General features: G+C 70.2%; 54 protein-coding genes, 1 tRNA gene and 1 other RNA gene (2 of these 56 running past the window's edge). 25 read left to right on the top strand and 31 right to left on the bottom strand.

What is annotated here, in order from left to right; all coding sequences use genetic code 11:
- The 3 genes from pta to ffs form a co-directional block, all read right to left on the bottom strand.
- A protein-coding gene (gene pta / locus AC3WLB_RS18985; RefSeq protein WP_492508683.1) for a phosphate acetyltransferase crosses the window boundary here: on the bottom strand, positions 1-1595 show its 5' portion. 628 nt of this gene lie to the left of the window's left edge; the window shows 1595 of its 2223 coding nt (coding positions 1-1595); it begins with the start codon at positions 1593-1595; its stop codon lies beyond the left edge, outside the window.
- A gap of 91 nt (positions 1596-1686) precedes the next feature.
- Complete coding sequence (locus tag AC3WLB_RS18990; protein ID WP_492508685.1) at positions 1687-2340, bottom strand: hypothetical protein; 654 nt, start codon at positions 2338-2340, stop codon at positions 1687-1689.
- A 127-nt stretch (positions 2341-2467) separates the two neighbouring features.
- Positions 2468-2564, bottom strand: an RNA gene (ffs, locus tag AC3WLB_RS18995) — signal recognition particle sRNA small type.
- Positions 2565-2623: 59 nt separating this feature from the next.
- Between ffs and AC3WLB_RS19000 the strand changes: the two genes are divergently transcribed.
- Together AC3WLB_RS19000 and AC3WLB_RS19005 are read left to right on the top strand one after the other, a co-directional pair.
- On the top strand, positions 2624-3295 hold the full coding sequence (locus tag AC3WLB_RS19000; protein ID WP_492508687.1) for an SDR family oxidoreductase: 672 nt from the start codon (positions 2624-2626) through the stop codon (positions 3293-3295).
- Between the two features lie 34 nt (positions 3296-3329).
- A tRNA-Ser gene (locus AC3WLB_RS19005) sits at positions 3330-3417 on the top strand.
- A 1-nt stretch (position 3418) separates the two neighbouring features.
- Here AC3WLB_RS19005 and AC3WLB_RS19010 read toward each other — a convergent pair.
- Both AC3WLB_RS19010 and AC3WLB_RS19015 read right to left on the bottom strand, forming a co-directional pair.
- Positions 3419-4687 carry a tyrosine-type recombinase/integrase gene (locus tag AC3WLB_RS19010; RefSeq protein WP_492508689.1) on the bottom strand — a complete coding sequence of 423 codons (1269 nt, stop codon included), beginning with the start codon at positions 4685-4687 and terminating at the stop codon, positions 3419-3421.
- Complete coding sequence (locus AC3WLB_RS19015) at positions 4671-5135, bottom strand: helix-turn-helix domain-containing protein (RefSeq protein WP_492508690.1); 465 nt, start codon at positions 5133-5135, stop codon at positions 4671-4673. Before AC3WLB_RS19015 ends, AC3WLB_RS19010 begins: the two co-directional genes overlap by 17 nt.
- A gap of 110 nt (positions 5136-5245) precedes the next feature.
- Between AC3WLB_RS19015 and AC3WLB_RS19020 the strand changes: the two genes are divergently transcribed.
- The 15 genes from AC3WLB_RS19020 (at position 5246) to AC3WLB_RS19090 (ending at position 12084) form a co-directional block, all read left to right on the top strand.
- Entirely contained in the window at positions 5246-5449 is a 204-nt protein-coding gene (locus AC3WLB_RS19020) for a helix-turn-helix domain-containing protein (protein ID WP_492508692.1), read from the top strand.
- Positions 5450-5535: 86 nt separating this feature from the next.
- Complete coding sequence (locus AC3WLB_RS19025) at positions 5536-6240, top strand: hypothetical protein (RefSeq protein WP_492508694.1); 705 nt, start codon at positions 5536-5538, stop codon at positions 6238-6240.
- Positions 6240-6440, top strand: a complete 201-nt coding sequence (locus AC3WLB_RS19030; RefSeq protein WP_492508696.1) for a hypothetical protein — start codon at positions 6240-6242, stop codon at positions 6438-6440. The genes AC3WLB_RS19025 and AC3WLB_RS19030 overlap by 1 nt, the downstream gene beginning before the upstream one ends.
- Positions 6431-7072, top strand: coding sequence for a hypothetical protein (locus AC3WLB_RS19035; protein WP_492508698.1), 642 nt, complete (start codon positions 6431-6433; stop codon positions 7070-7072). The genes AC3WLB_RS19030 and AC3WLB_RS19035 overlap by 10 nt, the downstream gene beginning before the upstream one ends.
- A complete protein-coding gene (locus AC3WLB_RS19040) occupies positions 7069-7272 on the top strand; it encodes a hypothetical protein (RefSeq protein WP_492508700.1) in 204 nt (67 codons plus the stop codon). The genes AC3WLB_RS19035 and AC3WLB_RS19040 overlap by 4 nt, the downstream gene beginning before the upstream one ends.
- A complete protein-coding gene (locus AC3WLB_RS19045; protein WP_492508702.1) occupies positions 7272-7754 on the top strand; it encodes a hypothetical protein in 483 nt (160 codons plus the stop codon). Before AC3WLB_RS19040 ends, AC3WLB_RS19045 begins: the two co-directional genes overlap by 1 nt.
- A 217-nt stretch (positions 7755-7971) precedes the next feature.
- The gene (locus tag AC3WLB_RS19050; RefSeq protein ID WP_492508704.1) at positions 7972-8244 is read left to right on the top strand and encodes a hypothetical protein; all 273 of its coding nucleotides are present in this window, start codon (positions 7972-7974) and stop codon (positions 8242-8244) included.
- Positions 8237-8482, top strand: coding sequence for a hypothetical protein (locus AC3WLB_RS19055; protein WP_492508706.1), 246 nt, complete (start codon positions 8237-8239; stop codon positions 8480-8482). The genes AC3WLB_RS19050 and AC3WLB_RS19055 overlap by 8 nt, the downstream gene beginning before the upstream one ends.
- Entirely contained in the window at positions 8479-8670 is a 192-nt protein-coding gene (locus AC3WLB_RS19060; protein ID WP_492508708.1) for a hypothetical protein, read from the top strand. The genes AC3WLB_RS19055 and AC3WLB_RS19060 overlap by 4 nt, the downstream gene beginning before the upstream one ends.
- A 296-nt stretch (positions 8671-8966) precedes the next feature.
- Positions 8967-10115 carry a phage major capsid protein gene (locus AC3WLB_RS19065; RefSeq protein WP_492508710.1) on the top strand — a complete coding sequence of 383 codons (1149 nt, stop codon included), beginning with the start codon at positions 8967-8969 and terminating at the stop codon, positions 10113-10115.
- A gap of 182 nt (positions 10116-10297) precedes the next feature.
- Entirely contained in the window at positions 10298-10573 is a 276-nt protein-coding gene (locus AC3WLB_RS19070; protein ID WP_492508712.1) for a hypothetical protein, read from the top strand.
- A complete protein-coding gene (locus AC3WLB_RS19075) occupies positions 10573-10716 on the top strand; it encodes a hypothetical protein (RefSeq protein WP_492508714.1) in 144 nt (47 codons plus the stop codon). Before AC3WLB_RS19070 ends, AC3WLB_RS19075 begins: the two co-directional genes overlap by 1 nt.
- 53 nt (positions 10717-10769) lie before the next feature.
- Entirely contained in the window at positions 10770-11414 is a 645-nt protein-coding gene (locus AC3WLB_RS19080; protein WP_492508716.1) for a hypothetical protein, read from the top strand.
- Positions 11415-11442: 28 nt separating this feature from the next.
- Positions 11443-11769, top strand: coding sequence for a hypothetical protein (locus tag AC3WLB_RS19085; protein WP_492508718.1), 327 nt, complete (start codon positions 11443-11445; stop codon positions 11767-11769).
- A gap of 108 nt (positions 11770-11877) precedes the next feature.
- On the top strand, positions 11878-12084 hold the full coding sequence (locus tag AC3WLB_RS19090; RefSeq protein ID WP_492508720.1) for a hypothetical protein: 207 nt from the start codon (positions 11878-11880) through the stop codon (positions 12082-12084).
- Positions 12085-12362: 278 nt separating this feature from the next.
- Here AC3WLB_RS19090 and AC3WLB_RS19095 read toward each other — a convergent pair whose 3' ends face one another.
- The 3 genes from AC3WLB_RS19095 to AC3WLB_RS19105 all read right to left on the bottom strand — a co-directional run bounded on the left by AC3WLB_RS19095 (position 12363) and on the right by AC3WLB_RS19105 (position 15547).
- Positions 12363-12800: a DUF3151 domain-containing protein gene (locus AC3WLB_RS19095; protein WP_492508722.1), complete on the bottom strand. Its 438-nt coding sequence runs from the start codon at positions 12798-12800 to the stop codon at positions 12363-12365.
- 111 nt (positions 12801-12911) lie between these two features.
- Entirely contained in the window at positions 12912-13034 is a 123-nt protein-coding gene (locus AC3WLB_RS19100) for a ribosomal protein bL36 (protein WP_022898558.1), read from the bottom strand.
- A 62-nt stretch (positions 13035-13096) separates the two neighbouring features.
- A complete protein-coding gene (locus AC3WLB_RS19105) occupies positions 13097-15547 on the bottom strand; it encodes a phosphoketolase family protein (RefSeq protein WP_492508724.1) in 2451 nt (816 codons plus the stop codon).
- Between the two features lie 193 nt (positions 15548-15740).
- Here AC3WLB_RS19105 and AC3WLB_RS19110 point away from each other — a divergent pair, with 193 nt between their 5' ends.
- Entirely contained in the window at positions 15741-18290 is a 2550-nt protein-coding gene (locus AC3WLB_RS19110) for a cell wall-binding repeat-containing protein (protein WP_492508726.1), read from the top strand.
- Between the two features lie 231 nt (positions 18291-18521).
- A complete protein-coding gene (locus tag AC3WLB_RS19115; RefSeq protein WP_492508728.1) occupies positions 18522-19148 on the top strand; it encodes a hypothetical protein in 627 nt (208 codons plus the stop codon).
- On the opposite strand, the gene AC3WLB_RS19120 is transcribed toward AC3WLB_RS19115, so the two are convergent.
- From AC3WLB_RS19120 to AC3WLB_RS19145, 6 genes are all read right to left on the bottom strand, one after another.
- Entirely contained in the window at positions 19108-19830 is a 723-nt protein-coding gene (locus tag AC3WLB_RS19120) for a GNAT family N-acetyltransferase (protein ID WP_492508730.1), read from the bottom strand. The two genes, AC3WLB_RS19115 and AC3WLB_RS19120, sit on opposite strands and share 41 nt — an antisense overlap.
- Positions 19823-20980, bottom strand: coding sequence for an o-succinylbenzoate synthase (menC, locus tag AC3WLB_RS19125; RefSeq protein ID WP_492508732.1), 1158 nt, complete (start codon positions 20978-20980; stop codon positions 19823-19825). The genes AC3WLB_RS19120 and menC overlap by 8 nt, the downstream gene beginning before the upstream one ends.
- A 1-nt stretch (position 20981) precedes the next feature.
- Positions 20982-22271 carry a saccharopine dehydrogenase family protein gene (locus tag AC3WLB_RS19130; RefSeq protein ID WP_492508734.1) on the bottom strand — a complete coding sequence of 430 codons (1290 nt, stop codon included), beginning with the start codon at positions 22269-22271 and terminating at the stop codon, positions 20982-20984.
- Positions 22272-22280: 9 nt separating this feature from the next.
- A complete protein-coding gene (locus AC3WLB_RS19135) occupies positions 22281-22961 on the bottom strand; it encodes a phosphatase PAP2 family protein (protein ID WP_022896941.1) in 681 nt (226 codons plus the stop codon).
- Positions 22962-23025: 64 nt separating this feature from the next.
- Positions 23026-24276 carry a multidrug effflux MFS transporter gene (locus AC3WLB_RS19140; protein WP_492508736.1) on the bottom strand — a complete coding sequence of 417 codons (1251 nt, stop codon included), beginning with the start codon at positions 24274-24276 and terminating at the stop codon, positions 23026-23028.
- Between the two features lie 22 nt (positions 24277-24298).
- Positions 24299-25093 (bottom strand): DeoR/GlpR family DNA-binding transcription regulator, encoded by a 795-nt coding sequence (locus tag AC3WLB_RS19145; protein ID WP_492508738.1) that lies wholly within the window; start codon positions 25091-25093, stop codon positions 24299-24301.
- Between the two features lie 90 nt (positions 25094-25183).
- Between AC3WLB_RS19145 and galT the strand changes: the two genes are divergently transcribed.
- Entirely contained in the window at positions 25184-26317 is a 1134-nt protein-coding gene (gene galT, locus AC3WLB_RS19150; RefSeq protein WP_492508740.1) for a galactose-1-phosphate uridylyltransferase, read from the top strand.
- A 2-nt stretch (positions 26318-26319) separates the two neighbouring features.
- Positions 26320-27516 (top strand): galactokinase, encoded by a 1197-nt coding sequence (galK, locus tag AC3WLB_RS19155; protein WP_492508790.1) that lies wholly within the window; start codon positions 26320-26322, stop codon positions 27514-27516.
- 40 nt (positions 27517-27556) lie between these two features.
- On the opposite strand, the gene AC3WLB_RS19160 is transcribed toward galK, so the two are convergent.
- From AC3WLB_RS19160 to AC3WLB_RS19210, 11 genes are all read right to left on the bottom strand, one after another.
- Entirely contained in the window at positions 27557-29071 is a 1515-nt protein-coding gene (locus AC3WLB_RS19160; RefSeq protein WP_492508742.1) for a sugar ABC transporter ATP-binding protein, read from the bottom strand.
- Between the two features lie 94 nt (positions 29072-29165).
- Positions 29166-30407, bottom strand: coding sequence for a multiple monosaccharide ABC transporter permease (gene mmsB, locus AC3WLB_RS19165; protein WP_492508744.1), 1242 nt, complete (start codon positions 30405-30407; stop codon positions 29166-29168).
- A gap of 30 nt (positions 30408-30437) precedes the next feature.
- Positions 30438-31985 (bottom strand): multiple monosaccharide ABC transporter ATP-binding protein, encoded by a 1548-nt coding sequence (gene mmsA, locus AC3WLB_RS19170; protein ID WP_492508746.1) that lies wholly within the window; start codon positions 31983-31985, stop codon positions 30438-30440.
- A gap of 117 nt (positions 31986-32102) precedes the next feature.
- Positions 32103-33239 (bottom strand): multiple monosaccharide ABC transporter substrate-binding protein, encoded by a 1137-nt coding sequence (chvE, locus tag AC3WLB_RS19175; protein ID WP_022896030.1) that lies wholly within the window; start codon positions 33237-33239, stop codon positions 32103-32105.
- 42 nt (positions 33240-33281) lie between these two features.
- Positions 33282-33968: an L-ribulose-5-phosphate 4-epimerase gene (locus tag AC3WLB_RS19180; protein ID WP_031281952.1), complete on the bottom strand. Its 687-nt coding sequence runs from the start codon at positions 33966-33968 to the stop codon at positions 33282-33284.
- Between the two features lie 208 nt (positions 33969-34176).
- A complete protein-coding gene (locus AC3WLB_RS19185) occupies positions 34177-35217 on the bottom strand; it encodes a LacI family DNA-binding transcriptional regulator (protein WP_492508792.1) in 1041 nt (346 codons plus the stop codon).
- Positions 35218-35364: 147 nt separating this feature from the next.
- Positions 35365-35883, bottom strand: coding sequence for a hypothetical protein (locus AC3WLB_RS19190; RefSeq protein ID WP_492508749.1), 519 nt, complete (start codon positions 35881-35883; stop codon positions 35365-35367).
- A 284-nt stretch (positions 35884-36167) separates the two neighbouring features.
- Positions 36168-37691, bottom strand: a complete 1524-nt coding sequence (locus AC3WLB_RS19195; RefSeq protein WP_492508751.1) for an MFS transporter — start codon at positions 37689-37691, stop codon at positions 36168-36170.
- A complete protein-coding gene (locus tag AC3WLB_RS19200) occupies positions 37684-38256 on the bottom strand; it encodes a PadR family transcriptional regulator (protein ID WP_492508753.1) in 573 nt (190 codons plus the stop codon). The genes AC3WLB_RS19195 and AC3WLB_RS19200 overlap by 8 nt, the downstream gene beginning before the upstream one ends.
- 58 nt (positions 38257-38314) lie before the next feature.
- Positions 38315-39760: a xylulokinase gene (xylB, locus tag AC3WLB_RS19205; protein WP_492508755.1), complete on the bottom strand. Its 1446-nt coding sequence runs from the start codon at positions 39758-39760 to the stop codon at positions 38315-38317.
- A 90-nt stretch (positions 39761-39850) separates the two neighbouring features.
- The gene (locus tag AC3WLB_RS19210) at positions 39851-40714 is read right to left on the bottom strand and encodes a helix-turn-helix domain-containing protein (protein WP_492508757.1); all 864 of its coding nucleotides are present in this window, start codon (positions 40712-40714) and stop codon (positions 39851-39853) included.
- 89 nt (positions 40715-40803) lie between these two features.
- Between AC3WLB_RS19210 and AC3WLB_RS19215 the strand changes: the two genes are divergently transcribed.
- A complete protein-coding gene (locus AC3WLB_RS19215) occupies positions 40804-44427 on the top strand; it encodes a DUF5107 domain-containing protein (RefSeq protein WP_492508759.1) in 3624 nt (1207 codons plus the stop codon).
- Positions 44424-45827: a cellulase-like family protein gene (locus tag AC3WLB_RS19220; protein ID WP_492508761.1), complete on the top strand. Its 1404-nt coding sequence runs from the start codon at positions 44424-44426 to the stop codon at positions 45825-45827. The genes AC3WLB_RS19215 and AC3WLB_RS19220 overlap by 4 nt, the downstream gene beginning before the upstream one ends.
- Before the next feature lie 303 nt (positions 45828-46130).
- Here the strand turns inward: AC3WLB_RS19220 and AC3WLB_RS19225 are convergent, their stop codons facing one another.
- The gene (locus AC3WLB_RS19225; RefSeq protein ID WP_492508763.1) at positions 46131-47243 is read right to left on the bottom strand and encodes a glycerate kinase; all 1113 of its coding nucleotides are present in this window, start codon (positions 47241-47243) and stop codon (positions 46131-46133) included.
- Positions 47244-47349: 106 nt separating this feature from the next.
- On the opposite strand from AC3WLB_RS19225, the gene AC3WLB_RS19230 reads away from it, so the two are divergent.
- A complete protein-coding gene (locus AC3WLB_RS19230) occupies positions 47350-48339 on the top strand; it encodes a 2-hydroxyacid dehydrogenase (RefSeq protein WP_492508765.1) in 990 nt (329 codons plus the stop codon).
- Positions 48336-48986 carry a DUF1349 domain-containing protein gene (locus tag AC3WLB_RS19235; RefSeq protein ID WP_492508767.1) on the top strand — a complete coding sequence of 217 codons (651 nt, stop codon included), beginning with the start codon at positions 48336-48338 and terminating at the stop codon, positions 48984-48986. Before AC3WLB_RS19230 ends, AC3WLB_RS19235 begins: the two co-directional genes overlap by 4 nt.
- A gap of 372 nt (positions 48987-49358) precedes the next feature.
- On the opposite strand, the gene AC3WLB_RS19240 is transcribed toward AC3WLB_RS19235, so the two are convergent.
- The 5 genes from AC3WLB_RS19240 to AC3WLB_RS19260 form a co-directional block, all read right to left on the bottom strand.
- The gene (locus AC3WLB_RS19240) at positions 49359-51596 is read right to left on the bottom strand and encodes a S8 family serine peptidase (RefSeq protein WP_492508769.1); all 2238 of its coding nucleotides are present in this window, start codon (positions 51594-51596) and stop codon (positions 49359-49361) included.
- A gap of 104 nt (positions 51597-51700) precedes the next feature.
- A complete protein-coding gene (locus tag AC3WLB_RS19245) occupies positions 51701-52948 on the bottom strand; it encodes an ABC transporter permease (RefSeq protein WP_492508771.1) in 1248 nt (415 codons plus the stop codon).
- The gene (locus AC3WLB_RS19250; protein ID WP_022895894.1) at positions 52948-53658 is read right to left on the bottom strand and encodes an ABC transporter ATP-binding protein; all 711 of its coding nucleotides are present in this window, start codon (positions 53656-53658) and stop codon (positions 52948-52950) included. The genes AC3WLB_RS19245 and AC3WLB_RS19250 overlap by 1 nt, the downstream gene beginning before the upstream one ends.
- Complete coding sequence (locus tag AC3WLB_RS19255) at positions 53655-54722, bottom strand: permuted SH3 domain-containing protein (protein ID WP_492508773.1); 1068 nt, start codon at positions 54720-54722, stop codon at positions 53655-53657. The genes AC3WLB_RS19250 and AC3WLB_RS19255 overlap by 4 nt, the downstream gene beginning before the upstream one ends.
- 139 nt (positions 54723-54861) lie before the next feature.
- Positions 54862-56604, bottom strand: the 3' portion of a protein-coding gene (locus tag AC3WLB_RS19260) for a hypothetical protein (RefSeq protein WP_492508775.1). It continues 402 nt past the right edge of the window; 1743 of the gene's 2145 nt are visible here — the last part of the coding sequence; its start codon lies off the right edge, out of view; its stop codon occupies positions 54862-54864.

Raw genomic sequence — 56604 nt, forward strand, 5'->3', positions numbered from 1 at the left:
ATGCCGTCGGCGAGCCCGAGCTGCACCATCATGGTGCCGAAGTACGACACATCCGCCACGGTGTCGTAGGCCATGTCGTAGGTGATGCCCTTGTGGGCGCGGAGCCGCTGGTACTCGGCCGCGAACCGGTCGCGCAGCGTGGCGTCGAACGGGCTCACCACGGCGGCACCGTCGAGGTCGAGCCCGAGGTCGGTGGCCCGGCCGCGCACCTCCGCCTCCTCTCCGAGGATGGTCAGCCGCGCTACGCCGCGCTTCAGCACGGTGCTCGCTGCGCGCAGGATGCGGTCGTCGCCGCCCTCGGGCAGCACGATGTGACGGTCGGCCTGACGGGCGCGCTCGAGCAGCCCGTACTCGAACATAAGAGGGGTGACGACATCCGCCTTGCTGACGTCGAGCAGGTCGAGCAGCTGTTTGCCGTCGACGTACTGCTCGAACAGGGCGAGCGCGTTGTCGTACTTCACCTGCGAATCGGCGGCGAGGCGCCCGCGGGTCGAGGTGATGCGCACGGCCGTCTCGTAGGTGCCGAGCGGGGTGGTGATGATGGGGATCTTCGGGTCGAGCCCTTCGATCAGGCGCAGCACCGGCTCGGGCAGCTCGAAACCGCCGTTCAGCACGATGCCGGCGAGGGAGGGGAAGGTGCCGGATGCGTTGGCCATCAGCACCGCGAGCAGCAGCTCGGCCCGGTCGGCGGGCACCACCACCACGGCGCCCTCGGTGAGGCGGGGCAGCACGTTCTTCATCGACATCGCGGCGACCACGACGCCGAGCGCCTCGCGGGCCAGCAGGCGGCGGTCGCCGAGGATCATGGTGCCGTCGATGGACTCCAGGATGCCCGCCATGCTCGGTGCCACGAGCACCCGGTCTTCGGGAATGGCCCAGACGGGCACGCGCCTGGACTGCGCCGGGGCGGGGCCGGCCTGCGCCGACACCGCCAGCCCCTCGACCGCCTCGCGGGCGGCGCTGCCGATGGCGTCGCGGATCTTCTCGAGGTGCCCGGGGTCGGAGCGGTTCGACACGATGCCGATCAGCGTCGCGTGCGCGTTGCGGAGTTCGAGCAGGGCGAGCTCGGTGATCTGGCGCATCTCGTCGGCCGAGCGGGCCTCGGAGTGGCCGAGCAGCTCATCCGACCCCTGGCCCTTGCGGCCGCCGAGCACGAGCAGCACAGGGGCACCGAGGTTGGCGGCGATGCGGGCGTTGAAGCCGAGCTCGGTGGGGCTGCCGACGTCGGTGTAGTCGGAGCCGAGGATGACCACGGCGTCGCACTCGCGTTCGACCGCCTTGTAGCGCTCCACGATGCGGGAGAGCGCGGCATCCGGGTCGTCGTGCACATCGTCGTAGGTGACGCCGATGGCCTGGTCGTAGTCGAGCGGGCCACCGTTCTCGCCGTTGTGGGCGAGGAGCATCTCGAGCACGTAGTCACGGGCGCTCACCGAACGGGCGACCGGGCGGAACACCCCCACCCGGCGCACCGAGCGCCGCAGCGTGTCGAGCACGCCGAGCGCGATCGTCGATTTGCCCGAGTGGCCCTCGGCGGAGGTGATGTAGACGCTCTTCACGCGGTCGGCCGGGCTGGTGGTCTGTTCGAGTCGGGGCACGGATTCCTCTCGGGTTGTCCGTCTCCGATTCTACGGCGCGGCGGTTCGGCGCGCCTGGGTGCCGTCCCGGCTGCGAACCGGGCGCCCCGGCTCAGGCTCCGCAGTACTCGCTGGCTACGCCGGTGCCCTCGACGACCGAGATGATCTGGAGCTCGCCCGTGCCGAAGTCCTCGAAGTTGATGGTGCGCCCGTCGGCGGCGATGCGGTACAAGGTGCTCCCCTGCATGCCCTGGTAGCTCTCGAGCTCGGGGTAGGCGGCCTGCAGCTCGGCGACGGTCGAGCCGAGGCCGATGCCCGTGGCGGTGCGCGGCTGCGGCGTGGCCGGGTCGATCGTGTCGAGGGCGAGCATCCGCACCACCACGATCGGGGCCGATGGGTCGCTCTGGTCGATGCCGCTCACCGCCGTCAGGCCGAGACCGTTGAGGGCGTAGGTGTCGACGCCGGGCCGGCAGGTGTCGACGGATGCCGGAACCGCCGCTTGCACGTCGGCGAGGGTCTCGCCGAGTACGAAGGGGCCGATGCCGGCGTAGTCGATGACCCAGGTGCCAGGGTCGGCGGGGTCGAACGCGGCCGGGTCGGGTGCGTCGGTGGGGGTCGGGGACGCGGTCGGGCTCGGCGCGGCCGTCGGGGTGACCGTCACGGTGACCGTGGGGGCGGGGGTCGGGGCTGGTGCTGAACAGCCGGACACGATGGCGAGCACGGCGAACGCCGCTCCACTGAGGGCGATCACGCGGGGGAATCCCATGGCTGCTCCTGATCGATGGCCGCCGCGGTGGTGCGCCGTGCGGGTCGATTCACCCTAGGCGCGGCGGTGCGAGCGCCGCGCGCCCCCGTTCGGGCCGCCACGCGCTCCGCCGAGCCGGCCCTTAACGAGAAAGGACCCCCCGCGCACCCGCCAGAGCCCGGTTACCCTTGCTACGTTTCCGTCCTGGGGGAGTTGGCCTGGATGGCGCCACACGGGGAGCCGAGAACCAGTGTAGCAAGTCGCGGGGTTGAGTCCTGCGCCCGGGCGGCGTTAGCTGGGAAGCATGAAGATCGCGATCGCAGGCGGACACGGGCAGATCGCTCTGCTCACCACGAAGTTGCTCAGCGCATCCGGCCACGAGGTCTGGGGAATCGTGCGCAACCCGGCGCACACCGCCGACATCGAGGCGGCCGGCGGGCAGGCGCTGGTGCTCGACCTCGAGCAGGCCGACTCGGAGCAGCTGGCCGCCGAGCTCTCGAAGCGGTCGGTGGAGGCGGTGGTGTTCGCCGCCGGCGCCGGCCCGGGGTCGAGTGCCGAGCGCAAGCTGAGCGTCGACCGCGACGGGGCGGTGCTGCTCGCCGACGCGGCGTGGCGGGCCGGCGCGCGCCGGTACGTGATGGTGTCGGGCATGGCGGCGGATTCGTTCGACCCGTCGAGCGAGGACATCTTTCAGATCTACCTACGGGCGAAGAGCGAAGCGGATGCGGCGGTGCGCGCCTCGGAGCTCGACTGGACGATCGTGCGACCCGGTGGTCTCACCGACGAGCCCGCCACGGGTCTGGTGACGCTCGCGGAGTCGACCGGGCGCGGCACCATCCCGCGCGCCGACGTGGCGTGGATCGTGAGCCGGCTGCTCGAATCCGGCGCCGCGGTGCACCAGCAGTTCGAGGCGATCTCGGGTTCGACGCCCATTGCGGAGGCGCTGCGGGCGGTGGAGGGTCCGCGCGTCGGGTAGCATGTTCTCTGGTCATCGGCTCGCCGGTGCCCAAGGAGAATTCGCCTAGTGGCCTATGGCGCACGCTTGGAAAGCGTGTTGGGTGCAAGCCCTCGGGGGTTCGAATCCCCCATTCTCCGCCATCTACCCCCCCGAATTGCCGCCGATCGCGAGCAGTTCGCCTTCACGGGGCACACCAGCGGGCACAGTTCCACCGCCGAGCATGCCTCCCATGAGGCTCGCCGCGTCTCGCTGCAGGCTCTGGATGGCGTGCGAATACACCTCCATCGTGATCGTCACCGATGCGTGCCCGAGGCGCTCCGAGACGATCTTCGGGTGCACGCCGGCGCGCAGCAGCAGTGTCGCGTGGGTGTGACGCAGCTCGTGCACAGATAGGGTCGGCAGGGCCGGCATGTCCACCTGCGCCTCCGCCAGGCGTCGACGCCACTGCGCGCTGAACTGGACCGGGTTGTGTGCGCGGGCATAGCGGTTGCAGAACACGAGCGAGTCAGCGGTGGCAAGCTCGGGCGCCTTCGCGGTGAGCTCGTCGCGGCGATCACGGAGCCCTTGCAGCCCGGTGGCGTCGAGGTCGACGTTCCGGCCGCGGCCGCTCTTCGGCTTCGTGAATGTCATCACCGGCTTCACGCCCGCCTCCTTGACGTAGGAGAGCGCACGGCCGAGGTAGAGCACGCCGTTGTCGAAGTCGATGTCGCGCCAGCGGAGCGCGAGCAGCTCTCCGCGGCGCATGCCCGTCGACAGGAGCAGGTACCAGGCCAACCAGAGGTAGTCCTCTCGCGCCTTCGACCAGTCGAGGAACGCGCTCGCCTCGCCCGCCGACCACGTCTGCATCTCGGGGGCGGCAGCCTCGAGCTTCGTGGGCGGGGTCGCCTTCTTCGCCGGGTTCGCACGGATCAGACCATCCTCGAGCGCGGCCGCGAGGATCTGCGAGAGCAGCACGTGGATGTGCCGCACGGTGGCCGCCGAGAGTGGTTCACCCTCGTGGCCGCGGTCTTTCCGTCCCGAGCGCTCCAGGCTCCTGTAGAAGGCGTTGAGTTCGTTCTTGGTGATGTCGGCCAGCTTCATGCTGCTGAGCCGCGACGGCGCCACGTGGACGCGGAAGTGCTTCCGGTAGCCGGCCATCGTCGAGGCCCGAACGCGGATGGTGTCGAAGTACACGGCCGCGTAGCCGGCGAGGGTGTCGCGGGTGGGCTCGTGGTGCTCGCCGCGCTCCAGGTCGACGAGCACGGCACGCAGGGCCTTGCTGGCGGTCTCTTCGTCGGGGAAGCCCTTGCGGAAGACGCGCCGCTCAGGCTCACCGCCCTTGGCGGGCAGCCAATAGGCGATGCGCCACCGTTCCCCCGCCGCGGTCGCGTACGACGAGAGGGTTCCCTCGCGGTTACTTCGCCTCGGCATCAGGATCGATCCGTTCGCGCTCGGCGGGCAGCTTCATCTCCACGGTCAGCCAACCGGGAAGAGAACGCCTGATGAATCTGGCCGTATCAGTCATGCCACTAAGAGGTCGTTGAGCAAGCGCCCACGCCCAAACGCCTTCTGCCTCCGTCCAGGGTTCATTCGTAATCGTGGCGTAGTCGGACGGTCGAAGATCCACTGGCAGCAGCAGACCCAGGGGGGACGTATCGAGCGCTACCGACAGCGCCATTAGGTCATCGACCTCGACCTTGCGAAGACCCGACTCGATCTTGCCGATGCTCGCCTTCGGAATTGGCCTCTTGATGAGCGCCAGGCGCTTCGATAGCTCTTCCTGGGTTAGGCCGGCCGCCTGCCGCACACGCTTGACGTTCGCCGCCACCGTCTCGCCGGTAGGCCCTAGATCATTCCCACGTTGTCGATCGCGCTCCATAGAAGGACACTCTATGCGAACCAAGGGCGTTTGTTGACAAGTAACGTCGCAGGGTGTTTAGTTTCCTTGCAAGGACGATATCCACCTAATAAGAGATCGGATGAGAAACAGTGACCATCAGTCATTCGCAGGCCCGGGGTCTCACGTTCAAGGAGGCCGCGGCGCTCGTGCCCTGCGACCCTCGCACGATCAGCGCGGCAGTGCGCGCCGGTCGCATCCCGACCATTCAACTCGGTGAGCGGAAACTCATCCCACGCGCGGCCTTCGAGCGCTACCTCGAGCAGGGAGCGGTCGAGAAGGCGGCGTCAGCGTGACGGCCAACAAGAAGGCCCCCGGCGCTGTTGGAGCAGCTGCCGAGGGCGAGACCGGAACCATCAACGAGGAAGGAACCAGATCAGTCATGAACAACGTAGCACCCACCACCGCCACCAGGTACCTCGAACTGTTCGCGGGCGAGCCCACGATCGACGAGGTCGCGTGGGCGGAGACGAACCTCGCCGACATGCCCACGGTGGTGTTGTTCGACGAGACCCGGAAGGTGAAGACCTGGCAGGGGGACGACGGCCGCTGGTACCGCACGGGCGGCCTCATCGTCGCGTCGCCGCACTCCCGCGGCCGCTTCCGCATCACCCTCTACAAGGGCGCCGACGTCGGCGACCTCGCCCGCCTGCAGCGCACCATCCAGCAGGCGAAGGAGGGGCGGTTCACACGGTTCGGGTGGCGCCCGTACGTCGGGAAGGACGGTGACACGCTCTACAGCTTCCGGTGGTCGTTCCTCACCGACCCGGCAAAGGGCCGCGTCAACCGGTTCGGCGACCCGCTGATGCGGCTCCGCCCGTGCCGGGTCGACGCGTGCATCGAGCCTTACCACGAGGGCAAGCGCGACGAGTGGGTGCACACCCTCGAGCCGATCCGCACCGACCAGTACACGATCACCGTCGAGCGGGCCGAGACCGAAGGCGAGTGGCGGGTCGAGGTGTACGCGGACGACTGCCGCCTGTTGCCGAGCCAGGTCGGCGGGATGATCTCGGACATGGAGTGGGCGACGGCCGAGTGCCGGAAGCTCAACACCGTCGTCCCCACGATCGAGATGGTGGCCGCCTGATGCGCGTCACAATCTATTCTCGCTTCGCCGGCAATATCACGATCGAACCCGCCACCCTCGACGAAACCACACCTGCCGTAACCCTCAAGGCTCTCGGAAGTCAGCTCGACCTCTACCCCGACGAGGCCCGCCTACTCTCCTTGAAATTGATCGAGGCCGCCGCGAAGGCGGAGCGGGCGGAGCAACCGGAATGGCCGTAGACATCATCCAGCCAGTTGATCTCACGATCGGAGAAGCCAAGAGCATCACGATGAAGATCGCGCTCGTCATGACGAGCATCCAGGATCAGCGCGAGAAGTGGCAGCGGCTGGTGATCGAGGCCTACACGGGCCGCGTGTGGGTCGCGCTCGGGTATGAATCGTGGGATCGCTACGCGGCCGCGGAGTTCAAGGCTGAGCTATCCCGCGAGGAGTCGAGGCAGGCGAACATCGATCTCGGCCGAGAGGGCATGTCCACTCGGGCTATTGCGGCCGTAACCGGCACGAGCAACAAGACAGTCAACACCGACATGAAAGCAGCAGGTGTTACCGGAAGTAACACCTCGCTGGGGCCAGATGGAAAGACCTACCACCGTCCCGAAGTAACGGCACCTCGTACGCGGCGCCGGAAGCCTCTGCCCGACGCGTTTCGTGACGCAATGTGGGACCTGCAGCGGGCGGTCGAGCGGTTGGATCGACTCACTAAGGACGACCGGTTCGCGGCGCATCAGGACGCGCTATGGAAGGCGCATTTTCACCAGATGAATGCGATTACCGAGGCGCTGGACGATGTCGATCTGTACGGCCTCAACGGAGTACGGCGACCCGATGCCGTCGAAGAGGAGGACGCATGACGTGGTTGCGGCGTATGGGGCCGGCGCGGCTTGCGTCGGTGGAGGACCGGCTCGGGTCGTTCACGATCACCGAGGACGGCACCGGAACGTCGATCACGATCGATCTCACGCCCGAGGCAGCCGTGCAGTGGGTCACCGCGCTCACTGACGCGCTCGCCCGCACCGGCGTGACCGTGCTAACTCGACGAAAAGAGAGCTGATGACGGACTCGAGACTGCCGGCCCGCTGGCTCACCGACCCGATCATGGACGGGCTCTCCGATCGCGCCTGGCGCACCTTCACCGGTTCGCTGATGTGGTGCAACGAGGCGGGCACGGACGGGAAGATCCCGCAGCGCGCCATGCGGTTCCTCCACCCCCTCGGCGTCGACTCCGCCACCCTCACCGAGCTCATCACGGCGGGACTCTGGGCGGTCGAGGGTGGCGACCCGTTCGTTCCTAACTGGGAGGGCATGGGGCAGGAGCTCGCCGCCGTGGTGACCGCGCGCCGGGTCGGAAACCGGAACCGGAAACGGATGGAGCGGGAGCGCCGCAAGGGCAAGGTCACTTCGGATGTCACGCGTGACGTCACGGGGTCGCAGGAGGACAGGACAGGACAGGCAAGGACAGGACAGGCAACTACTGGCGAGCGTCAGAACTCGTGGGATGTTGCGCCGATTGGTGAAGGGCGGATTGCGTCGTGATTGATTTCGGTATGCGCTGTGAGAAGCACGTGGGTGAGGTGTTCCCGCCTCGCTGTGACGACTGTGCAGCGGCGGCCGCGGAGACTGCCCCGCCGGCGCCCCGCTACAAGGTGTACGTGCCGGGTTCGGAGTGTCCTCTGCACCGCGGCTACCCGATGCCCTGCGACAGATGCGAGCGCGACCGCGCCGCACAGATCAACAACGAAAGGAAGAGCTAATGGCTATGGAGGTAATGGTTGTGGACACGGATGAGGGTGGCCGGGTTTACCGGGTGGATCTCGGGACGTTGAAGTCGTGGCTGGACGCGTACGAGGGTGCGGTGATGCTGAAGGATCTGCCGGCGGACACACCGGGGCTCGACGCGATGATCGCGGAGCGAGGAGAGGCCGCCTGGGTGCAGGTTCTGACCGAGGAGAAGCGGGCTCAGTTCACGGCGATGGGCAAATCGTTCGCCCCGCTCGTCGCGGACGAGGGTGCAGCCGATGCCTGACGAGGCGATCGAGTGGGACGGCGCCCGTGTGGCGTTGGCGTACGCGCGAGCGTTCTCGTCGAAGGACCGGGAAGGGGCGCTGGCGATGCTGGTGTCTCTCCCGGTGGATCAGATCGCGGACTTCGCGTCGATGATGGTGCTGATGATCCGCAACGCGATCGCTGTCGGCGGGATCGATGAGCGGGCGTTCTACGACACGATGGGCGAGCTGCTCGAGCGGAAGGCTGCGGAGGGATGAGGCCGTGGTGGTGGCGCCCGGCCCGTGACGAGGACGACGGCGAGCGGACCCTCGGGGCGCCGGGCCCGGGGAAGGTGCTGATGGTCACGGCGCGCGACCCTGCCGGCGACCCGATCGAACGCACATGGGTGGAGGCTGACGCGGTCGACGGATACGACGAAACACGGTGGAGCAACACGCCCCCCTGAGCCCGGATTCCTGTTAAAATCTCAGTAGGAGCACGATTCGCCCCGATCAACGACGAGGAGCCTTAGCGGGCCAAGTCGGAGGAATCTCACCGGATCGGTTCTCAGCAGAAGGCCAGCGGTCAAGCCGCGGGCCAACGCCACCTCAACAGCCGAGGAGCCTTAGCGGGCCAACGCTGCAGGATGGCCGAGGAGCCCGCCGCGTCAACCCGTCCGCCTGTAGCGACTCTCCCACCCCTCTGCCCGTGGTTCCCCGGGTCTCTGAGAGGGGTCCAACTCGCCACGAAAGGGCAACCCTGATGAACCTCCTGGAAAAGATCGAGTACTACAAGACCCGCACCGAACAGCTGCTCAAGACCTGCATGGACGAGGGCCGCGACCTCACCGAAGCCGAGCTCGCCGAGGTCGAGAAGATGAAGACCGAGGGCGTGGCGGCCGCCGCGTCCATGAAGCGCGCCGCCGAGAGCAAGAAGCTCTTCGATAGCATCGCCGGCACTGTCGACTCTGAGAGCACCGACCAGAGCCGTGGCGGGTTCCTCGCCCTGACCGGTGCCGGCGCGAAGGCCGCGTCGAAGCGGATGGTGTCGCAGCTGGTCCAGTCGCACGGGCAGAAGGCGTTCCTCACCCCCGGTGTCGCCGACTTCCAGGTGCCCCTGGAGTCGCAGAGCCCGCTCGAGATCCAGCGCATCCCTCAGAGCATCCTCGAGGTGCTGAAGACCACCGAGCGCGCCGTCCCGAAGTGGGAGTACCTGCGGCAGACGGTATTCACCAACAACGCCGCGATCGTCGCCCCTGGCGCCACGAAGCCCACCTCCGTGGTGACCGTCGACAAGGCCGACGGCGAACTCTTCGTATTCGCACACCTGTCCGAAGCGATCGACAAGTACCTCCTCGAGGACAACGACTCGATGGCAGCGTTCCTGCAGTCCCAGCTGCTCTACGGCCTGGCCCGCAAGCTCGAAGCCGAAGTGCTCTCCGGAGACGGCACCACCGGTCACCTCACGGGCCTCCTGAACACCTCCGGCATCCAGACCCAGGCCTTCGGCGACGACCGCATCACGACCCTCCGGGCGGCCGCCACGAAGCTCGAGGTACTCGGCCACGAGACCGACGTCTACATCCTCAACCCGAACGACTGGGCAGCCATCGAGACGACCCGTGCAGGCACCTCCGGCACCTTCGACCTCGGCGGACCCATCGACCGCGCCCAGCGCCGCGTGTGGGGCTCCCAGGTTGTCACCTCGCCCGGGCTCCCCGCCGGCACCGCCCTCGCCCTCGACCTCGACGCCGCCACTGTCGACCGAGACACCCGCGGAGTGCAGGTGGACTGGGACCGCTCCGGCACCCTGTTCGAGAAGAACCAGATCAAGGCCCGCGTCGAAGGACGCTTCGGCCTGTCCGTCTACCGCCCCGAAGCGATCGTGAAGATCGACCTCACGGACGAGTAGCAAGCCGCTGCACCGGGTGTCTCTGGATGACTGACGGTGCAGCCGAGGGCGGCAGGGCCTGCAACCTGCCGCCCTCACCCCCAAGGGGGTTCGGATCGCTACAACCGAACCCACCGGACAGAGTTCCGGCAGTGTCTTATCCCCCCCTGACGAAAATCTTTTCACCCATGAGAGGACCGAGCATGCAGCATACGGATGCGTTGGAGGCGACGATCGCGGCGTCTCCGGTGCTGTCGCTGGCCGTGAACACAGCTGTGGTGACTCTGGCGCGCACGTTGGCCGAGCAGATGGACGAGGCGGGCGCTGAGGCGTCTACGCGGCTGTCGGCGGCGTACCTGTCGGTGCTGAAAGACCTCCACCGGGTGATCGCCACGTCGAAGGCGACCCCCACCTCCTCGAAGACGGCGACTCTCCGCAAGATGCGCGAGGGTGCCCCCACCCTGAAAGCGGTGAAGTGATGAAAGACCCCCAGTATCTCGCTGACGCGGCGATGGAAGCGTTCGAGCTCGCGCAGGAGCAGACCGGCGAGCAGAAGACCCACACGTTGCTCGAAGGCGTGCTGCTCGCCACCCTCGCCCTCCATCCGGCGCCCGCAGACTAGACGGCGGCGATGGCCGCCCTCAACTTCGACGGCAACGTGAGAGGAGTGCTCTGATGCCGCAGATACCGGGCCAGGAAGATCCGCTCCGGCGGCTCGAGCGGATCGTCGATGATCTCGTGAAGGGTTCGCCCCTCGACTCGTCGGCGATCTCGCAGGGCCTTCTGCAGTTCATCGGCGGGAAGCTGCAGGGCTTGGCCGGCGCGGCGTTCGAGTGGATCGGATCTATCACGACGAAAGGGCCGTGGACGAACGAGGGGACGCTGACGAACACTGGCAAGCTTATGCAGAACGGCGACTCGGACCTCAACGGTGACGTGAAGATCACGAAGACCCTCGACGTGACCGCGGAGACCACCCTGCGTGCGCTCGTGAAGCTACTGGGCGACCTCGTTCTTGAGGGCGACGGGAAGATCGTGGCGGGCAACATAGAGATTCGCCCGGCGTCATCCGGTGGCGGCGGTGTGATCATGCCGACCTCGGGTGAGCTCGCGCTCGGCGGGCCCGGCGGTGTCGCCCTCGCCGACAATGTCCGGGTGATCCTGTCCCTGAACGTCGGCGAGAACCTGGTCGTCGAGGAAGAGACCTGGTTGAAGGCCGGCGTGCGCGCCACGGGCCTCGCGGACGCTCCCACCGGGACCACGCTCTACAGTGTGGTCATGAACTCGGCCGGCCGCCTCTACCGCGGCGACCCCATCTGACATGCGATTCAGGAAGAGAGAGCGTCACATGCCCAACCGGACCATCGTCGGCGGCGCCTACCCCGTTGGCGGCCTGCTCACCAACGTCATCGGCCTGCAAGGCATCCACGCCACCGGCGTGACCTTCATCGGCCCGGCGATCTTCGCCGCCGGCAGCTTCAAGTTCGAGGGCACCCAGACCCTCGACGGCCGCCCTGATGACCTGATCTGGGACATCGACGAGCAGCGGGCCCATGCCGTCGGCGCCGTGATCGTCGAGGATTGCGTGTTCGTGGACTGCACGTTCAGGTTCATCGGGTTCGCGGTCACCCCCAGCAACCAGGCCGCGTTCCTCGCCGGCATGCGCGTGTCCTGACCCACTGCGACTCTCACGAGTGGAGCGTATCGGCACTCTCGTGGCCGTCCTGGCGTCCCTAGGGCAGTCAAAAGGGCGCACAGGGCCCGCCGGCGGTATCGTCTGAGCATGAGTGATGAGACCTGGCTGCGCGGAGCGGTGCTGAAGCGAATCGACGATCCATCTGAGGTCGTGTTTCTGGCCGCGGATCGGGACGGAGCCACCATCCGGGTAACCGACGGCAGACGTCGATCGGACCCGTGGCCTACGCGTGCGGCCGAGTGGGTAAGGGCGACTGATGACGAGGCCAAGGCTGCACGCGAATCAACTAGCTGATTCGGGGGGCACAATTCAGGGCACAGCGGACTATGTAGCGGCCGGTTTTTGAGTGCGTTCGGATGCACTTGGCCGTCTGCGCCGATGCCCGCTGATGCCTGTCGTTGCAACGATCCGAGCCTGCCCGCGCCTTCTGTCTCATGAGTTCGAATCCCCCATTCTCCGCCAGACGCGTGTTGGGTGCGCGCACAGCGCGGCTGCCCCTCTGATTAAGCCACGCTCTCCGCAAACACGAAGGCGCGGGCCGCTCGGCGCCGGCGCCGCCGGCGGCTGCTCGGTCAGCGGGCGCCCGACTCGATGGCGGGGGCGGCCGCGGGGTCGGCGCCGTCGAGGAACTCGGTGAGGCGCACGACCTCCGCGGTCTCGCCGATGCCCTCCGCGGCACGGCGCAGCATGTAGAGCGAGAGCAGCACGCCGCGGTTCGGCACGTGCGACCACGGCACCGGACCGGCCCCGCGCCAGCCCGCCTTGCGGAGCGCATCGAGCCCGCGGTGGTAGCCGACCCGCGCATAGGCGTACGACGCCACGACCTCGCCGCGCGACCACGCGCGATCGGCCAGCGTCGCCCACGCGAGCGACGACGACGGGAACTCGGTCACCGCCGCCTGCAGCGCCTCGTCGATGTCGTAGCCGACAGCCCGGGCCAGGGCATCCTCGACGCCGGGTTCTTCGGGCAGCAGGGTCTCGGCGGGGCCGAGCAGGTTCGCAGAGCTCATCCACCGATCGTACCCGCGCAACGAGAAGCGCCCCCGCCGAGACGGCGAGGGCGCTTCTGAGAGATTGAACTGGAAATGCAGCGCCCATGGGGCGCTATCCGGGTTGTCCGATCAGCCCTGGCGGGCCTTGAATCGGGGGTTCAGGTGATTGATCACCAGTGTCCGGCCCCGGCGGCGAACGATCTGCGAACCCTGCATCTTCTTCATCGAGCTCAATGAATTCCGCACCTTCATATCGGCTCCTTTCGTCGTTCAGTAGAACAAGTAGACACCCGAAAACCTTCCCAAGGGAAGAGCTACCCGAACTCGCCCCGCCCCGAGCGCGCGTTGTCGTCGCCCGTGTCCGAGGCCAGCGACTCCTCGACCTTCTCCGGCGCGAACGGCAGGCCCGCGCTGCCGACCACGTCCGGCGCATCCTCACCGTGTTCCCGCGTGTAGGCGCGGTGGGCGTACCGCTCGTCGTCCATCCGCTGGGCGAGCTGGGCGTAGGCCACGCGCAGGCGCGGCACCCGCTGCACCACGTCCATCACGATCCGGAACCGGTCGAGGTCGTTCAGCATGAGCATGTCGAACGGCGTCGTCGTGGTGCCCATCTCCTTGAACCCGCGCACGTGGATGTTCGAGTGGTTCGTGCGCCGGTAGGTCAGCCGGTGGATCAGCGACGGATACCCGTGGAACGCGAAGATCACCGGCTTGTCGCGCGTGAACACCGCGTCGAAGTCGTCGCTGGACATGCCGTGCGGATGCTCGGTGGAGTCCTGCAGGCGCATCAGGTCGACGACGTTGACGAACCTGACCGCCAGATCGGGGATCTCCCGCGCGAGGATCTGCACAGCCGCCATCGCCTCCACCGTCGGGATGTCGCCCGCGCAGGCGACCACCACATCGGGCTCCTGCCCGGGAGTCTCGGTGCCCGCCCACTCCCACACGCTCACGCCGCGCGCGCCGTGCGCCCGTGCCTCCTCGAGCGAGAGCAGGGTCGCCGTGGGCTGCTTGCCCGCCACGATCACGTTCACGTAGTCGCGCGACGCCAGGCAGTGCTCGGCGGTGACGAGGAGGGTATTCGCGTCCGGCGGCAGGTACACCCGCACGACGCTCGCCTTCTTGTTCACGACGTGGTCGAGGAATCCGGGGTCCTGGTGCGAGAACCCGTTGTGGTCCTGCCGCCAGACGTGCGACGAGAGCAGGTAGGTGAAGGAGGCGATCGGCCGCCGCCACTCCACGTGCGCGCTCGACTCCAGCCACTTCGCGTACTGGTTGAACATGGAGTCGACGATGTGGATGAACGCCTCGTACGACGTGAACAACCCGTGCCGCCCGGTGAGCAGGTAGCCCTCGAGCAGGCCCTGCGCGAGGTTCTCGCTGAGCATCTCGATCACCCGGCCCTCGTGCGCCAGATGCTCGTCGGTGGGCAGCACCGAACCCTGCCAGGCCTTGTCGGTGACGTCGTAGACATCCTGCAGCCGATTGGATGCGACCTCGTCGGGCCCGAAGATGCGGAAGTTGTCGGGGTTGGCCGAGATGATGTCGCGGAGCCACCCGCCGAGCACCTTGGTGGGCTCGACCACCGCCCCACGACCGCCGGAGACGTCGACCTCGTGCGCGGCGAGCGGCGGCAGGTCGAGTGAGCGCAACAGCAGCCCGCCGTTGGCGTGCGGGTTGTCGCTCATGCGCAGCGTGCCCGCGGGGCAGTCCCCGTCGAGCAGCGGCACCGGCCGTCCCTCCTCGTCGAAGAGCTCTTCCGGGCGGTAGCTGCGAAGCCACTCCTCGAGCTGCGCAAGGTGCTCGGGGTTGTCGCGCACCCCGGCGAGCGGAACCTGGTGCGCCCGCCAGGTGTTCTCGACCGGCAACCCGTCGACCACCTTGGGCCCGGTCCAGCCCTTCGGGGTGCGCAGCACGATCATCGGCCAGGCCGGCCGCGCATCGTCACCACCGTTCCGGGCTGCATCCTGAATGGCGGCGATGTCGTCGAACGCGGTGGCGAGGGCCGCCGCGAACCGTTCGTGCACGAGCATCGGGTCTTCGCCGTCGAACCCGCCCGAGACGATCCGCGGCGAGTAGCCGTACCCGGTGAACAACGCCGCGAGCTCCTCCTCCGGGATGCGGGCGAGGATGGTCGGGTTCGCGATCTTGTACCCGTTGAGGTTGAGGATGGGCAGCACCGCGCCATCCGTCGCCGGGTTCAGGAACTTGTTCAGGTGCCAGCTCGTGGCGAGCGTCGCCGTCTCGGCCTCCCCGTCGCCCACGACGCAGGCGGTGATGAGCGACGGGTTGTCGAGCACCGCGCCGTACGCGTGCACGAGCGAATACCCGAGCTCACCGCCCTCGTTGATCGACCCCGGGGTCTCCGGCGCCGCGTGCGACGGGATGCCGCCCGGGAAGGAGAACTGCCGGAACAGCTTCTGCATCCCGGCACCGTTGCGCGGCACGTGGTGGAAGAGCTCCGAGTAGGTGCCGTCGAGCCACGCGTTCGCCACCACGCCCGGGCCGCCGTGACCGGGGCCGGCGACGTACACCACGTTCGAGGAGCGCTCCACGATCAGCTTGTTGAGGTGCGCCCACACGAGGTTGAGGGCCGGGGTGGTGCCCCAGTGCCCGAGCAGCCGGGGTTTGATGTCGGATGCGGAGAGCGGCTCGCGCAGGAGCGCGTTGTTGCCGAGCAGATAGATCTGCCCGACCGAGAGGTAATTGGCCGCGCGCCACCAGGCGTCGACGACCGTCAGGGGAACCGCACCGGAAGTGGTCATGAGCCCAGCCTAGGAACCCTGGGCCGCCGTGCACAGATCTCCACCATGAACCGTGAGCGTACGCGCCACCCGGCCCGGTGACCATGCGGGAAACCGCGCGTTTTCCCGCACCCGAATCGTGCGGGAAACGACCTGGGCCCGGCCCCCCGACGGCTGTTAGCTTCCCCACCAAGGCTCAACAAGGGGGTTCCTCATGCACGTGAATGCCGTTCTTTCATCCCGGCGACCGAGTTGGCTGCGCCTCGCCGTCGTCGCACTCGCCGTCGCGATCGCTTCGCTAGGCGCCGTCGTCGGCGTCGCCGCACCCGCCCACGCCGCCGGCAACGTCGTCGTCTCGCTCACCTTCGACGACGGCGACGGCGACCAGCTCGCCGCGGCCCAGACGATGAACGCGAAGGGCCTCACCGGCACCTTCTACATCATCTCGGGCTCGGTGGGTCAGCCCAACTACCTCACCCAGGCCAATCTGCAGACGCTCTACGCCGCAGGCAACGAGATCGGCGGCCACACGGTGCACCACCCCGACCTCACCACCCTCGGTGCCGACGCCGTGAAGAGCGAGGTCTGCACCGACCGGGTCAACCTCACGAACTGGGGGTTCCCGGTGACGAGCTTCGCGTATCCGTTCGCCGCGGTGAACGCCCAGGCCGAGCAGGTGGTGGCCGACTGCGGGTACAACAGCGCCCGCGGTCTTGGCGACCTCAAGACGGCGCCCGGCACCGACTGCGCGGACTGCGCCAACGCCGAGACCATCCCGCCGGCCGACCCGTTCTACACGAAGGCGGCCGATCAGGTCGACGCCACCTGGACCCTGGAGCAACTGCAGAAGCGCGTCACCGACGCGGAGGCCGAGGGCGGCTGGGTGCAGCTGACCTTCCACCACGTGTGCGACGGCTGCGGCTTCGACGCCAACGACCCCACCATCTCGCCCGCGCTGTTCGACCAGTTCACGACCTGGCTGGCCGGCTGGAAGGACGGCACCACGAAGACGGTGAAGAACGTCACCGACGTGATCGGAGGCGCCGTGAAGCCGGTCGTCGCCGGCCCGCCGCTCGCCCCGCCGCCCGGCCCCGGCGAGAACGGCGTGCAGAACCCGAGCCTCGAGACGCCCGGCACCGTGGTGAACATGCCGCAGTGCTGGTGGGGTTCGAGCTTCGGCACCAACACACCCACCTTCACCACGGTGACCCCGGGCCACACCGGCGCCACCGCCTCGAAGGTCACGATGACGAACTACGTCGACGGTGATGCGAAGATCCTCGCCCAGTTCGACGAATCCGGATGCGCGCCCAGCGTCAGTCCCGGAGCCACCTACTCTCTCAGGGCCTTCTACATGTCGACCGCCAACACCCAGTTCGCCGTCTACACGCGCAACACGGTCGGCACCTGGACGTACTGGACGTCGAGCCCGATGTTCCCGCCCGCCGCCATCTACACCCAGGCGAACTTCACCACGCCGGCCATCCCGGCCGACATCACGGGCATCAGTTTCGGCCTGAACCTCACCGCCAACGGCGAGCTCACCACCGACGACTACGCGATGTACGACTCGAACGGCGCCCCGCTCTACGCCCTGAGCCCCGTGCCGCCGAGCGTGGCCGGCACCGCCCAGGTCGGCAAGCTCCTCACCGCGACCGTGGCGCCGTGGGCGCCCGACCCGGTGGCGCTGTCGTACCAGTGGAACGCCGACGGCGTCGCCATCGCCGGTGCGACCGGCCTCACCTTCACCCCCACGGCCGCCGAGGTCGGGAAGGCGATCACCTTCACGGTCTCCGGCCAGAAGACCGGCTACGAGACCCTCTCGGCGACCTCGGCCCCGACGGCGGCGGTGATCGCGGCCGATGCCACCGTGGTGCGGCTGGGCGGCGCCGACCGCTACGCGGTCTCGGCGGCGGTGTCGGCGAGCACCTTCGCGCCCAACGTCCCCGTAGCCTACGTCGCCTCCGGAGAGGTGTTCCCCGACGCCCTCTCGGGCTCGGCGGCGGCCGGCAAGCTGGGCGGCCCGGTGCTGCTCGTGGGCAAGAACACCATCCCGGCGAGCATCGGCACCGAGCTGGCGCGCCTGCACCCGGCGAAGATCGTCGTGCTCGGCGGCGTGAACACGGTGTCGGATGCGGTGGTCGCCTCGCTCAACGGCAGCGCGCCCACGACACGCATCGGCGGCGCCGACCGGTTCGCGGTCTCCGCGGCCGTGTCGAAGGCGGTGTTCGCACCGAACGTGCCCGTCGTGTACGTCGCATCCGGAGCCGTCTTCCCCGACGCGCTCTCCGGCTCGGCGGCGGCCGGCAAGCTCGGCGGCCCCGTGCTGCTCGTGACGAAGGACAGCATCCCGACGGTCGTGAAGACCGAGCTGAACCGGCTGCACCCGGCGAAGATCGTGGTGCTCGGCGGCACCGCGACCGTCGCCGACAGCGTGAAGACCGCGCTGAACGGCATCGCCCCGACCACGCGCATCTCCGGCGCCGACCGGTTCGCGGTCTCGGCCGCGGTCTCGGCGGCCACCTTCACCCCGGGTGTGCCGGTGGTCTACATCGCCTCCGGCGCGGTCTTCCCCGACGCGCTCTCCGGCTCGGCAGCCGCCATCGTGAAGGGCGGGCCGGTGCTGCTGGTCAGCCAGAACGCGATCCCGGCGTCGGTGCAGACCGAGTTGCAGCGGCTGAACCCGGCGAAGATCGTGGTGCTCGGCGGAGCCAACACGGTCTCCGACGCGGTGTTCGCCTCGCTCGCGGCCTACATCGGCTGAGCCTCCCCGACCGGCGACGGCCGGATGCCTGCACCCCCAGCATCCGGTCGTCGCCCCTTCTCGTGGGCTTCTGTTCGTGAAAGCGGGCTGAACGCCGACTGGGAGCACCGGACGCGCTGTCCCCCGATTGACCGCTGTCGCCCGAGGCCCGCGACCCGTAGGATCGCACCTGTCAGGGCCTTCAGGCCGCTCGGCCAGGGGATGACCGACGAACACGATGACCGAGGAACAATGAGTCTGCGCAACAGCTCCGTCGCCGCGGTGATCCGCCCGCGCGAGCAGATCTCCAGCCAGACCCGCCTGGTGGTCGCCGCACTCACCCTGCCCATCCTCGCGGCGATGCTGTGGTTCTCGATCCCGCGGGGCACATGGCCCCGCGTGATCATCGCGTTCCTGTTCATCGTGGCGCTCTACGCGGCGGGCACCTGGTTGCTGCGCGGGGTGAGCATCCGGCTCGAACGCGACAGCCTGATCGAGCGCGGCTACTTCCGCCACGACAACCGCATCCCGGCCAAGCGCATCGCCACCGCGCTCGTGATCGACGTGTATCGCGGTGTCTCGACCGAGACGAACCGGCAGCTGTTCCTGCTCGACTCCTCGGGCGAGCTGCTGGTGCGCATGCGCGGCGAGTTCTGGTCGAACGACGACATCGAGACGGTGGCCACCGCCTACGACGTGCCGGTGCGGCGGATTCCCGACCCCATGACCGCCGCCCGGCTCCGCGCCGAGTCACCCGACCTGCTCTACTGGTTCGAGCGCTGGCCGTGGGTCGGCGGGCTGACCGTGGCGGGCGCGATCTCGCTGCTCGCGCTGCTGCTCATCGCGCTGATGTCCCCGGCGTCGCTCGTGCTGGCCTGACCTCGCCCCGTCGCCCGTCGCCCTGCGCGAGCTCGCGCACGAACACCACGACGTCGGCGTCGCGGCGTGCCTCGGTGAAGCCCAGGCGCGGGTAGAACGCGAGGGCGCCGGTGTTCCGCGGGTCGACCCCGAGGTGCACGCCCGGCACGCCCGCAGCGCGCAGCGTCTCGAGGCAGCGTTGCACCAGGGCACGGCCGATGCCCCGCCCCTGGGCGGCTTCGGCGATGTCGATGTGGAGGTGCGCCGGATGATCGGCCGACCACGAGGTGAGCATGCGTTCTGGCGCGAGCCCCGCGGCGAGGACGTCGCGATCGAACGCCGTGGTGGTGGGCGCCGCGGCGTAGCGGGCCGCGAATCCCGGCAGCCAGTCGGAGCGGTAGCGGTCGACGAAGCGCGCCGTATCGGGGGTGGCGACGACGTAGCCCGCGGGCTCGGCATCGCCGATCTCGGCCACGAGCGCATACTCGGGCTCGAGCGCGAGATACGGGTTGAGGTAGACGTCGGCCAACAGGTCGGGGTTCGACGTGAGGGCGCTGGCGTCGCTGCCGGCGTTCCCGGTGCGGAGGCAGATCTCCGCGAGCCGGGCCGGCGCGCCGGGCCGGTGGTAGTCGGGGTAGCGCCAGAGCACCCACCCGTCGCCCCCACCGAGCGGGCCGTGCGCATCCTGGAGCGGTTCAGACACGGGTGATCAGCTGCGTCGGGCGGGAGCGCCATTCGGCCAGCAGTTCGGCTCGCACGGTGACGCCGGAGCCGGGGCCGGCCGGCACCGCGAGGCGGCCGTCGACGAGCACGAACGACTCGGTCAGGTCCTCGGCGAAGTACCGGTTCGAGGCCGAGGTGTCGCCCGGCAGGGTGAAGCCGGGCAATGCGGCGAGCGCCACGTTGGCTGCCCGGCCGAGCCCGGTCTCGAGCATGCCGCCGCACCACACCGGCACGTCGCGGTCGAGGCAGGCGTCGTGGATGCGGATGGCCTCGAGATACCCGCCGACACGGCCGGCCTTGATGTTGACGATGGCGGTGGCGTCGCGCTCGATGGCGTCGATGGCGACCCCGACGCTCGTGATCGACTCGTCGAGGCACACCGGGGTGTCGATCGCCCGCGCCAGGCGGACGTGGGCGGCGATGTCCTCCTCGACGAACGGCTGCTCGATGAGCAGCAGCCCGAAGGCGTCGAGTTCGCGCAGGTGGTCGATGTCGGCGATGGTGTAGGCGGTGTTGGCGTCGACCTGCAGCAGGGCATCCGGCCCGAGGAGCGTGCGCACGGCGGCGACGGGTTCGAGATCCCAGCCCGGTTTGATCTTCAATTTGATGCGGCGGTACCCCTCGTCGCGGTAGCCGGCGACCTCCTCCAGCAGGGCGTCGATGCTCGGGGCGATTCCGACGGAGACACCGCAGTCGACCTCGGGCCGCACGGCGCCGAAGTACTCACCGAAACTGACCCCGGCCGCCCGCAGCTGCGCATCGAGCACGGCCGTCTCGAGCGCGGCCTTCGCCATGCGATGGCCGACGACGAAGTCGAGGAGGCCGGCGACGTCAGGGGCGCTCACCGTTTGGGCGGCGAGGAGCGCGGGGGCGAGGTAGTCGCGAATGACGGCGGAGCAGCCCTCGACGTACTCGCTGGAGTAGAACGGATCGGCCATCGCGACGCACTCACCCCAGCCCTCCCCGGCATCCGTCAGCACCCGGACGAGCAGGACGTCGCGGGCGGTCTGCCGGCCGAAGCTGGTCTCGAACGGGCGCACGAGCGGCATGGCGACGCGGTGCACCTCCACCGCCTCGAGCACGACGGGCAGCGCGGAGCCGCTCGTGTGCACCGCCGCCGCCGTGGTCACGTCAGGCCCCGGCGCGCTCGGCCAGCCGGTCTTCGAGACCCCAGGCCTGGCCGTACCCACCGCTGCTCTCGGGCGCGGCCATCAGGTCGAGGAACGCTTTCGCGTCGAACGCCTCCGGCCCGAGCACCCCCGTGCCCGACCAGGTGCCCGCCGCGAGGAGCTCGAGCGCGATCACGGGGTTCAGCGCCGTCTGCCACACCACGCACTGGCTCTCGTACTCGGCCATCGTCCACTCGTTGTCGGCGACGTGGTAGAGGTACACCTCGCGGGGGCTTCCGTCGGGGCCGGTGCCGGTGACCCAGAGGCCCGCGCAGGTCTTGCCCGTCATGAACGGGCCGAGCGTGGCCGGATCGGGCAGGCCCGCCGCCACCACGTCGCGCGGGGCGACCTCGACCGGACCATTGGCGCTCCGCACCCGCAGCGGCGTGGTCTTGTCAAGACCCAGCTGGTGCAGCGTCTTCAGGATGCCGATGAACTCGTTGCCGAGCCCGTACTTGAAGGTCACCCGCCGCGCATCCACCCACCGGGGCATCAGCAGCACCTCCTCGTGCTCCACGTTCACGCACTCGACGTCGCCGATGCCCTCGGGGAAGGTGAACACCTCAGGCTCGGAGAACGGGGCGGTGGTGTACCAGCCGCGATCCTTCTCCCAGATCACGGGCGGGTTGAGGCACTCCTCGATGGTGGTCCAGATCGAGAACGACGGCGCGAAGATCTCGTTGCCGTCGGAGTCGCGCACCACGAGGTTCGCCCCGTCGCGGGTGCCGAGCTCGTCGATCTCGCTGAACAGGTGGTCGGCGGCGTAGCGCGCGAACACGTCGCTGAGGCCGGGCTCCACGCCGATGCCCACCAGGGCGAGCCGGCCGGCTTTCTCCCAGTCGGGCGCCTGCGCGAACTGGTCGTCGCCGAGCTTCACACCGGTCTCGGCGTAGGGGTCGGTGGGGTGCGGCTCGCTGAGGCTCATCGCCATGTCGAGGTAGTCGGCGCCCGCCGCGAGCGCCCCGGCGAAGATGGTGGGCACGAACTTCGGCTCCACCGCGTTCATCACGTGCGTGGCGCCGTGCTTGCGGGCCACGGCGGCGACGTCGTCGGGGTCGGATGCGTCGATGCGGTCGGTCGCGAACCGCGCTGCGACCTCGGGGCCGTGCCGCTCGGCGATCCACGCCACGGTGCGCTCCGCGCGACCCAGGTCGTAGTCGGTCACCACCAGTTGCTCGAAGAACGAACGTCGCGCGGCGATCTTCGCGATGGCGTCGCCCACACCGCCGGCGCCCACAAGGAGGATTCTCATGGCTCGACGTTACCGTTCAGCCCCCGTGCGGTGCCAGAGGGGCGGATGCGGGCGGGCGCGTTCGGCGTAGAGGCGGGCCGCGAAGGGCGCCCAGAGCAGCACGGCGACGCCGGCCCCGAGCAGGAGGCCGCCGATGGTGTCGGTCAGCCAGTGCGCGCCGAGGTAGGTGCGGCTCACCATCATGAGCACCGTGTAGACCGAGCCGGCCACCCAGATCCACACCCGCACGAACACGATGCCGAGCGTCACGGCGAGCGTTGCGGCGTTCGCCGAGTGCCCCGAGGGGAACGACCCGTAATCCGACACCACCAGGATGTCCTCCGGCCGCGGCCGCCCGATGACCGTCTTCAGCACCTGCACGAGGCCCGCGCTCACGATGATGGCGATCGTGAAGTAGAGCGCCGCCCACGGCCGCCGGAACACCAGCAACGCGGCGATCGTGACGAGCGGGACGACGAAGACGGCGATCACCCCGCCGCCGAGCGAGTTCATGACGAGCGAGGGCACGTCCCAGAACGGCGACCGGTGCTCGGCCATCTCGTTCATCCACTCGGTGTCGACGCCGAACGGCAGTCCCCGCTCCCGCAGCACGACGATGGCCCCGAGCAGCAGCACGAGCAGCACGGCCACGGCCCCCGACACGATGGGCCAGCGCCGCGCCACCTTCACCGGAACCGGAGCATTCGACATTCCGCTGACGCTACTCCATCCCACCCGTGACGGCTCAGCGCCCGCCGGCTCAGCGCCCGCCGGCTCAGCGCGTGAGCGCCGGCACGCGACGCGGTCGCACCACGAACCAGAGCGAGAGGATGCCCACCACGGCCGTTCCTGCCATCACCGCCGCCATCGGCGTGGCACTGCCGATGCCGAGCACCCCCACGAGCGGGGAGATGAGGCCGGCGAGGCCGAAGTTCACCGCGCCGAGCAGCGACGCCGCCGTGCCCGCCTCGTGCCCGTGCGCGTTGAGCGCCAGCACCTGCACGCACGGGAAGGTGAGCCCGCAGGAGAAGATGAAGAACCACAGCGGGACCAGGGTGCCGAGCAGTCCGAACCCGAGCTGGTCGAACAGGACGATGAGGCCCGCGCAGCTGAGCAGCAGCACGGTCGAGACCGCCAGGATCCACTGCGGCCCGAGGTACTTCGTGAGCCGCGCCGAGAGCTGCGCGCCGGCCACGATGCCGAGCGAGTTCACCGCGAAGACGATGCCGAACTGCTGCGCGTCGAAGCCGTACACCTGCTGGAACAGGAACGAGCTCGCCGAGAGGTAGGAGAACAGCCCCGCGAAGGTCATTCCGCCGATGATCGCGACGCCGATGAACACCGGGTCGGTGAGCACGGCCCGGTAGCGCTGACCCGTGGTGCTGTGGCCCGCGTCGTGCCGGCGCGCCGGCGGCAGCGTCTCCCGGATCCAGAGCGACACCACGACGATGACGAAGCCGCCGTAGGCCGCCAGCACCCAGAAGATGCCGCGCCAGTCGATGACGAGCAGCAGCTGCGACCCGATCACCGGCGCCACGATGGGGGCGAGACCGCTCACCAGCGCGAGCCGGGAGAGCATCACCACGAGCGGCCGGCCGCCGAACAGGTCGCGCACCATCGCCATCGCCACCACGCCGCCGGCGGCCGCGCCCATCCCCTGCAGCACCCGGAAGGCCCCGAGGGTCCAGATGTCGGGCGCCACCGCCGCGCCCACGCAGGCGACCACGTGCACACCCGTAGCGATGATGATCGGCAGCCGCCGCCCCACCCGGTCGCTCCACGGGCCCACCAGCAGCTGACCGAGCGCGAACCCGATGGTGGTGCCGGTGAGGGTGAGCTGGATGAGGGCGGCCGGTACGTCGAAATCGACCTCCAGCACCGGGAAGGCGGGCAGGTACAGATCGATCGTGAACGGCCCGAGCGCGGTCAGCGCGCCCAGGATGACGACATAGACGAGCCGCTGCCGGGTGGTGAGGGAGTCGCCGGGATGTACGACGGTGATCGGGGAGGTTGCTGTTGCCACCATGACATTCTGGGGGGCGCGCGACTCAGGCGATGACCAGCTGCACACCGCTCTCGAGGAATGCCGCGCGCATCCGCTCGTCGAGCCCGGTGGTGACGAGGGTGTCGAACTCGGCGATCGCCCCGATGCGACCGAGATCGATCCGGCCGATCTTCGAGGCGTCGGCCACGAACACGGCGCGGTCGGCAGCCAGCAGCATGGCGCGCTTCACCTCGGTCTCGGCGAGGTTGACGTTGGTGGCCCCGGCATCCGGATGCACGCCGGTGCCGCCGAGGAACGCCAGGTCGACGTGCAGGTCGTCGAGCACCTTCGTGGCGAACGGCGCCACCAGGGAATGCTGGAGCGGACGCAGCGTGCCGCCGGTCACCACCACCGTGAAGCGCGGAATGGCCGGCTCCAGCGCGAGCGCGGTGGTGAGGCTGTTCGTCACGACCACCACCTCGTCGAGGTCGTCGCGTTCGATGAGGGCGGCCGCGACCGCGGCCGGGGTGGTGCCGACGTCGAGCGCGATGCTGTCCCCGCTGCGCACAAGGGCGGCGGCGGCCACGCCGATGCGCCGCTTCTCCTCCGCGGAGGTGGTGAGTGCCAGCTCGAACGGTTCTTCCCGCCGAGCCGCACCGCCGCGGAGCACGGCGCCGCCGTGCACCCGGTCGATGGGGTTCTCGCGCTCGATGGCGTCGAGGTCGGAGCGCACCGTGACCTCCGAGACGCCGAACTCGCGGCTGAGGTCGGCGACCCGCACGAAGCCGGTGTCGGTCACCCGCGCGAGAATGCGCTCCCGCCGCAGCGCGGAGGGCAGCTGCTCGATGTCGCGGGCCATGCCCCGAGTTTCGGTTACTTCGTCTTGCTTGTCAATCCACAAGCATCCGATCGACTTGACTTGTGGTATCGAAAGTGGCTTACTCGTGGTGTGACAGAGCTCTCCCACGGCATCACGAAGCGCGTGCACCACCTCTCCGACGGGCGCGAGCTCATCTACTTCGACGACGCCGACAGCACCCTCGACCCTGAGCGGGCACCGGATGCGCGCCCCCCGGCCGCACGCCCGGCCGTCGCCTCGATGCGGCAGGACCCGCTCACCGGCGAATGGGTCTCCATCGCCGCCGCCCGGCAGAACCGGGTGATGCTGCCGCCGAAGCACCTCGATCCGCTGGCGCCGTCGAGCCCCGAGAACCTCACCGAGGTGCCGAGCAACTACGACGTGGCCGTGTTCGAGAACAAGTCGCCCTCCTTCGGCCCTGACCTCGCCGAGCCGGGCTACGACGACGCGCACGAGCTCGGTGAGCTGGCGCGGATCGGGCTGGGGCGCATCCGGCCCTCCGTCGGGAGATGCGAAGTGGTGTGCTTCAGCCCCGACACCGACGGCTCGTTCGCCACGCTCAGCCCCTCGCGGGCGCGCACGGTGATCGAGGCATGGGCCGATCGCACCGCCGCCCTGTCGGCGCTGCCCGGGGTTGAGCAGGTGTTCCCGTTCGAGAACCGCGGCGAGGCGATCGGCGTGACGCTGCACCATCCGCACGGGCAGATATACGCCTACCCCTACATCACACCGCGCACGCAGAAGCTGATCGCCTCGATCGAGAGCTACGGGCCGACGCTCTTCGCCGACATCCTCGCCTTCGAGCAGCAGTCCGACCGCGTCGTGCTGCGCGGCGAGCACTTCACCGCCTTCGTGCCGTTCGCCGCCCGCTGGCCGCTCGAGCTGCACCTGCTGCCGCACCGGCACGTGCCCGACTTCGCCGCCACGACCGTCGAGGAGCGCGACGAGCTCGCGGTGCTCTACCGCCGGCTGCTGCGCGCGGTCGACGCGATCTACGACACCCCGACGCCCTACATCTCGGCGTGGCACCAGGCACCGGTGCACGCACACCGCGACGACATCCGGCTGATGCTGCAGATCACCTCGCCGCGCCGGGCCGCCGACAAGCTGAAGTTCCTGGCCGGCTCCGAGTCGGCGATGGGCGCCTTCATCGGCGACGTGCCGCCCGAGACCAGCGCCGCCCTGCTACGAGAAGCCCTCGAACGATCGGACCGCGACCTGTGAGCATCTCCTCCTCCCCCTCGCCCGCTTCGGCCGCCGCCCTCGAGCGCAGCGTGCTCGAGGGCTTCGCCACCCGCTTCGGCGCAGCCCCTGACTCGCTCTGGTCGGCTCCGGGCCGCGTGAACCTCATCGGCGAGCACACCGACTACAACGACGGGTTCGTGCTGCCCTTCGCCATCGACCGGCGCACGATGCTGGCGGTGCGCCGACGCGCCGACCGGGTCATCCGCATCGCCACCTCCTTCGCCCCGGAGACGGTCGAGATCGCCCTCGACGACATCACGCCCGACACGGTCGGCGGCTGGTCGGCGTATGCGCTCGGCATGGTGTGGGGGGCGACCGAGTTCGGCTCGGTGCTCGACGGGGCGTTCGGCCTCGACGCCTACCTCGAGTCCGACATCCCGGTGGGCGCCGGCCTGTCGTCGTCGGCGGCCTTGGAGAGCGTCTTCGGCCTGGCGATCACCGAGCTCTGGGGTCTCGGCTACGACCGCCAGACGATCGCCCGCATCGGGCAGTTCAACGAGAACCAGGTGGTGGGCGCGCCCACCGGCATCATGGACCAGTCGGCGTCGCTGCTCGGCGAACGCGACTCGGTGGTGCTGCTCGACTGCCGCTCGCTCGACACGTCGGTCATTCCGCTCGGGCTCTCGGATGCGCAGCTCACGATCGCGGTGATCGACACGAAGGTGACGCACGAGCACGCCACGGGCGGGTACGCTGCTCGGCGCGCATCCTGCGAGCGTGGCGCGGCGGCGCTCGGTGTCACGTCGCTCCGCGACCTCACCGTCGACGACCTCGGGCGGGCCGAGCGCGAGCTCGACGACGAGACGTTCCGGCGGGTGCGGCACGTCATCACCGAGAACGAGCGAGTGCTCGAGACCGTGCGCGCGCTGCAATCGCACGGCGCCACCGCGATCGGCCCGCTGCTCGACGCCTCGCACGTGTCGATGCGCGACGACTTCGAGATCTCGGTGCCCGAACTCGACCTCGCGGTCGTCACGGCGCAGCAGCACGGGGCGATCGGCGCCCGGATGACCGGCGGCGGCTTCGGCGGATCGGCCATCGCCCTCATCCCCGCCGCCCGCCTCGCGGGGCTGCGTACCGCGGTGCTCGCCGCGTTCGCGGCGGCCGGCTACGCCGCCCCCGACGTCTTCACCGTCACCCCCGCCCCCGGCGCCACCCGCCTCCCCCTCCCGCAGTAACCCGGCCCCGCTCCGTCGGGGCAACGCAGCGCGCGCGGGGTCAGCCGCGCACGATCAGGGCCGCGAGGGTTGCGGGGTCGGCGCCGCCCGGGACCTCGCCGATGACGCGGCCGGCCGCCATGCCCACGACGCGGTCGCAGAGGTCGAGCAGCTCGTCCAGATCGTCGGAGGCGATCAGCACGCCCTTGCCGGCCCGCGCGATCGCGCGCACCCCGGCGTGCACCTCGGCACGATCGGCCGCCGACGCGCCGGCCGTGGGGTCGCCGAGCAGCAGCACCTGGCGCTCCGAGTCGGGGAACGCCCGCACCAGCCCGCGGACCTGCTCGAGCGCCGACCCCTCCCGACCGAGCGATCGCACGGCACCGAGCAGCCGCCCGCCCCACCCGTCGCCCGGGCCGAGGTCGCTGTCGCGGTCGACCAGGCCCGCTCTCGCGAGCCGCGGGAGCGCCGAGGCGGCGACCGGCATCGCGATTCCGCCGACGAACCGCACCCGGTAGCGCGGGGCATCCGTCGACGCGAAGTAGAGCCCAGCGGCGATCGCGTGCTCGACCGTGTCGGTGGTCACGGGCGTGCCGCGCACGCTCACGGTGCCGGTTGGCCGCGTGCCCTCCGAGTTGCCGTACACACTCAGCAGCAGCGCTTGCGCCCCCGACCCCCGCAGCCCCGTGATGCCGACGACCTCCCCGGCACCGACGACCAGGTCGACCCCGTCGACGAGCAGCCGGGCGGGCTCCAGCGGGTCGTGAGTGCTCCACTCGGCGATCCGCAACAGCTCCGCACGAGGCTCCCCGCCGGTCGCCCCGGCGCCGCCAGGCCGTTCGGCGGCGGGGCCGCGCCCGACCCCGACGAGTTCGCGCAGCACCTGCTCGCGCACGCGCTCGGCGGCCGCGACCCCGACCGCCGCTCCGGCCATCCCAGCTCCCTCCGCCCACTCGGCCCGGTGATGTTCCGCCACGACCGCCCCGTCCCGCACCACTACGACCCGGTCGGCGTACCCGAGCGCCTGCCGCGGCTTCTGCGTGAGCACGATCACCGCGACGCCCCGCTCGGCGACCGAACGCAGCACCCGGAAGAACCGCGCCGCATCCGCTTCGCCGAGGCGCTGGCCCGGTTCGTCGAGCACCACCGCACCGGCTTCGCGGGCGATCGCCCGGCCCAGTTCGACCACCAGGCGGTCGTACTCGCCGAGCTCGCGGGCGGGCATCCGTGGTGTCAGGTCAGAACCGAGGCTCTGCAGGATGACCGCGGTGTCGTCGCGCGTTCTCTTCCAGTCGACGCCCAACGGGATCGGCCCGAGCCGCTGCCGGCGTTCGTGGCCGAGGAAGACGTTCTCGGCGATGTCGAAGGTCGGGGTGAGCCCGCGGCGGCTGCCGATCAGCGCCAAGCGGGGACCGTCGGCCGCGTGGCCGGACGTGATCCGCGCCGTCACCTCCCGCAGCACGACGCCGAGGCCCGAGCCGTTCGCGCCGCACAGCGCCACGATCTCGCCGGGCGCGGCACCGACGAGGTCACCCGACGCGAGGTCGAACCAGGCTCCGCCCGTGGTCGCCGTCATGCCTCACTCACCCCACAACGCTATCCCCTCCTCGCGCCGGCGAGAGGCCGGCCCGAGGAGGGGATGACGGAGCGGAGCAGATGACGGATGCGCGTCAGCGCCCGCCCGAGCGCCGCTTGTTGTAGACGTCGAAGGCCACCGCGAGCAGCAGAACCAGACCCTTGACGGCCTGCTGCCACTCGATGCCGATGCCCATGATCGACATACCGTTGTTGAGCACACCGATGATCAGACCACCGATGATCGCGCCGCCGATGGTGCCGACACCACCCTGCACCGCAGCGCCACCGATGAACGCCGCCGAGATGGCCTCGAGCTCGAAGCCGTCACCGGCCTTCGGGCCGGCGAGGTTGAGGCGGGCGGTGAAGATGAGGCCCGCGAGCGCCGCGAGGAAGCCCATGTTCACGAACAGCCAGAACGTGACGTTGCGGGTCTTGATGCCCGAGAGCTCCGCCGCGTGCAGGTTGCCGCCGATGGCGTAGATGTGCCGGCCGAAGGTCGAGCGGTTCATCACGATGCCGTAGATGAGCACCAGCACCGCGAGCACGATGAGGGTGACGGGGATGCCCTTGTACGTCGCCAGGGCGTATGCGAACAGGCCGATCGCCACGGTCACGAGCACGAGCTTGGTGATGAACCAGGCGAAGGGCTCGACCTCCTGCCCGTAGTTCTGGCGGGCGCGCCGGGTGCGGAACTGCTGCACGAACAGCGCGATGACCGCGATCGCCGCGATGCCGAGGGTCAGCGGGTCGAGCTCGAACTCGCCGAACACGTTGGTGAGGAAGCCGTTGCCGAGCGCCCGGTACTCCGCCGGGAACGAACCGATGTTGGCGTTGCCGAGCACGACGAGCGCGAGACCACGGAAGATGAGCATGCCGGCGAGCGTCACGATGAACGCCGGTATGCCGACGAAGGCGATCCAGAAGCCCTGCCAGACTCCCACGAGGGCGCCGACGAGCAGCGACAGGATGATCGAGAGCCACCACGGCAGCCCCCATTGCACGGCGAACACACCCGAGACGGCGCCGACGAACGCGGCCACCGAACCCACGGACAGGTCGATGTGGCCCGCGATGATGACCATCACCATGCCGATCGCGAGCACGAGGATGTACCCGTTCTGCACGATCAGGTTCGAGATGTTCTGCGGGCGCAGCAGGATGCCGTTGGTCAGGATGCTGAACAGCACCACCACCAGGATCAAAGCGATGAAGATGCCGTTCTTGCCCAGGTCGCCGAGCACGTGGCTCAGGCGGTCGGTGAACTTGTTCTCGATCGGGTTGACTTGCGCGCCGGCCGCCGTGGTGTCGGACGGCTTGGTCTCCAGGTCGGACATAGTCGTTGTTCTCCTTCCGGTAGCGCGCGGCTAGCGGGGCTTTTCCATGGTCATGAGTTTGAGGAGGGCCTCGGGGTTGGCCTCGGCGATCGGGAGTTCGCCGGTGATGCGGCCTTCGGACAGGGCGTAGATGCGGTCGCAGATGCCGAGGAGCTCCGGCAGCTCCGAGGAGATGACGACGATGCCCTTGCCCTGTGCCGCGAGCTTGTTGATGATGCTGTAGATCTCGTACTTCGCGCCGACGTCGATGCCGCGGGTGGGCTCGTCGAGGATGAGCACCTCCGGGTCGGCGTAGATCCACTTCGACAGCACGACCTTCTGCTGGTTGCCACCGGAGAGCTTCCCGGTCTTGGCCAGCACGCTCGGCGCCTTGATGTTCATCGACTTGCGGTACTCGTTCGCGACCTGGAACTCCTTGCCGTCGTCGACGATGCCGAGCCGCTCCAGCTTGTCGAGCGCGGCCATCGAGATGTTCCGCTTGATGTCGTCGATGAGGTTGAGTCCGTAGGTCTTGCGGTCTTCGGTGGCGTAGGCGAGACCGTTCGCGATGGCCTCCGAGACCGTGCGGGTCTTCACCTCCTTGCCGTTGATGAACACCCGGCCGGAGATCTTGGAGCCGTAGCTGCGGCCGAACAGGCTCATCGCGAACTCGGTGCGGCCGGCGCCCATGAGCCCGGCGATGCCGACGATCTCGCCGCGGCGCACGGTGATGTTGACGTTGTCGACCATCACCCGGCTCGGGTCCTGCGGGTGGTGCGCGGTCCAGTCCTCGACCCGCAGGATCTCCTCGCCGATGTGCGGGGTGTGATCCGGGTAGCGGTGCTCGAGGTCGCGGCCGACCATGTCCTTGATGATGCGCTCTTCGGTGACATCCGTCTTGGCGATCGTCTCGATCGTCTTGCCGTCGCGGATGATCGTGACCGAGTCGGCGACCTTCTTGATCTCGTTCAGCTTGTGGCTGATGATGATCGACGTGATCCCCTGCTCCTTGAGGTGCAGGATGAGGTTCAGCAGGTGGTCGGAGTCCTCGTCGTTCAGTGCCGCGGTCGGCTCGTCGAGGATGAGCAGCTTCACCCGCTTGGAGAGCGCCTTCGCGATCTCCACCAGCTGCTGCTTGCCCACCCCGATGTCGCGCACCTTCGTGGTGGGGTTCTCCTTGAGGCCCACCCGGGCGAGCAGCGTGGCCGCCTCGTGGTTGGTCTTGTTCCAGTCGATGAGACCGAGCGGCCCCTTCAGCTCGTTGTTCAAGAAGATGTTCTCGGCGATCGAGAGGTACGGGCTGAGCGCCAGCTCCTGGTGGATGATGACGATGCCCTTCGCCTCCGAGTCGCGGATGTCGCGGAACGCGACCGTCTCGCCCTCGAACACGATGTCACCCTCGTAGGTGCCGTGCGGGTAGACGCCCGACAGCACCTTCATCAGGGTGCTCTTGCCGGCGCCGTTCTCGCCGCAGATGGCGTGCACCTCGCCGCGCTGCACGTCGACGGTGACGTTCTGGAGCGCTTTCACGCCCGGGAATGTCTTCGTGATGCCCTGCATCTCGAGGATGTTCGTTCTCGCCTGGATCTCATCCGTCATGCGCGATTGCCTGCTTCCTTGCCGGTGGCCTGTACCTTACTCGCCGGGTGCCGACCCGGCGCATCCGCCCCGCCCACGTGTGCAGACGGGGCGGGGCGGATGCTGGGGAAGGGCTGACTAGCCCTTGATCTCGTCTTCGGTCCAGTAGCCGGACTTCACCAGGACATCGTTGATGTTGTCCTTGACGACGATCTGCGACTCGAGCAGGTAAGAAGGAACGACCTTCACACCGTTGTCGTAGTCGGTGGTGTTGTTGGTCTCGGGCGTGTTGCCCTGGAGCAGCGCCGTCGCCATGTCGGAGGCCACCTTCGCGAGGTTGCGGGTGTCCTTGAAGATGGTGGCGTACTGCTCACCGGACTCGATCGCCTTCACCGAGTCGAGCTCGGCGTCCTGACCGGAGATGATCGGCCACTCGGCGCCCACGGTGTAGCCGGCGTCGGTGAGGGCCGAGATGATGCCGCGCGAGATGCCGTCGTAGGGCGAGAGCACCGCGTTGACCTTCGAGCCGTCGGAGTAGGTCGAGGTCAGCAGGTTCTCCATGCGCTTCTGGGCGGTCTCGCCGTCCCAGCGGAGCGTGGCGGCCTGCTCGAAGTCGGTCTGGCCCGACTTCACCACGAGGGTGCCCTTGTCGATGTACGGCTTCAGCGTGTCCATCGCGCCCTCCCAGAAGAAGGTCGCGTTGTTGTCGTCAGGCGAACCGGCGAACAGCTCGATGTTGAAGGGGCCGGCAGGAGCCCCGTCGGTCGCCTTGCCCTCGAGGTCGACGAGGCCGAGGCCGTTCAGCACCGAGTTGGCCTGCTGCACGCCCACCTTGTAGTTGTCGAACGACGCGTAGTAGTCGACGTTCTCGGTGTCGCGGATGAGGCGGTCGTAGGCGATGACGGGGATGTCGTTGTCGGCGGCCTCCTGCAGCACGCTGGTGAGCGTGGTGCCGTCGATCGAGGCGATGATGAGGGCCTCGGCGCCCTTGGTGATCATGTTCTCGATCTGCGAGACCTGGGTGGGGATGTCGTCCTCTGCGTACTGCAGGTCGACGGTGTACCCGGCGTCTTCGAGCTGCTTCTTGACGGCGTCGCCGTCCTGGATCCAGCGCTCGGACGACTTGGTCGGCATCGCGACGCCGATCAGGCCGCCGTCGCCGCCGCCGCCGGCGCTGTCGGTGCTGCTGCCGCCGCCGCTGCCGCTCGAGCAGGCTGCGAGGCTGACCATGAGTGCGCCCGCGGCGACTCCCGCGAGCAGTGTCTTGATCTTCACTGTGTTTCCTTTCATCGGTGGTGGGGACTTCTTCGTCGTGCGTCAGGAGGAGCTGTCGGTCGCGTAGCGGAAGCGCTCGTCGAGGGCTTCCTGCGCGATGGGGATGGGTTCGCCGAGCTGGCGGGCGAGGTGCACGGCCCGTGCCGCGTCTTCGACCAGCACGGCCGAGCGCACGGCGCTGCGCGCATCCGGCCCGATGGTGAACGGACCGTGGTTCTGCATCAGCACGGCGGGCGAACGGTGGCCGGCGAGGGTGTCGACGATGCCACGCCCGATCGCGTCGTCGCCGATGACGGCGAACGGGCCGACCGGGATGTCGCCGCCGAACTCGGCCGCCATCGCGGTGGTGACGCAGGGGATGGCCTCGCCGCGCGTCGCCCAGGCCACCGCGTAGGGCGAGTGGGTGTGCACGATGCCGCCGACCTCGGGCATGTTGCGGTAGACGTAGGCGTGCGCCGCCGTGTCGCTCGACGGTGCGCGGCCGGCGCCGGGGGTGCCCTGCACCACCTCGCCGTCGAGATCGCAGAGGATCATGTTCTCGGGGGCGAGCTGGCCGTAGGAGACGCCGGACGGCTTGATGACGAACAGGTCGGCCCCCGCCACGCGGCCCGAGACGTTGCCGCCGGTCCAGACGACGAGGCCGTAGTTCATGAGCTCGGCGTGGAGGCCGGCGATCTCGGCGCGGAGACGGGCGATGCCCACCTCGAGCTCGGGCCCGAAGCCGCTCACCGCGATGCCCCTGGCATCGGCTGGCTGCTCGTAGTCACGCCGTGACTCCTTCGTCTGGATGGTGCGTCTGGTGGTGCCGGTCTGTGTGACCGTTCACATTCGGTGTGATGTGAACGGTCACATCGGTTCATCATGGTAGCCCGAAACGGGATTGCCGTGTCAAGCCACAAATGTCTCGGTTCGATAACCGAACGTCGACGGGCCGGGATCAGGCCGGTGGGGGCGCGCTCGAGCGGCGCACGACCAGCGTCGGGATCACCGACCCGGAGTCGGCGGCGATGCCCTCCGCCTCGCCATCCTCGTCGCCGATGAGCAGGGCGACCGCGCGGCGGCCGAGCTCGGCGAAGTCCTGCCGCACCGTGGTCAGCGGCGGCCAGAAGTGGGCCGCCTCGGGGATGTCGTCGAACCCGACGATGCTGATGTCGCGCGGCACGTCGAGTCCCTCGTCGTGGATGGCGTGCATCAGCCCGAGCGCCATCTGGTCGTTCGACGAGAAGATCGCGGTGAAGTCGCGCACCCGCAGCAGCTCGCGGCCGGCGTAGTAGCCGAACTCCGCGGTCCAGTCGCCGAGGATCGGCGCCGTGGTCGGCACGTCCTGGTCGCTCATCTCGCGCAGGAACCCCTCCATGCGGGCCTCGGCCTCGATCCAGTCCTGGGGCCCGGCGAGGTGGTAGATGCCGCGATGGCCGAGCTCGATCAGGTGGCGGGTGGCCAGCCGTGCGCCCGTCATCTGGTCGACCGAGAGCGCGTGGTCGTTCATCCGGCCGGTCGACTGCAGGGTCACGAAGGGCAGGTCGAGCTGCATCTCGGCGAGGGTGTCGAACACGCGCACCTGCGGGGCGATCACCACGATGCCCTCCACCGCCTGGTCGAGCAGGTGGGTGATGGCGCGGGCGATCGAGCGCGAGTCGGCCCCCTCGGCATTGGCCGTCACGACGAGGTAGCCGTGCAGCACCGCCGCCTCTTCGATGGCCTGGATGCTCGACGCCGGCCCGTACTCCGACCGCGACGAGGTCAGCACCCCGATGGCGTGCGAGCGGCTGGTCACGAGAGCCCGCGCGGCGCGGTTCGGCCGGTACTGCAACTCGGTCATCACGGCGAGCACGCGGCTCTTCGTCTCGTCGCGGATGCTCGGATGATTGTTGAGCACGCGGGAGACGGTCTGGTGCGACACCCCGGCGAGCCTCGCGACGTCGCGGATGCTCGGGGCACGCGGGCGCTTCGCCTCGGGAGGTGGTTCTGAGGTCACGTATCCGCTCGCATCGGTGCCGGTGTGCACGTTCACAAAGGGTGAGCGCAGTTACATTATGCACACTCCGGCCACGGATGCCCTGAGCAGGATGTGACTGTCACTCGACGCCCAGCGGGGCCGTGTGACAGTCACATCCGGTGCTCGTCACCGCACTCCGGCTGCCACCGGAGCGACGCCGGCGCGGATCGGCCGGGCCGAGAAGGTGACGCGGGCCACGCCCTCGCCCTCGCTCTCGGTGCGCACGCCGAGCCCGGCGGCCTCGGCGGCGAGCCGGCGCCACTCGAGCGCCCGCTCGACCTCAGGGTCGTGCCGGCGGCGGCCGTCGATGGTCACCACGAAGTCGGGGGCCAGGATGGCACCGGCCTCGGCGAACTGACGGTGCGCCGAGCGGATGAGTGCCGAGCCCCAGACCTCGGGGTGCGGGATCGAGGCGTGCACGGCGAGGCAGCGCAGCTCGACCGGGTGCACCGAGCCGACGGGGCCCCACCAGACTCCGCGGGCGACCGGACGGTCGTCGACGAAGGCGAGCCAGGTCCATTCGCGGCGCAAGGTGCCGGCGGCGAGGCCCCGGCCGAACTGCAGCGCGTCGACGGCGTCGACGGGATCGGGATTGACGAATTCGAGCAGCGCCCGGTCGTGGGCGCGACTGCTTGATGAGAACACGAGAAGACTTCTTCCATTGAGAGAACCAGGGAGATGGAGCTGAGACGGCGCGGATGCGCGGAATCAGACGCGCCCGGCGGTGGGGCGCTTTCTGGTGACGAGCCAGCAGGGAGTCGGGAAGGACTAGCCTGCGAGCTTCGGAGTCAGGGAAAGCGCCGGATTGATGGAAATCATCAGGCTCACCTTCCCTTCTCATTCAATGGCGACGGTCTGTCGCGGTCTCCGACACTAGCGGCTGCGCGGGTTCCGCCGCAACCCCTCGGCGGAACCTCGCGCGACCGGGATCAGTGACCGCCCGGCCCGCCGGTGCGCCGCGGCAGCGTGAAGACGAGCAGGAACGCGAGCAGCGCGAAGCCGACGCTCACCGCCATCGCGGAGGTGGCGGCCGTGCCGAAGCCGGTGGCCACCGCATCCGCCGTCTGCCCGTCGATGACGAGGGTGCCGAAGAAGACGCTGCCGATCACGGCGATGCCGACGGCACTGCCCACCCGCTGCATCGCGCTGATCACGCCGCTCGCGGCGCCCGCCTCGGAGCGATCGACGGTCGCGACGATGAACTGCGCGTTGGGCGCGATGAAGAGGCCGTTACCGAGACCCGCGAGCAGGAGCGGCGCGATCAGCTCCCAGTTCGTGAGGTCGGAGGGCTGCGTGAGGAGCAGCACCAGCCACACCCACGCGAGGCCCACCGTGACGGCCGCCGTGCCGATGACGAGCACGGTGCGGCCGAGCCGCTGCGCCAGCCGGTTGCTCTGCGAGGAGCCGACGATCGAGCCGATCGCGAAGGGGATCGACACCACGCCCGACTCGAGCGCGGTGTGGCCGAGACCGGCCTGCCAGAGGATCGAGATGGTGAAGAAGATGCTCGTGAACGCCGCGAAGTACACCAGGGCGAGCACCACCCCGCCCGTGAACGACGGGTGGCGGAACAGCCGCGGCGGCACGAGCGGGCTGCGCCCGCGCTTCGAGTAGGCCACCTCCCAGGCTCCGAAGGCGACGATGAGGAGCGCTCCCGCGGCGAGCGAGAGGAAGGTCCAGAGCGGCCACCCCTCGTCTTCGCCCTGGATGAGCGGCACGAGCAGTGCCACGAGCCCGGCCGAGACGAGCACGAGGCCGACCCAGTCGATGCCGCCGCTGCCCTGCGCCCTGGGGGCGGCTCCGCCGTTGATCGACGCGGAGACCGCATCCGACTCCCGGCGGCCGGGCAGCAGGAAGATCGCGGCGACGAGGGTGGCGAGACCGATCGGCAGGTTGACGCCGAAGACCAGCCGCCAGCCCTCGTCGGCCCCGAAGGCCTGGATGATCAGCCCGCCCACGATCGGGCCGAGAGCCGAGGAGACCCCGATCACGGCGCCCATGATGGCGAATGCCTTGCCGCGCGAGCGGAACGGGAAGAGCAGCTGGATGTAGGCCGTGACGGCCGGCACGAACATCCCGCCGGCGAGCCCCTGCACCACCCGCGAGACGACGAGTTGCAGGTCGTTCTGCGACAGCCCGCAGGCCAGGCTCGCGACGGTGAAGAGCGCGAGGCCGGTGAAGAACACCCACTTGTGGCCGATGCGGTCGCCGATGCGGCCGGCCGGGATGAGGGCGAGGCCGAACGCCAGGGCGTAGCCCGAGATGATCCAGGAGAGTGTGGCCTCGGAGGCGTCGATGGAGGTGCGGATGCTCGGCAGCGCCACGTTCACGATGGTGGTGTCGAGCAGCGCGATGAACATGGCCGCGAGCAGCACGACGAGCGCCTGCCAGGCGCGACGCGGCACGGCGGGTGCCGTGGGCGACCCGGCGGTGGAGGAGGAGACGTCAGTCATGGTGGGATGCCTTTCGGGCCAGTTCGTCGGCGATGATGTCGGGAAGGAGGGCGAGCAACCGCTCGTGCGAGTCGACCTCGGCGCGCAGCCGGTCGATCCGGTGCTGCATCACCCACGTCTCGGCTCGGGAGAGGTGTGGTGCGGCGGCCTGCGCCAGGAACTCCTGCTCGGAGAGCTTCGACCTCAGCGCGAGCAGACGGGTCTCGAGCACGTGCGGCAAGGAGTCGAGCGCGTCCGGGTCGAGCCGGGCCATCGCCAGGTCGAACGGGTCGTTGCGGAACTCGACCGAACTCAGCCCGGTCTCCCGGAGCGTCGACAGTGCGCGGCGGCCCGCGTCGGTGATGTCGTAGACGACACGCTCGGGGTACGACCCCTCTCGCTCGGAGCGGAGGCCCACGATCAACCCCTCGTTCGCCAGCCGCTTGATGGCGCCGTAGAGCGAGCCGACCGAGACGTCGGTCCAGAGGTGGATGCGCTCCTCCTCGGCCAGCAGCCGCAGCTGGTGGCCGTGCATCGGCCCCTCGGAGTCGAGGGTGCCCAGGATGAAGAGACGGATGGATGACACGCGACTACTCTCGCACGAGTAGTTGTGTTAATGCAAACAGCTGACGTGCGGCCCGGCCTCAGCCGGCGGCACGCACCGCGTGTGCCGCGTACTGCTCGCGGATGCGCGGCCGGAAGTCGGGGGCGGGCGTCGCCACCACCGACACCGGCCATTCCGGGCGCGCGCCGGTCAGCACCCAGCCGGCCTGCACGGCGGCGCCGTCGGCCACGTACTCCCCCGGCTGCGGCACGGTGACGGGCACGTCGAAGACCTGCGCCGCGATCGCCTGCACGCCCGGATTCAGTGCCGCGCCGCCGATGAGCAGGAGCCGCGTGGGACTCACGCCGACGCGGCGCAGCGCATCCAGCCCGTCGGCCAGACCGCAGAGCAGGCCCTCGATCGCCGCCCGGGAGAGCCCGGCGCGCGTGGTGGAGCCGAGCGTCATGCCGAACAGCGTCGCCGTCGCGTCGGGCAGATTCGGCGTGCGCTCGCCCTCGAAGTAGGGCTGGAGCACCAGCCCCCCGGCGCCCGCTTCGGCCTCGAGCGCCAGCGCGCCGAGGGCGTCGTGGTCGACACCGAGCAGCGCGGCGGTCGCGTCGAGGATGCGGGCCGCGTTGAGCGTGGCGATGAGCGGCAGGTACGCGCCCGACGCATCCGCGAACCCGGCGACGGTGCCGGTCTCGTCGGCCGATGGGGCGTCGGTGACGGCGAAGACCGTTCCGCTCGTGCCGATCGACACCACGACATCCCCCTCGGTGGCACCGAGACCGAGGGCCGCGCCCGCGTTGTCGCCGGCGCCCGGGCCCACCACGAGGCCGGCCGGCACGACCGGTCCGCCGTCCGCGCCGTCGAGCGCCACGGTGGCCCCCGCCGGCTCGGCCGGGCCGAGCACCCGCGGCAGCACGGCGTCGTGCCCGAGCGCCGCCTCGAGCAGGGCGCGGTCGTACTCGCCGGCAGCGGGGCTCCAGTAGGTGGTGCCACTCGCGTCGGAACGATCAGTCACGAGCTCGTCGAGCACCGGGCCGAGCGGGCTGACGGGTGCGGGTCCGAAGCCCCGCAGGCGCCAGGTCAGCCAGTCGTGCGGCAGGGCGACGGCGGCCACCCGGGCTGCCGCCTCGGGCTCGGCGTCACGCAGCCAGCGCAGCTTCGTGGCGGTGAACGAGGCGACCGGCACCGAGCCGGTGCGCGCCGCGAGCTCGGTCGCGCCGAACTCCTCGATCAGGTCGCGCGCGGCCTGGGCGGAGCGGGTGTCGTTCCAGAGCAGTGCGGGGCGGATGACCTCGCCCGCGGCATCGAGCACCACCATGCCGTGCTGCTGCCCCGCGACGGCCACCGCGGCCACATCGTCGAGGCCTCCGGCAGCGGCCACGGCCTCGCCGAGGGCCGCCCACCAGGCCTGCGGATCGACCTCGGTGCCGGCCGGATGCCCGGCGCGGCCCTGCCGCACGAGCTCACCGGTGGCGAGATCGCGGATGACGACCTTGCAGCTCTGAGTGGACGAATCGATGCCGGCGACGAGCGTCATTGGTGGTCTCCTGGGGCGTTGCGACCGAGTAAAAGTTTTCGTTGACAACATATTCCACGCTCCCCGTGGGCGCAAAGGGTCAACGCGCGCTCACCCCTTGCGGTGGGCGCGGTACGCCGAGGGGCTGACGCCGTGGGTGCGCCGGAACTGCCGCGAGAAGTAGAACTGGTCGTGCATACCGATCTCGCGGCCCACCGCCGCGATCGACAGGGTCGTCGTGTCGAGCAGCCGGCGCGCCCGCGCCATCTTCAGGGCCGTGTGGTGCGCCAGCACCCCGCCGCCGGTCGCCTCGCGGAAGAGCGCGGTGAGGTGGGAGGGCGAGACGCCCACCAGAGCGGCGAGCTCGGGCACGCGGATGGCGCCGTCGATCCGCTCCTCGAGGTAGCGCAGCGCCCGCTCGAGCGGCTCGCCCTGCTCGGGCAGGCGGCGGTCGACGGCGAGTTGGGTGAGCATCCGCCATGCCATGCCCGCGGTGGCCAGGAGGCGGGTGGGTGACTGGTCGCGCTCGAGGGCGGTGGTGATCTCGTCGAGCATGGCGGTGAGCCGGTCGGCAGCGGGCAGCGGCAGAGCGATGCGGGTGGCGTCGAACCCCGCCGCCGCGATCAGCTCCGCCACGTCGCTCCCCCGCACATGGCACCACCAGATCGTCCATGGATCGTCGTCCGTGGCACCGTAGGAATGCGGCACCCCGCTCGGGATGACGACCGCGGTCGACGGGCCGACGCGGGTGCGTGCACCGGCCGCCTCCACCCAGCCCGAGCCTCCGACGCACACGATGACGATGGTCTCCTGCGCACCGTTCGGGCGATGACGACCATGGGCTTCGGCGTGCGGAAAACAGCCGACGTCGGTGACGACGAGCCGCCGGGTCACCGGCCGCTCGAGCGCCTCCCGCACCAGCGGGCGCGGCACCACGCACAGACGCTGGTTCTCGAAGCCGGTGGCGCGTTCCATGACGGGATTCTGTCACATCAGCGGATCATCCATAATTCGGACTGCATCTGCCATGGATCGTCGCGGCGGGGTTTTCTACTCTCGACCCTGTGAGCAACGACGACACCGAGCGCATCCAGCTTCCCGCCGCCCCTGCCGAACAGCAGGCGCTGATCGAGGCCGGCGGAGTGGCCTGCTGGAGCGAGCCGGTGGAGATCGGCACCTACGAGCCCGCCGACCCTGACCGCTACCCGCTCTTCCTCGACCGGCGGGTGTACCAGGGGTCGAGCGGGCGGGTGTACCCCATCCCGTTCGTCGATCGCATCGCCCAGCAGAAGACCACCCGGCGGTGGGAGGCCATCCACCTCGAGAACCGCTGGGTGCGGCTGATGCTGCTGCCGGAGCTCGGTGGGCGCATCCACATCGGCGTCGACAAGACCAACGGCTACGACTTCTTCTACCGCAACAACGTCATCAAACCCGCGCTCGTCGGACTGGCCGGGCCGTGGATCTCGGGTGGCGTCGAGTTCAACTGGCCGCAGCACCACCGCCCGGCCACCTTCCTCCCCGTCGAGACGTCGATCGCCCGGGCCGGCGACGACGACGTGACGGTGTGGCACTCCGACCTCGATCCGTTGCAGCGGATGCGCGGAAGTCACGGCGTGCGGCTCCGCGGCGACCGGTCGACCGTCGAGGTGGCGGCGCGGCTGTACAACCGTACCGACGAGCCGCAGACCTTCCTCTGGTGGGCGAACGTCGCCGCGCGGTCGGACGGGCGGTACCAGTCGTTCTTCCCGACCGACGTGCGGTTCGTGGCCGACCACGCGCGGCGGGCCATCACCGCCTTCCCGCGCGCCGACCGGCCCTACTACGGGGTCGACTACCCCGCCCTGGCGGATGCCGCGCATCCGGATGCCGACCGGCTCGACTTCTACACCAACATCCCGGTGCCGACCTCGTACATGATCACCGACACCGCCGACAGCTTCTTCGGCGGCTACGACCACGACGCGCGCGCCGGCTTCGTGCACTGGGCCGACCGGTCGATCGCGCCGGGCAAGAAGCAGTGGACCTGGGGCAACGGCGCCGTGGGGCGCGCCTGGGACGCGCAGCTCACCGACCACGACGGGCCGTACGTGGAGCTGATGGCCGGGGTGTTCACCGACAACCAGCCCGACTTCAGTTACCTCGCGCCCGGTGAGACGCGGGAGTTCAGCCAGTACTGGTACCCGATCCGCGAGTCGGGTCCGGTGCAGCAGGCGACGCGGGAGCTCGCGGTGAGCGTGGCGCTGATGGGGCCGGGCGCGCCGGGCGACGCCGTCGGCGCGGCCGGGGATGGCGTTGCGGGCGGCGGGCTGCGTGCGCGCGTCCGTGTCGGCGTGGCGAGCGCCGTGGTCGCCGAGCGGGCCGTCGTGCTCCTCGAGCAGCGGGGAGCGGTGGTCGGCGAGTGGCAGACGGCGCTGTCGCCGGCACAGCCGTTCGTCGGCACCGCCGCCGTCGAGGCGGGCGAAGCGGATGCCGCGGGCACCGTCGACGGGCTCGGCCTCCGGGTGCGGGTGCTCGTCGACGGTCGCGAGGTGGTCGCCGCCGGCGCGGAGGCCACGGCCGATGTCGCAGCCCGGCCGCATGCCGGGGCCGCAGGCGATGACGGCACGCGGGCGCCCGAGCCGGAGCCGGAGCCATGGTTGCCGGCGGCGCCCGAGCACCGGACAGCCGAGCCGTGGGTGGCGACCGAGCCGCCCGCGCCGGAGGACATCGCGAGCGTCGACGAGCTCTACCTCACCGGAGTGCACCTGGTGCAGTACCGGCATCCGACGCGCTCGCCCATCCCTTATTTCGAGGAGGTGCTGCGGCGCGACCCGGGCGACTCACGGGCCTCGGTCGCCCTCGGCGCCTGGCACCACCGGCGTGGTGAGTACGCTGCGGCCCGGGCACTCTTCGAACGCGCCCTCGAGCGGCTCACCCGTCGCAACCTCAATCCGGCCAGCGGGGAGGCGAGCTACCGGCTCGGTCTCGTGCTCGAGCGCACCGGCGACCTCGCCGCGGCTGCCGACCGCTTCGGCAAGGCGGCCTGGGACGGCGCGTGGGCGCATCCGTCGGCCCTGGCGCTGTCCCGGCTCGCCCTGCGCGCCGGGCGCCCGGCGGCCGCGCTCGCGCACGCCGCGACCGCCCGGCAGACCGACACGCGCAGCCCCGAGGCGCGCCACCTCACCGTGCTCGCCTTGCGCCGGCTCGGGCGCGACACCGAGGCGTCGGCCCAGCTGGCCGCCACCCTCGATGCCGACCCGCTCGACCCCGTCGCGCTGGCGCTCGCCGGCCGCCTCGACGTGGTCGACCCGAAGACCCCGCTCGAGGTCGCGACCTTCTTCGCGCGCACCGGCCACCTCGCGGAGGCCCTCGCGGTGACGACCCCCCTCGTCGCAGCGCGCCAGGCCGCACCCGACGACTCGACCGCGCCCGGTGGTGCAGCATCCGACCGAGCGCCCGGAGCAGCCGGGGTGGCTTCGCGGAACGAGGTCTCCGCACCCGCACCCGCCGTGACGGGAACCGCGAACGCCCCCGTCGGCGCGATCGGCGTCCGAGCTCGGCCGCTCACGTTCGGCAACCCGGTGCCGGCCGCGCACTACCTCCGGGCCGTGTGGCTCGACGCTGCCGGCGCCGCGGACGAAGCGGCCGCCGAGCGTGCTGCGGCACAGCAGTCCGACGTCGACTACGCCTTCCCCGCGGGACTCGACCAGTTCGACGCGTTGCAGGCCGCCATCGCCGCCGACCCCGCGGACCCGGTCGCACCGGCCCTCCTCGGCGCCTGGCTGCTCGACGCCGGCCGCACCCTCGACGCACGCACCGCCCTCCAGGCGGCGTCCGCAGCCGGATCGACCGATCCGGTGGCGTGGCGCAACGCGGCCGTCGCCACGGTCAACACCGGCGGTGACCTCGACACCGCCGACGCGTACTTCGCGCGGGCGCTCGCGCTCAGCCCCGCCGACCCGCGGCTGGTGTTCGAGCGCGATCTTCTGGCGAGCATCCGCGGGGTGCCCGCCGCCGACCGCCTCGCGGCGATCGAGGCGTACGGGCCGGCCGTACTCGTGCGCGACGACCTCGCGCTCAGCCACCTCGACCTGCTCCTCACGGCAGGCCGCATCGACGACGCCCTGAGCATCCTCACCACCCGCCGGTTCCAGCCCTTCGAGGGCGGGGAGGGCAAGGTCATCGCCGCCTACGACCGGGCGACCATCGCATCCGCCCGCCGTCTGCTCGAGACGGATGCGCGCGCCGCCACCGATCTGCTGCGCGCCGGCCTCGAGGTGCCCGAGAACCTCGGCGAGGGCCGGCACCCGGCCGAAAGTCTGGCCGAGCGCTACCTGCTGCTCGGCGACGCGCTCGAGCGCCACGGCGACGGGGCCGGAGCGATGGCGGCTTGGGGTCGTGCACGCGCCGGCACGGCGCCGCTCGCGGTGGCACCACGCCCCGTGGCGGCGGGTGACTTCTGGGTGGGCGTCGCGCACCTGCGGCTCGGCGAAGAGGCTGAGGCCGAGGCGATCTGGCGCTCGCTCGAGGAGCGCGCCGATGAACTCGAACGCGCGAAGGCGCAGCCGGACTACTTCGCCACGTCGCTGCCCGAACTGCTGCTGTTCGACACCGACACCGCCGCTGCCCGGCGGCACGCCGCCGCCGAACTGCGAGACTTGGCACAGAGGGGCCGAACTCTCACTCGAGGGGAGGACGCCGCGTGACCGACCTCCCCGTCACCCCGAGCACCGCGCCGGCCGCTCCCACTCCGGGCGCGGCCCCGCGTTACCTCGGTTCGGGCGCTGAGAGCACCCCCGACACCTCTGCGCTCACCGGCGCGGTGCCCGCTCACCTCCCCCAGCGCCTCGCCATCACGCTGTGGGACTTCTCGTGGTACACCCGAGCCGAGCCGGGTGGCCCCTTCGCCGACCTCGACGCCGCGTGCGCCCAGGCGGCCGAGCTGGGTTACAACGCCATCCGCATCTGCGCCGCGCCGCTGCTGCTGTTCGGCGAACTCAGCGTCGACGGCCGGCGACTGGCCGACCTCGCCGGCGACCTCGAGATCGAGGGCCTCGGTGCCGCCCCGCAGGGTGGTCACTTCGGGCAACGCACCCGCTGGTACGACACCCCGGGCGGCTACCGGCTCGACCTCCGCGACCGTCTCCTCGAACTCTTCGAAGCCGCCGAGCGCCACGGACTCGTCGTCATCCTGGCCAGCTGGGAGTACCAGCAGTCCCCCGCCTTCGCCCGTTCCAGCGACTGGTTCGAGGCCATCGACGCGGTGCCGCTCGACGCCCGGTACGCCCTGCTGGGCGCATCCTGGAACCGGATGCTCGACTTCCTCACCGCCGCCGGCCACCGCGACACCATCGCGCTGGTCGAGCTGCACAACGAGGTCGACTTCTCCATCCTGCCGCCGCTCGCCCACGGATTCGAACAGGGGCAGGGCGGGAGTGCCGAGCTCGTGCGGCTGCGGCGCGCGCATCCGGACCTGCTCGTCACTGCCAGCTACGGCAAACCGCCTCACCTCGCGATGCACCAGCTGCCCGAGGGGTTCGGGGCGGCGCAGTTCCACGTCTACAGCTACGGGGTACTGGATGCGCTGCAGAAGCTCGTCGACATCCGGTCCGAGGGGAGCGCTGACTTCCCGAACGCGATGCTGTCGTCGCTGCTGCGGCCGGATGCGCCCACCCCCGCCGAATACGGGCGCGCCGCCGCCTGGAAGTACCAAGCGACCGTGGTGACCGATCAGATGATCTACGGTTACGACTGGCTCGACGCCGCCGCCTGGGACGCCTGGCTCGACGCACACTACGAGCAGTACCGGGAGGTGATGGCGCGCGAGATCGAATCGCGGGTGATCGCGGTCGCGGAGTGGGCGCGCTGGAAGCAGGTGCCGGCCGTGGTGGGTGAAGGCTGGATCGGGTACACCCCGCTGCACGGGCGCTTCGAAGAGGGGCCGGCGGGGCGGGCATTGGCCGAACACGGCATCCGCACCGCGCTCGAGCACGGCGTGTGGGGCGTGGTGCTCTGCTCGAATGCGGCGCCGCACCACCCCATGTGGGCGGACGCGGAGTGGCAGCGGGGGATGAATGCGGAGGTGTTGGCTGGCGGGCGGTGCTAGCTGCCGGGCGGCCCGGGCTTCGCTCGGGCTGCCCGGGCGGCGCCGGTCCTTGCCCGGCGCCGGGCGACATGTGAGGGCGCGGTCGAGGGGCGCGGCCTGCGGTCGCACCCCTCGGCCACGCCCTCACCTTGGGTCGTCGAGTACGGCCTGGTGCGTTCGGTCCCGGCGCCACCCTCGGCTGCGCCGTCGGTAGGAGGTGGTGCGCTCGACCCCGGCGCAACCCTCGGCTGCGCATCGAGTCTCCAGGTGTTGTCGGAATTGGAGGTCGCATTCCGGCAATACGTGGAGAATCGGGGGGCGCGACTACGTGAGGGTGGTGGCCAGGCGGCGGGCGGCCTCGTGGAGCCAGCGGAGGGGGGCGGCCATGGCGGCTGCGGGGGTGCCGGCGAGGGCGGTGAGCGACTCGGCGGCGTCGAAGTCGCGCGGGTCGGCCTGGAGGGCACCCGCGACGAGGCCGGTGCGGGCGCCGGCGGCGCGGGCGAGGCCGCGCACGTAGCTCGGCACCTTCCCGGCCTCGGACTGGTGGTCGTAGCGGCCCTCACCGGTCAGCACGATGTCGGCGCCGGCGATGGCGGCGGGCAATCCGATCTCGGCGCCCACGGCCTCGGCCCCGGCCGTGAGCGTGGCGCCCCAGGCCACGAGCCCGAACCCCACACCGCCGGCCGCCCCGGAGCCGGGGGTGGTGGGGTCGGTGCCCCGCGCATCCGTCACCTGTCGTGCGAAGTTCGCCAGGTTCGCCTCGGCCTGACGCTCGAGCGCCGGTTCGATGCCCTTCTGCGGCCCGAACACCGCGACCGCGCCGTGCGAGCCGAGCAGCGGGTTGGTCACGTCGCTCAGCACGGTCACGCCGCCGGGCGGGAGGGGCAGCAGCCCGTCGAACACGACCCGCTGCACCGTCGCCAGCCCCGCGTTGCCGGGAGGCACCGGCACGCCGTCGGCGCCGAGGAACTGGGCACCCAGAACCTGCAGCACGCCCGCCCCGCCGTCGGTCGACGAGCTGCCGCCGATGGCGAGCACGAGCCGGTCGACGCCATGCTCGATCGCGGCGCGGATAGCCTGACCGAAGCCGATCGAATGCGCCTCGAGCGGGCGGAGGGGGTTGAGGAGCGTGATGCCGCTCGTGTTGGCGAGCTCGACCACACCGGTGCCGCCGGCGTCGCCCGGCAGCCACAGCCAGTACGCCTCCACCGCGCGGTCGTCGGGGCCCGTGACCACCACCGGCATGCGGCGGGCGTCGGGCCGGGCGATGGCGAAGGCGTCGAGCGCGCCCTCGCCGCCGTCGGCCATCGGCAGGCAGCGCACGTCGTCGTCGGGCCGCTCGGCCCGCCAGCCCGCGGCGAGCGCATCGGCGACCTCGATCGCGGTCGCGGAACCTTTGAACGAATCGGGGGCGACGATGACGCGACGACGGCTCACCCGCCTATCCCCTCACGCGCGCGCGGCGGGTGTCAAATCGCCTCCCGGGCGGGCGCATCCGCCAGCCGGGTTGGCACAGTGCCCGGAGAGACGGAAGAGTGGGGGCATGAGCTCAGAGACCACCGATGCGCGCGTCCACGTCACCTTCGAGTTGCCGACGGGGGCAGCCGCCGAACTCGCCGCCACCGGGCTCCGCACCTCGGTGTACGCCGGGCCGACCGGTGAACCGCGCAGCGAGCTCCTGGAGAACGTTCAGGGCGCGAGCGGCCTCATCGCGCTGCTGTCCGACCGCATCGACGCCGAGCTGATGGATGCGGCCGGCCCGTCGCTGAGGGTCGTCGCGAACTTCGCGGTGGGCTACGACAACGTCGACGTGCGGGCGGCGGCGGAGCGGGGCATCCTCGTCACCAACACGCCCGGCGTGCTCGACAACGCCACCGCCGATCTCACCCTGGCGCTGCTGCTCGCGACGGCGCGCCGGGTGGTGGAATCGGACCGGTTCGTACGGGCGGGGAACCCCTGGCAGTGGGAACCCGACCTGTTCGTCGGGCTCGACGTGAGCGGCGGCGCCACGCTCGGCATCGTCGGGCTCGGGCGCATCGGCATGGCGGTCGCGCGGCGGGCGGCGGCCTTCGACCTGCGGATCGTCGCGACCGGGTCGCGTGCGTCGTCGGCCGAGGCGGCGGCGCTGGGCATCCGCCCCGTCGAGTTGCCGGAGCTGCTGGCGTCGAGCGATGTGGTGAGCCTGCACTGCCCGCTCACCGCCGAGACGCGACACCTCATCGGAGCAGCCGAGCTGCGGGCGATGAAGCCGACAGCTGTTCTTATTAACACGGCCCGCGGCCCGATCGTCGACGAGCTCGCCCTGGTCGAGGCCTTGCGCGATGGCGTGATCGGCGCGGCCGGACTCGACGTGTACGAGTGGGAGCCGGCCGTGTCGCCCGGCCTGCTGACGCTGCCGAACGTCGTCACGGCACCGCACATCGGCAGCGCCGGGCTCGCCACCCGGGAACGGATGGGGTCGCTCGCCGTGCAGAACGTCGCAGCCGTGCTCGCGGGGCAGCCCGCGGTGACCCCGGTGGCGGTGGACGCGTGAGCGCCGCCGACGGCACCGACTCGGGCGAGTTCGCGACCGGCGCGCGGGCGGCTGCGAACCCGCGAGAGCGCGTCGACTGGGCCGCGGGGCGCTGGTCCACGACACCGGCGGAGGTGCGCACCGACGGCGACGACCTGCTGGTCACGGCGGTCGAGGGCAGCGACGCGTGGCGCACCACGTCGTACGGGTTCGTGCACGACACCGAGCACGCTCTGCTCACGCCGTTCGAGCCCGACACCGCCGTCGAGGTGTCGTTCGTGGCCGAGCTCGACGAGCAGTTCGATCAGGCCGGCGTCTTCGTGCGGGCGGCCGAGGATCGCTGGGTGAAGGCCGGCCTCGAGCTGTCCGACGGGGAGCTGCAGCTGGGCGCGGTGGTCACGGCGCCGATGTCGGACTGGTCGGTCGCGCCGGTGCCGACGTGGCGCGGCCGGCGCGTGACGATCCGGGCGAGTTGGGCGGGCGACGCCCTCACGCTCCGCGCCCGGGTCGACGACGAGCCGTTCCGGCTCGTGCGTGTGCTCCCGTTCACGCCGCCCGCCGATGCGGCGGTCGCCGCCGGCCCGTTCGCCTGCGCACCGACCCGCGCCGGCCTCACGGTGCGCTTTCTCTCGTGGGCGACCACCGCTGCCGACGCGTCCCTCCACTGACCCGACCGCTGCCGGCGAGCGGCGCCACCCCGCTCGCGCACCGACCCACCAGCCCGCCGGGGCGGCAGCTCCCTGCCCGCAGGGGCGGCGTCTCCCACGCCCTGCCACCACATTCCATGGTGCGTAACTACGCACATGCGCGCGACCGACCCCGTATAGCGCGTCGGTCCGCCGCATTTGCGTAGTCACGCGCCACGACGGCGCCGGCGGGTTCACTCGGGAGCACTCACAATGCCGGCGCCACACGCACCGGCGTCACGCGCCGGGCCGGGGCGCGACCCGCACGCACGCATCCGACGTCGTCAACGGGGTCGGATGCGCGCATCCAACGTCGTCAACGGGGTCGGATGCGCGCAGTCCGCCAGGAACTCGTCAGCGGCGCGCCGCGCGACGGCGGGCGACGACGGTCGTCGCCGCTCCCGCCGCCACGAGCCCCAGCGCCAGCGCGAGCCCGAGCGGCGAGACCAGCCCGAGCGGCGACGCCGCGACGCCGGTCGCCGCGAGCTGCGACCCCGGGACGGCGGCCGGCTCCGGCACGGGCTCCGGCGCGGGCGCCGGCACCGGCAGTGCCGCCAGGAAGCCCGAGGCGTCGACGAGCCCCGACCCCACGATCTCCGCCGGTTCGAACACCGCCGGCAGCGGACTCTTCAGCGGAACCGCCGACGTGTCGAGCGCCGTCCGCACCGACTCGAGTGATGCATCCGGTCGGAGCTCACGACCGAGCGCCACGACGGCCGCGACCGCGGGCGACGCCGCCGAGGTGCCGTAGAACGCGTAGATGCCCGGGCTCACCTGCTGGTCGGCCGAGAAGAAGTTCGTGAACCCGCCGTCCACGCCGGTGACATCCGGCTTCGAGGTGACGAGCGGCGTCGCGAGCGGAGTGGCGATCGGCGAGACCGCCGGGTCGTAGTCGAAGTACTTCGTGGTCGGCCCCGCCGACGAGAACGACTCGACCTCGCGCGGCGAGTCGTAGGGCGCGGCGGCGACCGCGATCGTCTGCGGCGCACCCGCGTGCCCGGTGATCGTGGGGCCGACGACGTCGCCACCCGTGGAGGAGTAGTACTCGACGGCCTGGAGGTACGGGTCGGCGGCGAGCAGGACCTTCAGCGGCGGCGTGACCTCCGACGACGGGCCCGCCATGGTGTTGCGCACGATCACGAAGCCGTAGTCGCCCGCCTCCGTGGGCGTCGATCCGGTCACCGAGGGGATGCCGCTCGCGTTCGGCGGGGTGATCTCGGCGGTGCCGTCGGGTTTGATCAGCCCGAAGTGGAAGGTTCCGGCAGCAGCCCCGACGGGTTCGGCCCAGTGCAGCGAGAAGGTCGCTGCGGCACCCTCGGGAGTGGCCTTGAAGACCATGTCGTCCACCGGATCGGCGCCCGCACCCGGATCGAAGTCCAGGCAGTCGGCGGAGTCGATCCCCTCATCCGCGAGCGCGGTGAGCACGGCGGGCGGGCAGGTGGTGGGGCGGTACGCCTCGGTCGCCCAGGAGCTGATCGGCAGGCCCGCGCTGGGGTGACCGGATGCCCCGAGCAGCGTGAAGTTGCCGGCCGCCGACAGGTACGCGACACCATCCCGGCCGACGTCCGAGATGCTGACCCCGATCGGTCCGTCCTGGAAGAACGGGTCGCTGAACATCGTGATGTCGTCGACGATCACATCGGCACCCGCGGCGGCGAGGTCGGTGATGGCCGTGGCGAAGGTGAGCTCGTCCTGCCCCGACGACGCGAACAGGATGCGCGCACCCGGCGCGATCCCGTGCACCAGCTGCGCCATCGCGCGACCCTCGTCGGTTCCGGCGCCGGTCGCCTCCGTGACGACCTCGACCGGCTGGTCGAATCCGCAGGGGTTGCCGGGGCCCGGCAGGAGGCCGGCCGCCACATCCTCGGCCGGTGTGGTGAGCGACTTCGGGTCGCGCTCGAACGAGTCGGAGATGACGCCGACCGTGACACCGGTGCCGTCCACCCCGAAATCGTGGGCGGCGACCGCGGCGTTCAGCGGCTCGGCGAGGTTCGCGGGTACCGTGCGGCACGAGGCGGCGAGCGCGGCCGGCCCGGCGGCGGCCGCGGCGGAGGCGGTCACGGTTGCGGGCGCGGGCGCGGCGCCGAGCGCACTCGAGCCGCCCACGACCGGCGCGAGCGCCTCCTCCACACCCTGCACGTTCGGCAGCGCGGCCACCGCGGCCAGGTCGCCCGGCGCGACGGATGCGCTCGCCAACCCGAATCGGCTCGACGACGCGTGCACGGTGCCGAGGGCGGCGAGAGCCGCGACATCCGCTTCGCTCGGCCCGGTCGTGTAGCGCACGGTCACGCTGACCTGCCCGACGGCGTCGACCTGCAGGCTGCCCGGCCCCGATTCGGCGACTCCGAGGTCGCCGGCCGCAGCCGCCACCTCATCCGCCGTTCCGGCGGGCCCGGACGGGAACGGCAGCTCGCTCAGCTGCAGCAGCCGCGGCGAGAGCTCCTGCCCGGACGGGCCGCTCGGTGCGGGTTCGGCGTGTGCCGCCGATGCCACTCCGACCACCAGCAGCGGCAGCACGGCCGCGAGGACGACGCCCCGCACCACCCGCCGTTCCGGCCGCAGTCGACTGTTCCGGCGCGCAGTTTCCCCCACCGATTCCCCCTCAGATCTCGTCCGTCGACCCTATCAGCGGGCCGCTCGTCTCCACTGCCCCCCGCTCGCGGGGTGTGACCCGCGCATCCGCCCCACGACCCGCCTCAGTACCGGATGGCGTCGATCACCCGCACCCGCACCGCCACCAGTGCCGGCAGCAGCCCCGCGAGGGCGCCGACTGTGGTGGCCGCGACCAGCCCGAGCAGCGCCGCGTCGACGGGGAACGGCGGGAAGTCGCTGACGAGTCCCTGCCCCACGAACTCCTGCATCGGCGGGCTCTGCACGATGAGGATCGCCGCCATCACCCCCACGGCCCCGGCCGCGATGGTGGCGACGACACTCTCCATCATCACCGCGAAGAACACCCGCCCCGCCGTCGCGCCGAAGCTGCGCCGGATGCCGATCTCCCGCACCCGTTGCCGCACGGTGACCAGCGCGATGTTCACGAGGCCGAGGGCACCGAGCAACAGCACGAGCACCGCGATCCCGCCGATCACGAGCTTGGTGGTGAGGAACGGGTCGTCGCCGAACTGCGCGTAGTCCTGCCGGTTCACGTCGACCTGCGCGGCGTCGCCGAGCGCCGCCGTGAAGTCGCGGCGGATCGCTTCGGTGAGCGCCTCCGCCGACTCCGGCGGCACCCACATCTCGTACGAGGTGCTGCCGCCGTAGAAGGCGGGCCCGGAGCTCGTCGCCGCACCGGACGGGTCGGCCGCCTGCAGGGCCACGAGGTCGTCGGCGAGCAGGAACATCGACGGGTCGGTCTCCCAGCTCGCCCCCGGGGTCACCCCCACCACGACCCCGACCGCGCCGGATGCACCGCCGAGCCGGATGGTCGGATGCGTGCGCAGGTCGGGCCGGCCCAGCCTGTCCCAGAACACCTCGTTCACCACGACGGGCGGGGCCAAGAGATCCTCGTCGCCGGGGGCGAACCACGCCCCCTCGGTCACGCGGATGCGGTGCATGTCGCCGTAGGGCTGGTCGACCGCCTGCACCGGCACGTCCACCGCGCCGGTCACGAACGGCACGAGCTCGCTCGACTGCATCACCCGGCTGGCGTAGCGCACGTCGTACCGCTCGATCGTCTCGAACCAGGTCGCGTCCATGACCGCCGAATCCACCGTCGATCCGTCGTTCGTGTACGCCGAGACGTAGAGCGTGGCGGGGCGGCCGCTGGCCCGCTCGCTCATCTCGGCATTCGCCTGCTGCACGATGCCGCCGAGCGCGACGACGGTGGTGAGCGAGCACACCGCGACGGCCACGCCGATCAGCGAGAGCAGCACGCGGGTGCGATGGATGCGCACCTCCTGCCAGGCCTCCAGCACCGCCCCGAGCACCCCGGTCAGCGCGCGCATCAGGCGAGCTCTCCGGCGGCGGCGAGCTCCGCATCCGGAGTCAGCACCCCGTGGTCGAGGCGGTAGTGGCTGCGGGAGCGCGCCGCGATGGCGGGGTCGTGGGTGATGGTCACGAGCGCGGCGCCGGTGCGGGTGGCCACGGCGTCGATGAGCTCCATGACGTTCTGCCCGGTGTCGAGGTCGAGCGCGCCGGTCGGCTCGTCGGCGAGGATGAGCCGCGGGCCCCGCACGAGCGAACGCGCGATCGCCACGCGCTGCTGCTCGCCGCCGGAGAGCCGGTCGGGCGTGCTCTCCAAGCGGTGGCCGAGGCCGACCTCCTCGAGCATCTCGGCGGCGATCGTCTTGCGCCGCCAGAACTGCCGGCCCTCGGCGTAGAGCAGCGGCATGGTGACGTTCTCGAGCGCCGTGCGGCCCGGGAGGAGGTTGAACTGCTGGAAGATGAAACCGATGCTGGCGCCACGGATGCGATCGCGCTCGCGCGCCGAGTAGGACTTGACCGGTCGACCGTCGAACTCCAGCACACCGCTGGTCGGCAGGTCGAGCAGGCCGAGGAGGTTGAGCAGCGTGGACTTGCCCGATCCGGAGCGGCCGACCACCGAGATCCGGTCGTTCTCCTCGACCGTCAACGAGACGCCGTTCAGGATGGTGAGCGCCGGAAGATCCGGCGGCATGACCGTGCGGGTCACGTCTTCGAGATGCAGCAGCGTCATCGGGCGATCGCGCAGCTCACGCCGCTGCCCAGTTGCGCGCAGTCGCCGCCCGCGTTCGGGTCGGCGAGCGCTCCCGGCGCGAATTGCAGGATCTCGTCGCCCTCGTTGAGCCCGCCCGTCACCTGCACCTGACTGCCGTCGCTGAGGCCCAGGCCGATCGGCCGCTCCTCGGTGCCGCCGTCGGCGGTGACGGCCCACACCGTTCCGCTCTGAGCGGCACCGCGCACGGCGGTGGTGGGCACCACGAGCACGTTCTCGGCCTTGCCGCCGGCGATGGTCATGTCTGCCGCGAGCCCGGAGAAGACGGTGACACCGGCGGGCACCGGGCAGGTGACGGTGGTGGTCGAGCCGCCGCCCGACCCGCCGGCGCCGCCTCCGCCTCCGATGCCGCCGGCGCCACCGCTGCCGCCTCCGCCCGAGGCGTCGCCGGTGCTGCCCGGCAGAGGGGTGATGATGCGCAGCCCCGTGCAGGTGAACGGCGCGGGCCCGCCGGCGATCGCGATGGTCGCCTCGGTCGGCTGGTTGAGCAGCCGGTACTGCTGCTCGGGCTGCAGCGCTCCCGACACCGAGAAGCTGGGCGGCGCGATCTGCCCAGCCGTCTCGCCGATGGCGACGGTCTGGCCCTCGATCACGTCGAGCGAGCTGAGGGTTCCGGATGCGGGTGCCGTCACCTCCTCGTAGCGGTAGATCGCCGGCAGCGGCTTGCCCTCCGCATCCACCGTCTCGCTCGGATCGCGCACGATCTCGACCTTCACGTCGAACACCACGTCACCCGCAGCCACCGCCGCCCCGGGGGCGAAGAAGATCTCGTCGACGGTGCCCGCGGCGGTGGACTTGACGGGCACGGCCGCGTCGGCTGAGACGGTCGCCTTCACGACCACGTCGTTGGTGATGGTGCCGACCGTCACCGTGGCGTGCGGTTCCACGACGGCACCGGTGGGCACCGCGGGGTCGGCCTCGGCGGGGCGGTCGGGGAAGAAGGCGAGCTTCCCGAGTGCGACGGCGATCGCCGCGATGATCAGAATCCTCAACGAGGGGAACACCCACTTGCGAACGACGCCCACGAAACTCCTTCTCGGCCGAGCAGAACCTCCAGCCTACGGATGTCGCTCCCCCGCCCACCTCCCCCTCAGGTACCGTTCCCCTCCCCGCCACTGCCGAGCGAACGGCCCTCGCCCGGGCGGCGCCGGGCGAGGGCCGCCGTCACTCCGTCATCCTCACGTCGATGTCGAACGTCTTCCCATGCACCCTGTACGGCGAGTACGTGTAGGGGTTCTGCGTCCAGGGCACCACGTGGGCTGTTGACACGTCAGCTTCGGTTGCGCCCGGCGTGAAGGAGACCGAAGCACCGTCGCTCGTGAACGTTCCACCATCCACGACCTGAATCATCACGTTATCGCTTGGCACACTGAACGTGAGGAAGGGCGGTGCGAGCACCTTGAGCTCCCCTTCCATCCCACAATTCATCGGAATCACCAGCGGGGCACCTTTCAGTTCGGACTTGTCGTAGTCCACCTCAAGGTCGTTGCACGACGGCGCGACGTCACGCACGACGACCGGAACTTCGAACGTCTCACCGGGCGCGCCCGTCGTCTCGTCCCAGGGCGTCAGCGTGAGGACCTCCTTGTGGTCGCTGACCACGTCCGGATCGGTCCAGGTGAACGTCACCGTGCCATCGGAGTTGATAGTGGGCTCGGTTCCGGGTATCGACTTCTCGAGAATCACGCGGTAAGTGTCGCGAACGTCAGTCGTGCAGAACAGTTTGAGATCGAGAGTGAAGGGCACGTTCCTCACCAGCTGCAGCGCGCCATCCTGAATGACCGCTCGAAAAGACGAGGTCGAGGGCCCAACCGGCTTGGTCAGGTTGTCGCATCTCGGCGGCGCTTTGACAATGATCTTCACGAGGAACGGATGCTCGACACCGCTGGCATCTTTTGCTGCAACAACCACGAAGTCCTGTCCGGCGTGCGGTTTCAGGGTCGTATAAGACAAGACCCCGTCCTTACTGTCGCCAGAGAAGTGAATCGTGTCCACTCCCGCACTGGAGGTTGATTCCCGCCAGGGACGTGGTGGCACGTGATCGTAGCGACCGGAGTCGAACCTGAACACCGATGACGCACTGGGGTCATCCCCGGATGCGGCCATCATGACCAGTCGATCAGCGTTGGACAGACCAGAAATCTCCGCCCGGTTCAGGATGCGCGCGCCCGTGATCGAACCCGTACAGCCCGACGTGACATTCAGTAAGTTTTCCTGGTTGGCGATGGCGTCGACCTGCACCTCGGGGCAATGAACCTCGGGTGCCGACAGAGCCTTGATCCGATCGACCAGGGTCCCGTGCACCGTCCCTTGGAGCGTGACGTGAACCCAGGTTCCGGTGGGAGAGACGCTGGCGATCGTCGATGCGCCGACCGATGCCTGCGAGATCTGACCACACACGCCGTCGTTGTCAATTGAGCTATCACCACTGAATCGCGGTTGGGTCGATGCCGCGATGTACAACGGTACCGCGTCGATATCGGAGGTGTCGGTGATCGGACCAGGGATTTCAGCTGCCAGTTCCAGCCACTGCAGAGCGCCCTCCGCGATGTCCTTGATCTCCTCGGGCACACCGTACTTGTATGCCGCCGCCGTTGATCTGATGGTCTCCATCACGAAGTCGGCGACAATCTTCCGGTCAGCGGCAGGAAGACGCCCCCACGTCGCTCGCAACGCTGCGCTGGCCGCGAGGTCTCCCGACTTGACCGCCCTGAAGATGTTCTTCGCCGTGTACTCCAGAAACATTAAAGTGGCGCCGACCGGCGTTATTGATGGGTCGAAGCCGTCCGACCAGTACATGGCATTCGGGACCGAGTCCGCGTCCACGCCTTCGAATGGGTTGACGCCGGGTTCACCGCTCATGGACGGCCCGACATTCACGTCCATGCTCAGAATTCTGGGCGGTGC

The organism is Herbiconiux sp. FW305-C-125 (assembly GCF_058783455.1).

What these genes read in the sequence shown, in the direction of transcription:
- AC3WLB_RS19105 (WP_492508724.1), bottom strand. Translation starts at nt 15,547, where the DNA reads ATGACCACTTCCGGTGCGGTTCCCCTGACGGTCGTCGACGCCTGGTGG.
- AC3WLB_RS19095 (WP_492508722.1), bottom strand. Translation starts at nt 12,800, where the DNA reads ATGAGCTCTGCGAACCTGCTCGGCCCCGCCGAGACCCTGCTGCCCGAA.
- AC3WLB_RS19110 (WP_492508726.1), top strand. Translation starts at nt 15,741, where the DNA reads ATGCACGTGAATGCCGTTCTTTCATCCCGGCGACCGAGTTGGCTGCGC.
- AC3WLB_RS19080 (WP_492508716.1), top strand. Translation starts at nt 10,770, where the DNA reads ATGCCGCAGATACCGGGCCAGGAAGATCCGCTCCGGCGGCTCGAGCGG.
- AC3WLB_RS19075 (WP_492508714.1), top strand. Translation starts at nt 10,573, where the DNA reads ATGAAAGACCCCCAGTATCTCGCTGACGCGGCGATGGAAGCGTTCGAG.
- mmsA (WP_492508746.1), bottom strand. Translation starts at nt 31,985, where the DNA reads ATGACGGATGAGATCCAGGCGAGAACGAACATCCTCGAGATGCAGGGC.
- AC3WLB_RS19000 (WP_492508687.1), top strand. Translation starts at nt 2,624, where the DNA reads ATGAAGATCGCGATCGCAGGCGGACACGGGCAGATCGCTCTGCTCACC.
- AC3WLB_RS19250 (WP_022895894.1), bottom strand. Translation starts at nt 53,658, where the DNA reads ATGACGCTGCTGCATCTCGAAGACGTGACCCGCACGGTCATGCCGCCG.
- AC3WLB_RS19160 (WP_492508742.1), bottom strand. Translation starts at nt 29,071, where the DNA reads ATGACGGCGACCACGGGCGGAGCCTGGTTCGACCTCGCGTCGGGTGAC.
- AC3WLB_RS19100 (WP_022898558.1), bottom strand. Translation starts at nt 13,034, where the DNA reads ATGAAGGTGCGGAATTCATTGAGCTCGATGAAGAAGATGCAGGGTTCG.
- AC3WLB_RS19055 (WP_492508706.1), top strand. Translation starts at nt 8,237, where the DNA reads ATGCCTGACGAGGCGATCGAGTGGGACGGCGCCCGTGTGGCGTTGGCG.
- AC3WLB_RS19030 (WP_492508696.1), top strand. Translation starts at nt 6,240, where the DNA reads ATGCGCGTCACAATCTATTCTCGCTTCGCCGGCAATATCACGATCGAA.
- AC3WLB_RS19085 (WP_492508718.1), top strand. Translation starts at nt 11,443, where the DNA reads ATGCCCAACCGGACCATCGTCGGCGGCGCCTACCCCGTTGGCGGCCTG.
- AC3WLB_RS19195 (WP_492508751.1), bottom strand. Translation starts at nt 37,691, where the DNA reads ATGACTGACGTCTCCTCCTCCACCGCCGGGTCGCCCACGGCACCCGCC.
- AC3WLB_RS19245 (WP_492508771.1), bottom strand. Translation starts at nt 52,948, where the DNA reads ATGCGCGCGCTGACCGGGGTGCTCGGGGCGGTGCTGGAGGCCTGGCAG.
- xylB (WP_492508755.1), bottom strand. Translation starts at nt 39,760, where the DNA reads ATGACGCTCGTCGCCGGCATCGATTCGTCCACTCAGAGCTGCAAGGTC.
- AC3WLB_RS18990 (WP_492508685.1), bottom strand. Translation starts at nt 2,340, where the DNA reads ATGGGATTCCCCCGCGTGATCGCCCTCAGTGGAGCGGCGTTCGCCGTG.
- AC3WLB_RS19070 (WP_492508712.1), top strand. Translation starts at nt 10,298, where the DNA reads ATGCAGCATACGGATGCGTTGGAGGCGACGATCGCGGCGTCTCCGGTG.
- AC3WLB_RS19210 (WP_492508757.1), bottom strand. Translation starts at nt 40,714, where the DNA reads ATGGAACGCGCCACCGGCTTCGAGAACCAGCGTCTGTGCGTGGTGCCG.
- AC3WLB_RS19145 (WP_492508738.1), bottom strand. Translation starts at nt 25,093, where the DNA reads ATGGCCCGCGACATCGAGCAGCTGCCCTCCGCGCTGCGGCGGGAGCGC.
- AC3WLB_RS19040 (WP_492508700.1), top strand. Translation starts at nt 7,069, where the DNA reads ATGACGTGGTTGCGGCGTATGGGGCCGGCGCGGCTTGCGTCGGTGGAG.
- AC3WLB_RS19010 (WP_492508689.1), bottom strand. Translation starts at nt 4,687, where the DNA reads ATGCCGAGGCGAAGTAACCGCGAGGGAACCCTCTCGTCGTACGCGACC.
- AC3WLB_RS19035 (WP_492508698.1), top strand. Translation starts at nt 6,431, where the DNA reads ATGGCCGTAGACATCATCCAGCCAGTTGATCTCACGATCGGAGAAGCC.
- AC3WLB_RS19140 (WP_492508736.1), bottom strand. Translation starts at nt 24,276, where the DNA reads ATGGTGGCAACAGCAACCTCCCCGATCACCGTCGTACATCCCGGCGAC.
- AC3WLB_RS19045 (WP_492508702.1), top strand. Translation starts at nt 7,272, where the DNA reads ATGACGGACTCGAGACTGCCGGCCCGCTGGCTCACCGACCCGATCATG.
- AC3WLB_RS19135 (WP_022896941.1), bottom strand. Translation starts at nt 22,961, where the DNA reads ATGTCGAATGCTCCGGTTCCGGTGAAGGTGGCGCGGCGCTGGCCCATC.
- AC3WLB_RS19025 (WP_492508694.1), top strand. Translation starts at nt 5,536, where the DNA reads ATGAACAACGTAGCACCCACCACCGCCACCAGGTACCTCGAACTGTTC.
- AC3WLB_RS19015 (WP_492508690.1), bottom strand. Translation starts at nt 5,135, where the DNA reads ATGGAGCGCGATCGACAACGTGGGAATGATCTAGGGCCTACCGGCGAG.
- AC3WLB_RS19230 (WP_492508765.1), top strand. Translation starts at nt 47,350, where the DNA reads ATGAGCTCAGAGACCACCGATGCGCGCGTCCACGTCACCTTCGAGTTG.
- mmsB (WP_492508744.1), bottom strand. Translation starts at nt 30,407, where the DNA reads ATGTCCGACCTGGAGACCAAGCCGTCCGACACCACGGCGGCCGGCGCG.
- AC3WLB_RS19130 (WP_492508734.1), bottom strand. Translation starts at nt 22,271, where the DNA reads ATGAGAATCCTCCTTGTGGGCGCCGGCGGTGTGGGCGACGCCATCGCG.
- AC3WLB_RS19065 (WP_492508710.1), top strand. Translation starts at nt 8,967, where the DNA reads ATGAACCTCCTGGAAAAGATCGAGTACTACAAGACCCGCACCGAACAG.
- AC3WLB_RS19060 (WP_492508708.1), top strand. Translation starts at nt 8,479, where the DNA reads ATGAGGCCGTGGTGGTGGCGCCCGGCCCGTGACGAGGACGACGGCGAG.
- AC3WLB_RS19050 (WP_492508704.1), top strand. Translation starts at nt 7,972, where the DNA reads ATGGCTATGGAGGTAATGGTTGTGGACACGGATGAGGGTGGCCGGGTT.
- AC3WLB_RS19115 (WP_492508728.1), top strand. Translation starts at nt 18,522, where the DNA reads ATGAGTCTGCGCAACAGCTCCGTCGCCGCGGTGATCCGCCCGCGCGAG.
- AC3WLB_RS19090 (WP_492508720.1), top strand. Translation starts at nt 11,878, where the DNA reads ATGAGTGATGAGACCTGGCTGCGCGGAGCGGTGCTGAAGCGAATCGAC.